This window comes from Kitasatospora sp. NPDC096140, from assembly GCF_040303045.1.
In the GTDB taxonomy this organism is placed as follows: Bacteria; Actinomycetota; Actinomycetes; order Streptomycetales; family Streptomycetaceae; genus Kitasatospora.
The window spans coordinates 155,864-212,482 of sequence record NZ_JBEOUW010000007.1 but is presented as its reverse complement, the minus strand read 5'-3'; the positions used below and the strand labels follow the sequence as shown (position 1 = coordinate 212,482).

52 protein-coding genes and 1 pseudogene (1 of these 53 running past the window's edge) are annotated in these 56,619 nt (G+C 72.3%); 33 read left to right on the top strand and 20 right to left on the bottom strand.

Annotation, left to right across the window (positions count from 1 at the left end; all coding sequences use genetic code 11):
• From ABT048_RS09665 to ABT048_RS09605, 13 genes are all read left to right on the top strand, one after another.
• Positions 1 to 845: the 3' portion of a glycosyltransferase gene (locus ABT048_RS09665; RefSeq protein WP_350520839.1), read on the top strand. Its footprint begins 385 nt before the window's first position; only the last 845 of its 1,230 coding nucleotides appear in the window; its start codon lies off the left edge, out of view; it ends in the stop codon at positions 843 to 845.
• Positions 846 to 889: 44 nt separating this feature from the next.
• Positions 890 to 1,807, top strand: coding sequence for an NAD-dependent epimerase/dehydratase family protein (locus tag ABT048_RS09660; RefSeq protein WP_350520778.1), 918 nt, complete (start codon positions 890 to 892; stop codon positions 1,805 to 1,807).
• Positions 1,800 to 2,630: an MBL fold metallo-hydrolase gene (locus tag ABT048_RS09655; protein ID WP_350520777.1), complete on the top strand. Its 831-nt coding sequence runs from the start codon at positions 1,800 to 1,802 to the stop codon at positions 2,628 to 2,630. Before ABT048_RS09660 ends, ABT048_RS09655 begins: the two co-directional genes overlap by 8 nt.
• Positions 2,631 to 2,909: 279 nt before the next feature.
• Positions 2,910 to 4,184 carry a M23 family metallopeptidase gene (locus ABT048_RS09650; protein WP_350520776.1) on the top strand — a complete coding sequence of 425 codons (1,275 nt, stop codon included), beginning with the start codon at positions 2,910 to 2,912 and terminating at the stop codon, positions 4,182 to 4,184.
• 480 nt (positions 4,185 to 4,664) lie between these two features.
• Positions 4,665 to 6,839, top strand: a complete 2,175-nt coding sequence (locus ABT048_RS09645; protein ID WP_350520775.1) for a non-ribosomal peptide synthetase — start codon at positions 4,665 to 4,667, stop codon at positions 6,837 to 6,839.
• Positions 6,836 to 9,772 carry a type I polyketide synthase gene (locus ABT048_RS09640; RefSeq protein WP_350520774.1) on the top strand — a complete coding sequence of 979 codons (2,937 nt, stop codon included), beginning with the start codon at positions 6,836 to 6,838 and terminating at the stop codon, positions 9,770 to 9,772. Before ABT048_RS09645 ends, ABT048_RS09640 begins: the two co-directional genes overlap by 4 nt.
• Positions 9,773 to 9,806: 34 nt before the next feature.
• A complete protein-coding gene (locus ABT048_RS09635; RefSeq protein ID WP_350520773.1) occupies positions 9,807 to 10,013 on the top strand; it encodes an MbtH family protein in 207 nt (68 codons plus the stop codon).
• Positions 10,010 to 11,299, top strand: coding sequence for an MFS transporter (locus tag ABT048_RS09630; RefSeq protein WP_350520772.1), 1,290 nt, complete (start codon positions 10,010 to 10,012; stop codon positions 11,297 to 11,299). Before ABT048_RS09635 ends, ABT048_RS09630 begins: the two co-directional genes overlap by 4 nt.
• Entirely contained in the window at positions 11,292 to 12,086 is a 795-nt protein-coding gene (locus ABT048_RS09625; protein ID WP_350520771.1) for a thioesterase II family protein, read from the top strand. The genes ABT048_RS09630 and ABT048_RS09625 overlap by 8 nt, the downstream gene beginning before the upstream one ends.
• Positions 12,087 to 12,094: 8 nt before the next feature.
• Positions 12,095 to 13,840: an acyl-CoA dehydrogenase family protein gene (locus ABT048_RS09620; protein ID WP_350520770.1), complete on the top strand. Its 1,746-nt coding sequence runs from the start codon at positions 12,095 to 12,097 to the stop codon at positions 13,838 to 13,840.
• 76 nt (positions 13,841 to 13,916) lie between these two features.
• On the top strand, positions 13,917 to 15,284 hold the full coding sequence (locus ABT048_RS09615) for a condensation domain-containing protein (RefSeq protein WP_350520769.1): 1,368 nt from the start codon (positions 13,917 to 13,919) through the stop codon (positions 15,282 to 15,284).
• A gap of 65 nt (positions 15,285 to 15,349) precedes the next feature.
• Complete coding sequence (locus ABT048_RS09610; protein WP_350520768.1) at positions 15,350 to 17,218, top strand: non-ribosomal peptide synthetase; 1,869 nt, start codon at positions 15,350 to 15,352, stop codon at positions 17,216 to 17,218.
• 45 nt (positions 17,219 to 17,263) lie between these two features.
• On the top strand, positions 17,264 to 18,637 hold the full coding sequence (locus ABT048_RS09605) for an ATP-grasp domain-containing protein (RefSeq protein WP_350520767.1): 1,374 nt from the start codon (positions 17,264 to 17,266) through the stop codon (positions 18,635 to 18,637).
• Between the two features lie 81 nt (positions 18,638 to 18,718).
• On the opposite strand, the gene ABT048_RS09600 is transcribed toward ABT048_RS09605, so the two are convergent.
• On the bottom strand, positions 18,719 to 19,435 hold the full coding sequence (locus ABT048_RS09600; RefSeq protein WP_350520766.1) for a flavodoxin family protein: 717 nt from the start codon (positions 19,433 to 19,435) through the stop codon (positions 18,719 to 18,721).
• Positions 19,436 to 19,694: 259 nt separating this feature from the next.
• Between ABT048_RS09600 and ABT048_RS09595 the strand changes: the two genes are divergently transcribed.
• Positions 19,695 to 20,975: an ATP-binding protein gene (locus ABT048_RS09595; RefSeq protein ID WP_350520765.1), complete on the top strand. Its 1,281-nt coding sequence runs from the start codon at positions 19,695 to 19,697 to the stop codon at positions 20,973 to 20,975.
• 298 nt (positions 20,976 to 21,273) lie between these two features.
• Positions 21,274 to 21,621 carry an ArsR/SmtB family transcription factor gene (locus tag ABT048_RS09590; RefSeq protein ID WP_350520838.1) on the top strand — a complete coding sequence of 116 codons (348 nt, stop codon included), beginning with the start codon at positions 21,274 to 21,276 and terminating at the stop codon, positions 21,619 to 21,621.
• A gap of 94 nt (positions 21,622 to 21,715) precedes the next feature.
• On the opposite strand, the gene ABT048_RS09585 is transcribed toward ABT048_RS09590, so the two are convergent.
• On the bottom strand, positions 21,716 to 22,861 hold the full coding sequence (locus ABT048_RS09585; protein WP_350520764.1) for an NADH:flavin oxidoreductase: 1,146 nt from the start codon (positions 22,859 to 22,861) through the stop codon (positions 21,716 to 21,718).
• A gap of 238 nt (positions 22,862 to 23,099) precedes the next feature.
• On the opposite strand from ABT048_RS09585, the gene ABT048_RS09580 reads away from it, so the two are divergent.
• Entirely contained in the window at positions 23,100 to 24,272 is a 1,173-nt protein-coding gene (locus ABT048_RS09580) for an alanine racemase (protein WP_350520763.1), read from the top strand.
• Positions 24,273 to 24,323: 51 nt separating this feature from the next.
• On the opposite strand, the gene ABT048_RS09575 is transcribed toward ABT048_RS09580, so the two are convergent.
• Positions 24,324 to 25,022 carry a hypothetical protein gene (locus ABT048_RS09575; RefSeq protein ID WP_350520762.1) on the bottom strand — a complete coding sequence of 233 codons (699 nt, stop codon included), beginning with the start codon at positions 25,020 to 25,022 and terminating at the stop codon, positions 24,324 to 24,326.
• A gap of 207 nt (positions 25,023 to 25,229) precedes the next feature.
• Here ABT048_RS09575 and ABT048_RS09570 point away from each other — a divergent pair, with 207 nt between their 5' ends.
• Positions 25,230 to 25,658, top strand: coding sequence for a hypothetical protein (locus ABT048_RS09570; protein WP_350520761.1), 429 nt, complete (start codon positions 25,230 to 25,232; stop codon positions 25,656 to 25,658).
• A 161-nt stretch (positions 25,659 to 25,819) separates the two neighbouring features.
• On the opposite strand, the gene ABT048_RS09565 is transcribed toward ABT048_RS09570, so the two are convergent.
• From ABT048_RS09565 to ABT048_RS09545, 5 genes are read right to left on the bottom strand one after another with little or no spacing between them, the layout of a single operon-like run.
• Entirely contained in the window at positions 25,820 to 26,596 is a 777-nt protein-coding gene (locus ABT048_RS09565) for a 3-oxoacyl-ACP reductase (RefSeq protein WP_502893990.1), read from the bottom strand.
• Complete coding sequence (locus ABT048_RS09560; RefSeq protein WP_350520759.1) at positions 26,593 to 27,966, bottom strand: aldehyde dehydrogenase family protein; 1,374 nt, start codon at positions 27,964 to 27,966, stop codon at positions 26,593 to 26,595. Before ABT048_RS09560 ends, ABT048_RS09565 begins: the two co-directional genes overlap by 4 nt.
• Positions 27,963 to 28,691: a gamma-glutamyl-gamma-aminobutyrate hydrolase family protein gene (locus ABT048_RS09555; protein ID WP_350520758.1), complete on the bottom strand. Its 729-nt coding sequence runs from the start codon at positions 28,689 to 28,691 to the stop codon at positions 27,963 to 27,965. Before ABT048_RS09555 ends, ABT048_RS09560 begins: the two co-directional genes overlap by 4 nt.
• Positions 28,688 to 30,046 carry a glutamine synthetase family protein gene (locus ABT048_RS09550; protein ID WP_350520757.1) on the bottom strand — a complete coding sequence of 453 codons (1,359 nt, stop codon included), beginning with the start codon at positions 30,044 to 30,046 and terminating at the stop codon, positions 28,688 to 28,690. Before ABT048_RS09550 ends, ABT048_RS09555 begins: the two co-directional genes overlap by 4 nt.
• Positions 30,043 to 31,608, bottom strand: a complete 1,566-nt coding sequence (locus ABT048_RS09545) for an amino acid permease (RefSeq protein ID WP_350520756.1) — start codon at positions 31,606 to 31,608, stop codon at positions 30,043 to 30,045. The genes ABT048_RS09550 and ABT048_RS09545 overlap by 4 nt, the downstream gene beginning before the upstream one ends.
• Before the next feature lie 219 nt (positions 31,609 to 31,827).
• Here ABT048_RS09545 and ABT048_RS09540 point away from each other — a divergent pair, with 219 nt between their 5' ends.
• The 3 genes from ABT048_RS09540 to ABT048_RS09530 all read left to right on the top strand — a co-directional run bounded on the left by ABT048_RS09540 (position 31,828) and on the right by ABT048_RS09530 (position 35,463).
• On the top strand, positions 31,828 to 32,571 hold the full coding sequence (locus tag ABT048_RS09540; protein WP_470330068.1) for a FadR/GntR family transcriptional regulator: 744 nt from the start codon (positions 31,828 to 31,830) through the stop codon (positions 32,569 to 32,571).
• A gap of 240 nt (positions 32,572 to 32,811) precedes the next feature.
• Entirely contained in the window at positions 32,812 to 34,473 is a 1,662-nt protein-coding gene (locus tag ABT048_RS09535; protein WP_350520754.1) for a beta-1,3-glucanase family protein, read from the top strand.
• Positions 34,474 to 34,668: 195 nt separating this feature from the next.
• Positions 34,669 to 35,463 (top strand): metal-dependent hydrolase, encoded by a 795-nt coding sequence (locus ABT048_RS09530; RefSeq protein ID WP_350520837.1) that lies wholly within the window; start codon positions 34,669 to 34,671, stop codon positions 35,461 to 35,463.
• A 68-nt stretch (positions 35,464 to 35,531) separates the two neighbouring features.
• Here ABT048_RS09530 and ABT048_RS09525 read toward each other — a convergent pair whose 3' ends face one another.
• From ABT048_RS09525 to ABT048_RS09510, 4 genes are all read right to left on the bottom strand, one after another.
• Entirely contained in the window at positions 35,532 to 35,948 is a 417-nt protein-coding gene (locus ABT048_RS09525) for a hypothetical protein (protein ID WP_350520753.1), read from the bottom strand.
• A 110-nt stretch (positions 35,949 to 36,058) separates the two neighbouring features.
• The gene (locus ABT048_RS09520) at positions 36,059 to 37,768 is read right to left on the bottom strand and encodes an alpha/beta hydrolase (RefSeq protein WP_350520752.1); all 1,710 of its coding nucleotides are present in this window, start codon (positions 37,766 to 37,768) and stop codon (positions 36,059 to 36,061) included.
• 4 nt (positions 37,769 to 37,772) lie between these two features.
• Positions 37,773 to 38,153 (bottom strand): WXG100 family type VII secretion target, encoded by a 381-nt coding sequence (locus ABT048_RS09515; RefSeq protein ID WP_350520751.1) that lies wholly within the window; start codon positions 38,151 to 38,153, stop codon positions 37,773 to 37,775.
• A 152-nt stretch (positions 38,154 to 38,305) separates the two neighbouring features.
• A complete protein-coding gene (locus ABT048_RS09510) occupies positions 38,306 to 38,854 on the bottom strand; it encodes a hypothetical protein (RefSeq protein ID WP_350520750.1) in 549 nt (182 codons plus the stop codon).
• Positions 38,855 to 39,258: 404 nt separating this feature from the next.
• Here ABT048_RS09510 and ABT048_RS09505 point away from each other — a divergent pair, with 404 nt between their 5' ends.
• The 3 genes from ABT048_RS09505 to ABT048_RS09495 are packed head-to-tail and all read left to right on the top strand — an operon-like array spanning position 39,259 to position 41,713.
• Positions 39,259 to 40,836 carry a peptidoglycan-binding protein gene (locus tag ABT048_RS09505; protein WP_350520749.1) on the top strand — a complete coding sequence of 526 codons (1,578 nt, stop codon included), beginning with the start codon at positions 39,259 to 39,261 and terminating at the stop codon, positions 40,834 to 40,836.
• A 17-nt stretch (positions 40,837 to 40,853) separates the two neighbouring features.
• A complete protein-coding gene (locus ABT048_RS09500) occupies positions 40,854 to 41,243 on the top strand; it encodes a hypothetical protein (protein ID WP_350520748.1) in 390 nt (129 codons plus the stop codon).
• Entirely contained in the window at positions 41,240 to 41,713 is a 474-nt protein-coding gene (locus ABT048_RS09495) for a protease inhibitor I42 family protein (protein ID WP_350520747.1), read from the top strand. Before ABT048_RS09500 ends, ABT048_RS09495 begins: the two co-directional genes overlap by 4 nt.
• Positions 41,714 to 41,858: 145 nt before the next feature.
• Here ABT048_RS09495 and ABT048_RS09490 read toward each other — a convergent pair whose 3' ends face one another.
• Positions 41,859 to 42,560 carry a DUF4328 domain-containing protein gene (locus ABT048_RS09490; RefSeq protein ID WP_350520746.1) on the bottom strand — a complete coding sequence of 234 codons (702 nt, stop codon included), beginning with the start codon at positions 42,558 to 42,560 and terminating at the stop codon, positions 41,859 to 41,861.
• A gap of 276 nt (positions 42,561 to 42,836) precedes the next feature.
• On the opposite strand from ABT048_RS09490, the gene ABT048_RS09485 reads away from it, so the two are divergent.
• Together ABT048_RS09485 and ABT048_RS09480 are read left to right on the top strand one after the other, a co-directional pair.
• Positions 42,837 to 43,298 (top strand): nitroreductase family deazaflavin-dependent oxidoreductase, encoded by a 462-nt coding sequence (locus ABT048_RS09485; RefSeq protein ID WP_350520745.1) that lies wholly within the window; start codon positions 42,837 to 42,839, stop codon positions 43,296 to 43,298.
• A gap of 77 nt (positions 43,299 to 43,375) precedes the next feature.
• Positions 43,376 to 43,888, top strand: a complete 513-nt coding sequence (locus tag ABT048_RS09480) for a DinB family protein (protein ID WP_350520744.1) — start codon at positions 43,376 to 43,378, stop codon at positions 43,886 to 43,888.
• Here ABT048_RS09480 and ABT048_RS09475 read toward each other — a convergent pair.
• Positions 43,801 to 44,079 (bottom strand): hypothetical protein, encoded by a 279-nt coding sequence (locus tag ABT048_RS09475; protein ID WP_350520743.1) that lies wholly within the window; start codon positions 44,077 to 44,079, stop codon positions 43,801 to 43,803. The genes ABT048_RS09480 and ABT048_RS09475 overlap by 88 nt on opposite strands.
• 205 nt (positions 44,080 to 44,284) lie before the next feature.
• Here ABT048_RS09475 and ABT048_RS09470 point away from each other — a divergent pair, with 205 nt between their 5' ends.
• A complete protein-coding gene (locus ABT048_RS09470) occupies positions 44,285 to 44,911 on the top strand; it encodes an Imm43 family immunity protein (RefSeq protein WP_350520742.1) in 627 nt (208 codons plus the stop codon).
• A gap of 13 nt (positions 44,912 to 44,924) precedes the next feature.
• Here ABT048_RS09470 and ABT048_RS09465 read toward each other — a convergent pair.
• Positions 44,925 to 45,176 (bottom strand): annotated as a pseudogene (locus ABT048_RS09465) (transposase family protein); the annotation flags it as partial.
• Between the two features lie 195 nt (positions 45,177 to 45,371).
• On the opposite strand from ABT048_RS09465, the gene ABT048_RS09460 reads away from it, so the two are divergent.
• Positions 45,372 to 46,778 carry a M14 family metallopeptidase gene (locus ABT048_RS09460; protein ID WP_350520741.1) on the top strand — a complete coding sequence of 469 codons (1,407 nt, stop codon included), beginning with the start codon at positions 45,372 to 45,374 and terminating at the stop codon, positions 46,776 to 46,778.
• A 202-nt stretch (positions 46,779 to 46,980) separates the two neighbouring features.
• Positions 46,981 to 47,607 carry a hypothetical protein gene (locus tag ABT048_RS09455; protein WP_350520740.1) on the top strand — a complete coding sequence of 209 codons (627 nt, stop codon included), beginning with the start codon at positions 46,981 to 46,983 and terminating at the stop codon, positions 47,605 to 47,607.
• 65 nt (positions 47,608 to 47,672) lie between these two features.
• Here ABT048_RS09455 and ABT048_RS09450 read toward each other — a convergent pair whose 3' ends face one another.
• The gene (locus ABT048_RS09450) at positions 47,673 to 48,368 is read right to left on the bottom strand and encodes a TetR/AcrR family transcriptional regulator (RefSeq protein ID WP_350520739.1); all 696 of its coding nucleotides are present in this window, start codon (positions 48,366 to 48,368) and stop codon (positions 47,673 to 47,675) included.
• Positions 48,365 to 49,909 carry an MFS transporter gene (locus ABT048_RS09445; RefSeq protein WP_350520738.1) on the bottom strand — a complete coding sequence of 515 codons (1,545 nt, stop codon included), beginning with the start codon at positions 49,907 to 49,909 and terminating at the stop codon, positions 48,365 to 48,367. The genes ABT048_RS09450 and ABT048_RS09445 overlap by 4 nt, the downstream gene beginning before the upstream one ends.
• 266 nt (positions 49,910 to 50,175) lie before the next feature.
• Here ABT048_RS09445 and ABT048_RS09440 point away from each other — a divergent pair, with 266 nt between their 5' ends.
• Together ABT048_RS09440 and ABT048_RS09435 are read left to right on the top strand one after the other, a co-directional pair.
• Positions 50,176 to 50,922: a hypothetical protein gene (locus tag ABT048_RS09440; RefSeq protein ID WP_350520737.1), complete on the top strand. Its 747-nt coding sequence runs from the start codon at positions 50,176 to 50,178 to the stop codon at positions 50,920 to 50,922.
• Entirely contained in the window at positions 50,919 to 52,304 is a 1,386-nt protein-coding gene (locus ABT048_RS09435) for a nucleotidyl transferase AbiEii/AbiGii toxin family protein (RefSeq protein ID WP_350520736.1), read from the top strand. The genes ABT048_RS09440 and ABT048_RS09435 overlap by 4 nt, the downstream gene beginning before the upstream one ends.
• Positions 52,305 to 52,421: 117 nt before the next feature.
• On the opposite strand, the gene ABT048_RS09430 is transcribed toward ABT048_RS09435, so the two are convergent.
• The gene (locus ABT048_RS09430) at positions 52,422 to 52,826 is read right to left on the bottom strand and encodes a hypothetical protein (RefSeq protein WP_350520735.1); all 405 of its coding nucleotides are present in this window, start codon (positions 52,824 to 52,826) and stop codon (positions 52,422 to 52,424) included.
• 113 nt (positions 52,827 to 52,939) lie between these two features.
• Positions 52,940 to 53,485, bottom strand: a complete 546-nt coding sequence (locus ABT048_RS09425) for a hypothetical protein (protein WP_350520734.1) — start codon at positions 53,483 to 53,485, stop codon at positions 52,940 to 52,942.
• Between the two features lie 146 nt (positions 53,486 to 53,631).
• Between ABT048_RS09425 and ABT048_RS09420 the strand changes: the two genes are divergently transcribed.
• Positions 53,632 to 54,276 carry a hypothetical protein gene (locus ABT048_RS09420; RefSeq protein ID WP_350520733.1) on the top strand — a complete coding sequence of 215 codons (645 nt, stop codon included), beginning with the start codon at positions 53,632 to 53,634 and terminating at the stop codon, positions 54,274 to 54,276.
• Positions 54,277 to 54,394: 118 nt separating this feature from the next.
• Here ABT048_RS09420 and ABT048_RS09415 read toward each other — a convergent pair whose 3' ends face one another.
• Complete coding sequence (locus tag ABT048_RS09415) at positions 54,395 to 54,688, bottom strand: DUF1330 domain-containing protein (protein WP_350520732.1); 294 nt, start codon at positions 54,686 to 54,688, stop codon at positions 54,395 to 54,397.
• Between the two features lie 183 nt (positions 54,689 to 54,871).
• Here ABT048_RS09415 and ABT048_RS09410 point away from each other — a divergent pair, with 183 nt between their 5' ends.
• Together ABT048_RS09410 and ABT048_RS09405 are read left to right on the top strand one after the other, a co-directional pair.
• On the top strand, positions 54,872 to 55,948 hold the full coding sequence (locus ABT048_RS09410) for a GlxA family transcriptional regulator (protein ID WP_502893989.1): 1,077 nt from the start codon (positions 54,872 to 54,874) through the stop codon (positions 55,946 to 55,948).
• Positions 55,949 to 56,163: 215 nt separating this feature from the next.
• On the top strand, positions 56,164 to 56,487 hold the full coding sequence (locus ABT048_RS09405) for a hypothetical protein (RefSeq protein WP_350520731.1): 324 nt from the start codon (positions 56,164 to 56,166) through the stop codon (positions 56,485 to 56,487).
• Positions 56,488 to 56,619: the final 132 nt, after the last annotated feature.

Below are 56,619 nucleotides of genomic sequence, written 5' to 3'. Positions count from 1 at the left end.
TCTTCCCGAGCTATCTGCCGTCGCCGCACCACCCGCCGCTCGCGTGGCCGGGCCGGCCGCTCCCGCCGGACACGACCGACAACCGGGTGCTCTGGGACCAGAACGCGGAACACCTGAACGCGCTGTTCGGCGAGGCGATCGACACCCACCGGGCGGCCGTCGGCCTGCCGCCGGTGGACGATGTCCGCGACCACGTCCTCACCGACCGTCCGTGGCTGGCGGCCGACCCGCTGCTCAGCCCGTGGCCGCAGTCCGCGGACCTCGACGTGGTGCAGACCGGCGCATGGATCCGGCCGGACGAACGGCCGCTCCCGGCCGAGCTGGAGGCGTTCCTGGACGCCGGAGAACCACCCGTCTACGTGGGCTTCGGCAGCATGCCCGTGCGCGACGCGCCGGACGTCGCCCGGGCGGCCGTCGAGGCGGTCCGCGCCCTGGGGCACCGCATCCTCCTCTCCCGCGGCTGGGCCGACCTGGCGTCGACCGACGAGGACGGCGACTGCTTCCCGGTCGGCGAGGTCAACCACCAGGCGCTGTTCGGCCGGGTCGCCGCCGTGGTGCACCACGGCGGCGCCGGAACCACGACGACGGCCGCCCGGGCCGGTGCACCCCAGGTCGTGGTGCCCCAGATGGCGGACCAGCCGTACTGGGCCGGCCGGGTGGCCGAGCTGGGTATCGGCGTGCTGCACGAGGGTCCGACCCTGACCTTCGACTCCCTGTCCGCCGCGCTCGGCAAGGCCCTGACTCCCGGCATCCGCGCACGGGCGAGGGACCTGGCCGCCGCGATCCGCACCGACGGCGCGACGGTGGCCGCGGAGCTGCTGCGGAACACCGTCGATCCCTCGTAACCCCCTGCTGCTGCACCTCTGTCGATCATTCGAAAGGAAGAAACGTGAAGGTACTCGTACTGGGTTCCACCGGCTACATCGGGTCCGCCGTGACACGGCGGCTGACGGCGGACGGCCACCAGGTGGTCCACTTCGTCAAGGACGCCGGGCGGCTCGGCCCCGACGTGGCGTCGCGCGTGGGTGATCTGGGCGACCCGGCCTCGCTGCGGGCCGCCGTCACCGATGACATCGATGCCGTGCTGAACCTCGCCACGCCGACCGGCGACGAGACGGCGGACGCGGCGGCCGTGGACGCGCTGACCGAGCGGCTGCGCGGCACCGGGCGGGCGTTCGTGTACACCAGCGGTGTGTGGGTGCTCGGCGCCACCGGGGACACCATGGTCGACGAGGACGCCGCCACGAACGCGATCGCCATCGTCGGCTACCGCCCGCGCATCGAGCAGCGCGTCCTGGCGACCGCCGCCGGGGACGTGCGCGCCGTGGTGCTGCGGCCCGGCATCGTGTACGGCCACGGCGGCGGCATACCCGGCCTGATGACCGGCTGGGCGAAGGAGCACGGCACCGGCCGGTACGTCGGCTCGCCGGCCACCCGCTGGCCGATGGCGCACGTGGACGACCTCGCCGAGCTGTTCGTGCTGGCCCTGACCAAGGCCGAGCCGGGGAGCGTGCTGCACGGCGTGGCCCACGAGGCCGTGCCGGTCGCCGCGCTCGCCGCCGCCACCGACATCGCCGCGGGGGGCACCGGCCGGGCCGAGACCTGGCCGCAGGAGCAGGCAGCCGACGTCGTGGGCGCCCCGTTCGCCGAGGCCCTGGCGCTGAACCAGGTCGTGTCCGGGCGCCGCGCCGTCACCGAGCTGGGCTGGCGGCCCAGCCGCCCGTACGTCCTGACCGAGCTGGCCGAGCTGGCCGAGCCGGCCGATCCGACCGAGCTGACCGAGATGACCGGAGGCGACCGTGGCTGACCTCACCGGCTCCACCCTGCCCATCTGCCGCACCTGCGGCACCCAGTACGCCGACACCCGCCCCGACTGCCCGGTCTGCCTGGACGAACGCCAGTACGTCGGGGCCGACGGCCAGCAGTGGACCAGCCTCGCCGAACTGCGCGCCGAGGGCCACGAGGGACGCTTCGAGGAGCAGGGCCCCGACGTGCTCGGCATCGGCTGCACCCCCTCCTTCGCCATCGGCCAGCGGGCCCTGCTCGTGCGCACGGCCGGCGGCAACGTGCTGTGGGACTGCGTGCCCTACCTCGACGACGCGGTGATCCGCGAGGTGGAGAAGGCCGGCGGCATCGACGCGATCGTCGTCAGCCACCCGCACTTCTACTCCGCCGTCGTCGAGTGGGCCCACGCCTTCGACGCGCCCGTGTACCTGCACGAGGCCGACCGGCAGTGGGTCGGCCGCCCCGACCCCGCCCTGCACTTCTGGAGCGGCCGGACCCACCGGCTGACCGACGAACTGACGCTGATCAACCCCGGAATCCACTTCCCGGGCAGCACGGTCATGCACCGGAACACGGGGGAGGGCGCGCTGTTCACCGGCGACGTGGTCAACGTCTGCCCGGACCGCCGCTGGGTCACGATCATGTACAGCTACGCCAACCACATCCCGGAGCGCCCCGACGCCGTGCGCGCCGCCGGCGAACTGCTCGCCGGCTACCGCTTCGAGCGGATCTACGGGGCGTGGTGGGACCGCGTCGTCACGAGCGACGGCAACGAGGTCCTGGCCCGGTCGGTGGCCCGGTACCTGCGCTTCGAACAGGCGCTGCCGATGGAGTCCCGCTCCTGACGACGACGGAACACGTCCACCAGCACTGACCGCAGCACGCCGCAGAACGACCGGCCTGCCGGGCGGACACCGTACACGGCCTCGGACATCACGGGGCCTTCGGCACCGTCCCCCGGCAGGCTGTCGGGCTGTCGATGCGGCTGGACGGGTGTAGTTCGGCAGCCGACCTCGGCGGCCTCCGGCCGAAGCGGCGGGCCGCCCGGTTACATGAGCCTGCGCCGCGGTGCGGGGCGTGCCGGCGTCGTTCACGGCCCCGGGCCCGACGGACGAAAGAGCACAATGGCAGAGCGCGACCCTCGCAACCGCACCGTCCGCAGCCCTCGACGTCGCGGACGCGCCGCCGCCGTGGTCGCGGCCGCCGCGCTGGTGGCCGCCGCGGGACCGGGATTCGGGACCGGCGCGGCCGCCCTGGCGCCCGGCACCCAGTTCACGCCGCTGACGGCCGCGGTGATGACCGAGCCGACGCCGTTCGACGCCACGGACGGCAGGACGCACCTCTCGTACGAACTGCTCACCACGAGCGCACTGTCCACCAGCACCCCGCTGCGGCTCGACCGGGTCGACGTCCAGGACGCCCGCACCCACCGGGTCATCGGCTCGCTGAGCGGGCAGCCGCTGGCCGACGCCGCCAATCCGGTGGGCGACCCCCTGCCCGGCGCGGACGCGTACACCCCGGCGCCCCCGGGGCCCACGCCGACCGTCATCCAGGGCTCCCAGCAGTGGATCATCTGGCTCGACCTGACCCTCGACCGCGGTCAGCCGGTGCCCGAGGTCCTCGAACACCACCTCTCGGGTGCCGTCCTGACCCCCTCCGGCCCGTCCGCGTTCGAGGAGACGGTGCAGGCCACCCCGACCTCCCGCACCGCGCCGTTGAACCTGAACGCGCCCGTCCGCCCCGGCACCTGGTACGCCAGCGAATCCTGCTGCGGCAACACCCACCACCGGCGAGGCCTCGCCCCGATCAACGGCCGCTTCGACGTGCCGCAGCGCTTCGCGATCGACTGGTACCGGCTCGGCGAGCAGGGACAGGCCTGGGAGGGCGACCCCGCCCGGCTCACCAGCTACCTGAGCTACCGCCAGCCGGTCGTGGCCGCGGCCGGCGGCAGAGTGGTGGAGGTCCAGGACGGGATCCCGGACAACCCGCCGCCCGTCACGCCGCCCGTCCCGCCGATCGAGGACACCGTCGGCAACCACATCACCCTGGAAGTCGCACCGGGCCGCTACCTGCTCTACGCCCACCTCGAAGCCGGCACCCTCGACGTCCGGGAGGGCGACTGCGTCGAACCCGGCCAGGTCCTCGGACTGATCGGCAACAGCGGCAACTCCACCACGCCTCACCTGCACTTCCAGGTGACCACCACGGCCGAGTTCTTCCCGACCGACAGCCCGCCGTTCACCTTCCGGAGCTTCCGCGTCCTCGGACAGGTCGAACCCCGGATCTGGGACGACAACCTGGGCCTGCAACCGACCGGCGTCCTCCCGATCACACCCTCACCCTACGAGGGCCCCCACCGTGCCCAGTACCCGCTCGACCGCGAGGTGCTGGAGTTCTGACCGGACGTTGCGGGGGCTGACGGCGGCCGAGGCCCGGAACAGCCCCGTCTCACCGCGGTCTCCGACTCCGTTGCCGTGCAACAGGTTCGCCTGCACGCGCTCACTCAGCCGGGCCGCGTCCCCGCCTTCTCCGGCCTCGACCGGATCGGGGAGTCGGCGAACGCGATACCGGCCTCGGGGATCAACGGAACGGCCGTGGGCGCCAAGCCCTCGGCGGCACGGCACATCTGCTCGGTCCCGATGGCACGAAAGGCTCCACCCCGGTGAGCGGGTGGAGCCTTTCGGCATTGGTTCGCTTCAGTCGTCGATCTGCCGGCGGATACGGCGGGAGGGGGTCCTCGGGGGTTTCTGCGGAACGTTCGGCGTGCTCGTCCATCGGATGTCTACCGGCGCTTCGCACACTCGTCGGCAGCAAGCTCGCTGATCGTCTGAAAGCCCGACAGCAGCTGTCCACAGCTGCCGTGACGTCGACGGGCCGCAATGACTCCGCCCGGTTTCCCCTTGAGCTTCCTGAAACCCCGCCCGGCCGGGGCGGGTGCGCTTCGGGCGGACGGCACGGCCGGGGCCTGCGCCCGTCCGGTGTCCGGTGGAGTGCTGCGCGCGCCGTTCTGGAGAGGAGTTGGCCTCGTGAGGCCCGAACTGAGTCAAGAGGATGAGAGCCGAGCCGCTACCGCGCTCTCGTCGGCCGGTCTGCGTGCCGTGGTCTGTGTACCGCAGCTGTTCGAGGAGCGGGTACGGGCCAGTCCTGATGCGGTGGCTGTCGTCGACCGCGACGGGTGCGTGACGTACGCGGGGCTTGACGCTGCCGCCGACCGGCTGGCCGGAGTGCTGGTGGAGCGAGGTGCGGGCGCCGAGAGCGTGGTCGCGGTGAACCTGCCGCGCGGGCGTGAACTGGTGACGGCGGTGCTGGCCGTGCTGAAGTCCGGTGCCGCCTACCTGCCGCTCGACCCGGCGCTGCCGGTCGAGGGCCGCACGTACCAGCTGGAGGCCGCCGATGTGGCCCTGCTGATCGGGCCCGAGGGCTGTGCGGGGGTCAAGGGGGTCAAGGGGGTCAAGGGGGTCGACGGGGCCGAGGGGGTCGAGGTGGTCGACCCGGCTGCCGGCGGGCCGGCCGGGCGCTCCGCGCAGAGCCCGGCGGTGGCGGTTGCCCCCGGCGACCTCGCCTATGTGATCTTCACTTCGGGTTCGACCGGGCGTCCCAAGCCGGTGGCCGTCACCCACGGGTCGCTGGCCAACCACGCGGTTGCCGTCGGTGCTGCCTTCGACCTGACTGCAGCCGACCGGGTGCTGCAGTTCGCCGGTCCGGGGTTCGACGTGTTCGGCGAGGAGGTGTTCCCGACCTTGCTGGCCGGCGCCCGGGTGGTGGTGGCTCCCGATTCGGTGCCGTCGCCCGCGGAGCTGGAGGAGCATCTGTGCCGTGAGCGGGTCACGGTGGCCAACGTGCCGACGCCGTACTGGGACCAGTGGGTCCGCGATCTCGACGCCGAACCGCGGGAGGTGCCCGAGGCCCTGCGGCTCCTGGTCGTGGGCAGCGACACCGGGCACACCCGTACGCTGGCCGGCTGGCGACGGCATACCCCGGTGCCCGTGGTCAACGCCTACGGGCTGACGGAGACCACCATCACCGCCACACTCCAGGCGTTCACCGGGGAGTCGATACCCGAGGGGGAGACGCTGCCGATCGGGCGGCCGGTGGCCGGGGCGCGGGCGTATGTGCTGGACGCCGATCTGGAGCCGGTTGCGGCGGACACCCGGGGCGAGCTGTACGTGGGTGGGGCGGTGCTGGCCCGCGGGTACCTCGGGCAGCCGGGGCTGACCGCCGACCGTTTCGTGCCGGACCCGTTCGGCAAGACGCCGGGCGGGCGGCTCTACCGCACCGGCGACCTCGTGGTGCTGCGCGCCGACGGTGCCCTGGCCTTCGTCGGGCGGGCCGACGACCAGGTGAAGATCCGCGGCCGGCGGGTCGAACCGGCGGAGATCAGTGCGGCCCTGTGCACGCACCCGGCGGTGCGTCAGGCGTACGTGCGGGCGGTGGACGACGAGGCGGACGGCAAGCGGCTGGTCGCCTACGTGGTCGCCGCCGAGGTCGAGTCGTCGCAGCTGCGCGCCCATCTGGCCATGAGTCTGCCGACCGCGATGGTCCCGGCCTCCTACGTGGTGCTCGACGAGCTGCCGCTGACCGCGAACGGCAAGATCGACCACAGGGCGCTCCCGGTGCCGACCGCCGGCGACGCCACCGCCGGCGACGCCACGTCCGGCGACGCCACGTCCGGCGACACCACCGCCGGCGACGCCAACTCCGGCGCACCGCAGGCGGTGGCGCTGACCGGCCTGGAGGAGCAGATAGCGGCCGTGTGGCGTGAGGTGCTGCAGGTCGGCCAGGTGGGGCCGGACGACAGCTTCTTCGAGATCGGCGGTCACTCGCTGCTGCTCGTCCAGGTGCAGCGCAAGCTCAGCGGGGCGCTGGGACGCCGGGTTCCCGGCGTCGCGCTCTTCGCGCACCCGACCGTCCGCAAGCTCGCCGCCCATCTGCGCGACGGCTCCGGGCCGGCCGTCGGCGCGCCCGGTGACGAGCGTGCCGATGAGCGCCGCAGCGGGTACGCCCGGCTCCAGCAGCGCCGCGCCGCCCGCCGGAGCGCCGGAGGTGCCCGATGACGCAGGCGGCACAGCCGGTGGTTCCGGACAGCCCCTTCCTCGCCGTCGTCGGGATGGCCGGGCGGTTTCCCGGAGCGCGTGACCTCGGGGAGTTCTGGGACAACCTGGTCAAGGGCACGGAATCGGTCACCCGCTTCCCCGGCGACCCGTCCACTCCCGAGTACGTCCCCGCGCTCGGAGTACTGGAGGACGCGGACGGGTTCGACGCGGCGTTCTTCGGCTACTCGCCGCGCGAGGCGCTGATCCTCGACCCGCAGCAGCGGCTGTTCCTGACCTGCGCCTGGGAGGCGCTGGAGGACGCCGGGTACGACGCCCGGGCCTGTGCCGGGCCGGTCGGCGTGTATGCGGGCAGCAGCCAGACCGGCTACCTGGAGACGCTGACGGCCCACCGCGACCGGCTCGGCCCGGTCAGCGAGTGGCAGCTGCGGCTGGGGACCGGCATCGACTTCCTCACGTCGCGGGCAGCCCACCGGCTCGGTCTCACCGGGCCGGCGGTGACGGTGCAGACCGCCTGCTCCACCTCCTTGGTCGCCGTTCATCTCGCCGCGCAGGCGCTGCTGTCCGGCGAGTGCGACCTGGCTCTGGCCGGCGGGGCCAGTGTCAACGTCCCGGCGCGCCTGCCCGAGTACTCCGAGGGCGGTGTCATCTCGCCCGACGGCCGCTGCCGGGCCTTCGACGCCCGGGCCCGTGGGACCGTCGCGGGCAACGGTGTCGGCATCGTGGTCCTCAAGCGGCTCGCCGACGCACTTCAGGACGGCGACCACATCCGTGCCGTCCTGCGCGGCACCGCGGTGAACAACGACGGCACGGACAAGGTGGGCTTCACCGCTCCGGGCGTGGCCGGCCAGGCCGAGGTCATCCGCGCGGCCCACCTGGTGGCCGACGTCGAGCCGGACAGCATCGGCTACGTCGAGGCGCACGGGACCGGGACCCCGCTGGGGGACCCGATCGAACTGGCCGCGCTGACCCAGGCCTTCCGGCGCGGCACCGACCGGCGCGGGTTCTGCCGGATCGGGTCGGTGAAGACCAACATCGGCCACACCGACGCGGCCGCCGGGGTGGCGGGCTTCATCAAGGCGGTGCTGGCCGTCCGGCACGGCCTGATCCCGCCGAGCCTGCACTACACCTCACCCAACCCGGAGATCCCCTTCGCGGACGGCCCGTTCGTGGTGAACACCGAACCGTACCGGTGGCGCCCCGACGGTCCCCGCCGGGCCGGGGTCAGCTCGTTCGGGATCGGAGGCACCAACGCGCACGCGATCCTGGAGGAGCCGCCCGCGCGACCTCGCCCGCCCGCCGCGCCCGCGAGCCAGCTGCTGGTGCTGTCCGCCCGGACCGCCCCCGAGCTGGACCGCGCCGCCGCCAGGCTCGCCGAGCACCTGCAACGGCAGGCCGCCGGCGCCGCCGACCCCGGCCGGGACCTGGCCGACACGGCCTGGACGCTGCAGACCGGCCGCCGCGCCTTCGTGCACCGCCGGTTCGCCGTGGCCGCCGACCACACCGAGGCGATCGAAGCACTGACCGGGGCCGGCACCTTCGGCCACCCGCCCGTGGGCGGCGAGCGGCCGGTGGCGTTCGTCTTCCCCGGGCAGGGCGGACAGCACGTCGGCATGGGCCGCGAACTGTACGAGAACGACCCGGTCTTCCGTGCCGAGGTCGACGCGTGCTGCGCGCAGCTCGCGTCCACGCTCGGCCTGGACCTGCGGGCGGTCCTGTACCCGGCCGGCGAGCAGCAGCGCGCGGCGGCCGAAGAGTTGCTGCGCGACATGAGCGTGGCCCAGCCGGCCGTCTTCGTGGTGGAGTACGCGCTCGCCCGGATGTGGGAGCAGCGAGGGGTACGGCCGGCGGCCGTCGCCGGACACAGCCTCGGTGCCTTCGCCGCCGCATGCGTGGCCGGTGTGCTCTGCCTGCCCGACGCGCTGCGGCTGGTCGCCGAGCGCGGCAGGCTGCTTCAGGGCCTGCCCGTCGGGGCGATGCTGGCCGTGCCGCTGCCCGAGCGCGACGTCACCGGACTTCTCGGCGACGGCCTGGAGCTCGCGGCCGTCAACGGACCCGACCAGTGCGTCGTGTCCGGGCCGCGGGGGGCGGTCGACGCGCTGTTCGCACGGCTGACGGAGGACGGCGTCGACGCGCGCCTGCTGCACATCGCCGCCGCCGGACACAGCGCTCTGGTGGAGCCGATCCTCGACCGGTTCGCCTCCGTGGTCGCCGAACTCGACCTCAGGGCGCCGTCGATCCCCTGGGTCGGGGACACCACCGGGGAGTGGGTCCGCACGGACCGCGTTCCGGGCGTCGAGTTCTGGACCGCCCACATGCGCCGGGCGGTGCGCTTCGGCGACACCCTCGCCACCCTGCTCGCCGAGCCCGGCCGGATCCTGCTCGAAGTCGGCCCCGGCCTGACCCTGACGACTCTGGCCCGCCGGCACCCGGCTCGCACCGAGGGCCACCTGGCGCTGCCGAGCCTGCCGCACCCCGCCGGCGAGCAGTCCGCCCTGCGGACCTCGCTGGCCGCCGCCGGACAGCTGTGGGCGGCCGGCGTCGAGCTCGACTGGCCGCGGCTGCACGAAGGCCACCGGCCGGGCCGGACTCCGCTGCCGACCTACCCGTTCAGCCCGCAGCGGTACTCACCGCTCCCCACCGACAACCCGGCGCCGACCGTCACCGCCCGGCCCGCGCCGACCGTCCCGAAGCCCGCACCGGACGGCGACACCGAAACACAGCTCGCCCGGATCTTCGGTCAACTGCTCGGGCTGGAGCACGTGGCGGCGCAGGACGACTTCTTCGACCTGGGCGGGGACTCGCTGATCGCCGTTCAACTCGCCTCCGCCGTCCGCGCGGCCTTCGGCGTACGCATCACCGTCAAGCAGGTCTTCACCGCCCCCACTCCGCGCCGACTGGCCCGGGTGATCGACGCCGCCCGGCAACCGGCCTGAACCGTCATGCGACACACCGACCCGAGGGACAGCCATGTTCGAGGACGACGACGACCGGACCTACGAGGTGGTCCGCAACACCGAGGAGCAGTACTCCGTCTGGCCGGCCGGCCGGGTGCTACCCGCCGGGTGGGAGCGGACGGGCGGACGGGGCAGCAAAGCGGACTGCCTCACCCTGATCGACGGCCTGTGGAGCGACCTCCGACCGAAGAGCACACGTGAACGGGCGGCCGCCCGATGACGCAACCGGCCCCTCCGCCGGGACTGTCGCGCCACCAGGGCTTCCGACGACTGTGGGCCGCCCAGACGGTCAGCGTGCTCGGCGCCCAGATCTCCGAACTCGCGCTGCCGCTGGCGGCCGTGACGGTGTTGAACGCCACCCCGTTCCAGGTGGGACTGCTGGCCGCCGTGCAGTACCTGCCGTTCCTGCTGGTCGGCCTGCCGGCCGGGGCATGGGTGGACCGGACGCGCCGACGGCCCGTCATGATCGCAGCGGACCTGGTCCGCTGCGCGGTCCTGCTGACCGTGCCGGCGGCCGCGCTCTGCGGGGTCCTGCACCTGTGGCTGCTGTATCCGGTGGCCTTCGCGGTCGGGGTCATGACGGTCTTCTTCGACCTGGCGGCACAGTCCTTCCTGCCAACCCTGGTCGGCGAGGAGCAGCTCGTCGAGGCCAACACCAGACTTCAGCTGTCCGAGACCGCCGGTCAGCTGGCCGGCCCCGGCGCCGGCGGATTCCTGGTCCAGCTGCTGACCGCGCCGCTCGCGGTGCTCGCCAACGCGCTCGGCTACGCCGGGTCGGCGGCCCTGCTCCTGCTGGTGCGGGTGGAGGAGCGCCCGACCCGCGACGCGGTCCGGCCGGGACTGGTGGCGGAGGTCAAGGACGGCCTCGGGTACGTGTTCCGGCATCCGCTGCTGCGCCCGATAGCGCTGAGCGCGGGGATCGCCAACCTCTTCGGCCTGTTCGGAATGGTCCAGGCGATCCTGGTGCTCTACGCGGTCCGTGACCTGCGGCTCTCGCCGGCCGGGCTGGGCACCACGCTCGCGATCGCGAACGCAGGCGTACTGCTCGGCTCGCTCGCCAACGGCCGGGTGGTGCGGCGCCTCGGCGTCGGGCCGTCGCTCACCTGGGCCGCCTTCGGGCTGGGCGGCACCCTCCTGCTGCTGCCGCTGGCCACCCCCGGCACCGCGATGCCCGTCCTGGCGGTCGCGATGGCCCTGGCCGGGCTGTGCGCCTCCGTCTTCAACATCAACCAGATCAGCCTGCGGCAGTCCGTCACCCCCGCCCCGATGCGCGGGCGCATGACGGCGACGCTGCGGTTCGTGGTCTGGGGCGTCATCCCCGTCGGGACCTTCCTCGGAGGCGCACTGGTCGGCCCGCTCGGACTGCGCGGCGCCCTCTGGCTCGCCGGTGCGGGCAGCGTCCTCGCCGGGCTGCCGCTGCTGTTCTCCGCCGTGCACGCACTGCGGGCCATGCCCGACGCCGCCCCGACCGCCCGATCGATGAGCCAGGAGACCCTTCATGCCTGAGGTTCCGGGGCACACCGCCCCACGCTGGCTGGTCAACCGCCGCAAGCGCCCCGACGCCCCGATCCGGCTGTACTGCTTCGCCCACAGCGGCGGCTCGGCCGCCGAGTACGTCCGCTGGGGCGACGACGTGCCCGGCATCGAGGTGTGGGGCGTGCAACTGCCCGGCCGCGGCTCGCGGCTCGACGACCCGCCGTACACCCGGGTCGGCCCGCTGGTTCACGATCTGGTGGGACAGGCCGCATTCCGCGCACCGTTCGCCTTCTTCGGACACAGCCTCGGCGCCCTGCTGGCCTACGAGACCGCGCGCGCCCTGCGCGAGCACGGTCTGCCCGGCCCCGAACGCCTGCTGCTGTCCGCCTGCCCGGCCCCGCACCGGCCCCGCGGACTGCCGCCGATCCACCACCTCGGCGACCGGGAGCTGTTCACCGCCATCCAGGGACAGTACGGCTCACTCCCCGACGAGGTGGCCGAGGACCCGGACCTGCTCGCGATCGTGATGGCCTCGCACCGCTGCGACTTCGAACTGGTCGACAGCTACCGCCACACCCCAGGCGAGCCCCTCGACCTGCCGCTGCACGTCTTCGGCGGCACCGAGGACCGGCTCCCCGCCGAAGAACTCACCCGGTGGCAGGGCCACAGCCGCGGACCGTTCGCCCTGAACCTGCTGCCGGGCGGTCACTTCTACCTCCGCGAGCACCGCGCCGCCCTGCTCGCACTGATCCGGGCCGCACTCACCGACCGCCGGCGCGCCGGGTCGCCCGTCCACCCGCTCTCCCACGACCTGTGAAAGCAGACATGACTCACGACACCGCCGCCCCGGCCGGCTTCCTCGCCGCGCTCCACCTGGGGCACGTGCGCTGGGACCTGATCAGCCCCTTCCCCGCCCCGTCCGACGAGGACCGCGCCCGCGGCGACGCCGCCGTCGCCGAGCTGATGCGCTTCCTCCAGGAGACCGTCGACCCGACGGAGGTGGACCGCACCGCGCAGCTGCCCGACGGCTTCCACGAAGCCTGCGCCGCCCGCGGCTACTTCAGGCTTCAGGACCCGCTTGAGCGCGGCGGTCTGGGACTGTCCGCCCACAACGCCTTCCGGATGATCCAGGCCGCCGCGAGCTGGTCGGTGACCGCCTGCTACGCCATGTCCGTCCACCTCGGACTGGGCGCCGGCGCCTACCTGCCGATCCTGGCCGACGGCGAGCTGAAGTCCGAACTCGAACGGCTGCTCGCAGCGGGCGCGATCTCCGGCGACGCCGACACCGAGCCCACCGGTGCGATCAACCGGACCCGGGCCACCACCGCGGTGCCGACCGAGGACGGCACCGGATTCCGGATCAGCGGCGAGAAGGTGTTCATCCAGAACGGCCCGATCGCGGGCCTCCTGAGGGTCTCGGCCACCGTGCACGACAACGACCGGGAGTACATCCGGCTGTTCTTCGTCGACACCACCGACCCCGGCTTCACGGTCAGGTCCTGGCACGAGTACCTGGGTCTCAAGGGCCTGCCCAACGCGGCCCTCACCTTCGACCGGGTCTTCGTCCCGCACAGCCGGGTCTTCACCCTCGACGGACTGACCGCCGAGGACGAGTGGCGTCTGGCCCCCGAACTGCACACCATCAGCGTCCGAGGCCGGATGTACCCCATCTCGGCGCCCGCCCTGGCGATCGGCCGGCTCTGCCTGCACTGGTCCCGGGAGTTCGTCCGGCGGCGTTCGGTCGGCGGCATCGGGCTGGAGCAGTACGACGAGATCCAGCGCATCGTCGCCGCCAACCTCGCCGAGACCTTCGCCGTGGAGAGCGTGGTGGAGTGGTGCCTGCTGGCCGAGGAGCGCCACCCGGGGATCGACCTGGATCCGGAGCAGACGGCAGCCAAGAACATCAGCTCGATGACCAGCTGGCGCATCGTCGACCGCACCCTGTCCCTGCTGGCCGCCGAGGGCTTCGAGACGGCGACGAGCAAGGCCCGGCGCGGTGCTCAGCCGCTGCCGGTGGAGCGGTTCTTCCGCGACGCGCGTGCCCTGCGGGTGGCCGGCGGGGTGGACTTCCTCGTGGACCACTGGGCAGCCCGGCACCTGCTCTCGCGCCACTACCCGAAGCCGCAGGCCATCGCGGAGGCCGCGACCGACCTCACCGCAGCGGACGCCTGCCTGTCCCCGCGCAACCGGGACCACCTGCGCTTCGTGGCCGAACAGGCCGTGCAGTTCGCCCGCCTCAGCCGCGACCTGGTGGACCGACACCCCGACCCCGAGGAGCTCTTCGCCGAGGAACGCACGCTGATCCTGCTCAACCGGCTCTCCGCCGAGCTGTTCAGCATGTCCGCGGTGCTGGCCAACGCCGCCCGACTGCACCGTGAGGGCACGGGACCGGCCCAGGACCTCGCCGACGTGTTCTGCGCCGACGCACGCCACCGCATGGCGGACGCCCAGCGGCGCCTTGCCGACACCGACGGGCCCGACCACGCCGGCGTCTGTGCGCAGTGGCTTCACGGCGACCGTCTGGAGTTCCTGCTCCGCGACACCGTCACCGCCACCCCACCCGCCCGCTGAGCAGGTGGCATCCGAGGCCGCCCCGGCCACCAGCCCCGCACACCGAACGACCACCGACCCGGAAAGGGCCGCGCCCATGTTCGACCTCTCCCGTTCCCAGGAGATCGTCTGGCTGCACGAGGAACTCTTCCCCGAGAGCCGTGCCTACAACTTCACCGCCTCCCTCGACCTGCGCGGCCCGCTGGACGAGCCGGCCCTGCGGCAGAGCCTGGCGACCGTGCTCGCCCGCCACGACGCGTTCCGCCTCGAACTCGATCCCGAGGACTTCCCACCGAAGCAGCGGGTGAACGGCACCTGCGCACCCCGCTACCGCACCGTGGACCTGACCGGTGCCGACGACCACGAGGCCGCCTTCGAGGACCTGTGGCGCGAGCAGCACGACGAGCCCTTCGACACCGCCGAAGCGCCCATGGTGCGGTGGAGCCTGATCAGGCTGGCCGAGGACCACCACCGGCTGCTTCACACCGAGCACCACCTGGTGCACGACGGCTGGTCCTTCGGCCTGGTCCTGCGCGACCTGTTCACCACCTACCGCGCGCTGGCCCAGGGCATCCCGGCCGACCTGCCCGAGCCCCGCTCCTACCTCGAACACGTCCGCCGGTCGGTGGCCGCCGAGGAACGACCGGGCCACCGGGACGACGCCCTGGCGTACTGGCGGGGCGCTCTGGACGGCGCCGCCTTCGACCTGCCGCTGCCCGGCCCGGCCGACCCGGGACGGGTCCGCGACGTCCCGCACGGCGACCAACTGCGCCAGCTGCTGGAGCCCGAGCTGGCCGAGCGCCTGCGGACAGCCGCCCGCCGACACGGGCACACCCCGTTCTCGGTTCTGCTCACCCTCTTCGCGGAGCTCCTGCGCAGGCAGAGCGGCCGGTCCGACCTGGTGATCGGCAGCGCGGTGGGCAACCGCCCGCCCGGCTTCCAGGAGAGCGTCGGGATGTTCGTCAACACCATCCCGCTGCGCATCCGCCTCCAGCCCGACGACAGTGCGCTGAACGCGGTCGACGAGGTCACCGAGGTCCTGATCCGCTCGCTGCCGCACCAGGGCGTCCCGGTCCAGGACCTGGCCCGCGAGCTCGGAGAACACTCCGGCACCGGCCTGGACAACCCACTGTTCCACGTCATGTTCAGTGCGCACGACGCGCCGATCCCGCACGTCGAGGGGCTGGACCTTGAGGTGTCCATCCACGAGGCGTTCAACACCGGTACCTCCCGCTTCGCCCTCGACGTGGTCCTGATCCCCGACTCCCGCCGGACCGTCAACGCCCGCTCGGGCCCGGGCGGCATGCTGCTGATCTGGGACTTCGCCACAGACCTGTACGACGGCCCCCGGATCGCCGAGATGCAGCGGCAGTTCACCGCGCTGCTGGAGGCCTACCTCGCCGACACCGCAACCGGCCTCGCCGCACTCACCGCGCCGGCCGATGACCGGCCGGCCGATGACTGACCGGCCGATGACTGGCCGGCCAAGGACTGACCCCACGACCCCGAACCATGCCCCGAGGAGACCAGATGACTTCCCACGATCCGACCGGCCACCAGCTGCCCAGCATCGCCTGGGGAGGTGAGCCCGCGCCCGCTCCCGCACCGGGGGCGGGACCACTCGACTGGTTCGACAGCCGGCTGGCCGAACAGCCCGACGCCCCGGCGGTCGTGGACGGCACCATCACCTGGAGCTACCGCGAGCTCGACCGGGCCTCCGCCCGGATCGTGCAGGCCCTCGGCGGCCGGGTCACCCGCGGCGAGCTGGTGGGAGTCTGCCTGGAACGTTCCGCGCTGCTGGTGGCCGCGGCGGTCGCGTTGGCCAGGATCGGCGCGGTCCATCTCTCCCTCGGCGCGCAGCCGGGGGCCGCGCGGGTGGAATCGATCACCGAGGACGCCGACATCGGCTGCCTGCTCACCGACGGCACCACCACCCCGCCGCCCGGCTGGACCGTTGCGCCGGCCGACGCGGTGGACGGGCTCATGGTCGCCCTGCGCGGCGGACGGACGAACGGCGCGCCCGGCGGTGCGCCCGGTGGTGCGTCCAGCGGTGCCTTCTGCGCCGTCACCACCTCGGGCAGCACCGGCAAGCCCAAGATCGCACTGCTGCCCCAGGGGGCGATGGCCAACCTGGTCCGCTGGACCTGCGACCGGCTCGACATCGGTCCCGGGTCCCGGGTGGGTCTCTTCGTCGGCACCACCTTCGACGCCCACCTCAAGGAGTTGTGGGAGGCCTTGTCGTCGGGCGCCACCTTGCACGTCGCGCCCGAGGACGCCCGCGGCTCGACGGCCGAACTGTTCCAGTGGTGGCAGGAGTCGGGCCTCACCCACTGCCTGCTGCCGACCCCGCTCGCCGACCTCGCCTTCACCCAGCCGTGGCCCGCCGGCCTGGCCATGCGCCACATCCTGGTGGGCGGCGACCGGATGCGGGTGCGGCCGCCCGCGCAGTGCACGGCGGTCGTGCACAACGTGTACGGCCCCGCCGAGGCCACCGTGCTCACCACCACCCACCGCCTGCAACCCCGGAGCGACGACCCGACCGCCCCCGTGCCGATCGGACGGCCGCTGACCGGCTACGCCGTCTTCATCACCGACGAGGACGGCCGGATCCTGCCCAGGGGACAGGCCGGAGAGGTCCGGATCGGCGGTGCGGGCCTGGCGCTCGGCTACGTGGACCCGCAGCGGACCGCCGAACGCTTCGTGCCGGCCCCCGCAGGTCAACCGTACGTGGACCGTGTCTACCGGACCGGCGACAAGGCGGTGATGCGCGCCGACGGACTGCTGGAATTCCTCGGCCGCACGGACGACCAGGTGAAGATCAGCGGCGCGCGGATCGAACCGGCCGAGGTCGAGGCCGCCCTGGAAACCCACGACTCGGTCCGGCGCGCCGTCGTGGTCCCGTACCAGGGCACCGGCGGCGTCCTACGGCTGGCCGCCTTCCTCCGGCTCGCCGAAGGGGCGCAGGCCGACGAGGAGGCCGTGCTGGCCGCCGCCCGCGCCCGGGTACTGAAGCAAGCGGTGCCCGTCATGGTCCGCTTCGTCGACACCTTCCCGCTGAACGCCAACGGCAAGGTCGACCGCGCACTGCTCGCCCGGCAGGCCGCCCCCGCAGCGTCCACCGCACCTGGGGCGGCGCCGACCCAGCAGGCCCCGCAGGCAGCGGACACCGACGCGTTCCTGCTCGTGGCCTGCCGCCGGCTGCTCGACCGGCCCGACCTCACGCCCTCCGACAACTTCGCCGAATCGGGCGGGACCTCGCTGGCCGTCGCGCGCCTGATCGCGCTGATCGAAAGCACCTACCCGATCCGGGTCAAGGCCGCAGAGGTCATGCGTCAGCCCGACGTGGCAGCCCTGGCTGCCCTGGTCGACACCCGCCGCGCGGGGTCGGCGCGCAGCTGAACACTCCCGCCATCACCGCGCACCCGTCCCCTGAGAGGACCTTCCGTGGACCGCCCCACCCTGACCACGCAGTATCTGGCCGAACTGAGCGAAAGTACGGCCACCGCGGCCGAACTGCTCGGTCGTGCGCAGCACGACGCCGTGCTCGCCCTCGACTACGAGAACCGCTTCCTGCCCCGCCCGCTCTTCCTCGGCCACGAAGAGCAGGAGCAGCTGACGGACGATCTGGAAACGCTCCACACCGCGCTGTTCAGCCTGCCCGACAGGCTCTTCGACGGCGACCTCGGCGCGTTCGCCCGGGCCGTCGGCATGACCGAGACCCAGACCGAGGTGATCCTGCGCAGCCAGGGCGCCGGCGCGACCCGCATGGCCCGTACGGATCTGTGCGTCGACGACAGCGGATTCAAGGTCGTGGAAGTCAACATGACCAGCTCGCTCGGCGGCCTGGGCAACGGCGTGATGGCCGAGGCCCTGCTGGAACACCCGCTCCTCGCCGACTTCGCCACCCGGCACGGCCTCGGCTTCGCCGACACCGCCGGGGAACTGCTGCACACCATGTACGCCGCCACCGGGTTCGACCCGCAGTCCCGGCCGGTCATCGCGGTCGCCGACTGGCCGAGCAGCTACCTGAGCGGCTGGGCCGCCTTCCTGGAGGCGTTCTGCGCCCGTCTTCGGGCCCTGGGCGCAGACGCACACCCCTGCCACATCGGCCAGCTCGACTACCGCGACGGCCGGGTCTGGCTCGGCGACCGGGCCGTCGACATCATCCACCGGATCTTCCTCGCCGAGGACCTGCTCGAATCCCCCGAAGCCCCGGCGCTGATGGACCGGGTCGTGCGCGCCGCCGCAGCCGACCAGGTGAAGCTGTTCGTCCCGCTGGACGCGGAGCTCTACGCCAGCAAGACCACGCTCGCGATGCTCTCGGACGAGAAGAACCGGCACCTGTTCGGCACCGAGGAGCTGGCGGCGTTCGACCGCATCCTGCCGTGGACCCGAACCGTCCGGCCCGGCACGGTGACGCTGGAGAGCGGACAGCCGGTGGAACTGCTCGACTACGCCCGGGCGAACCGACACGACCTCGTCCTCAAACCGACGGTCCTGCACGGTGGCAGCGGTGTGGTCCTCGGCGGGGACGTGACCGAGGAGAGCTGGGCCAAGCACCTCGACGCCGCGCTCGGCAAGCCCTCCATACTGCAGCGCCGGATCCGCCCGGTCACCGAACTCTTCCCGGACGAGGACGGCCGGCTGCAGCCCTGGCTGACGGTCTGGGGCGTGTTCACCATGGCGCGCGGCTTCGCCGGCATCATGGCCCGCGCCACCCGCCTGGAAGCCAACGTCGGCGTGGTCAACATCACCAACGGAGCACACGCCGGCACCGGACTGTACGAGCTGCCGCCCCGCAGGCGCACCGATGAGTGACCGACTCCACCGGCGACGTCGCACACAGCAGCCGCCCGCCGGACGAGCCCGTGTCCCCGTTCCCTTCGAACCGATGCCGGTTCAGCGGTGTTCGGGGTTGTCGGAGTCGAAGCGGCAGCCGGCGTCCCACTCGGAGCGCTGGTTGCCGTGGGCGGGGATGCCGCCGGCGTCCCTGAGCATGCGGGCCAGGTGGAGCTGGTTCCAGGTCATGAAGGTGGTGTTGCGCCTGGTGAAGTCGTTCTCCGGGCCGCCGGAGCCGGGGTCGAGGTAGGAGGGCCCGGGGCCGGCCTCGCCGACCCAGCCGGCGTCGGCCTGCGGCGGGATGGTGTAGCCGAGGTGCTGGAGGCTGTAGAGGACGTTCATCGCGCAGTGCTTGGCGCCGTCCTCGTTGCCGGTGATCAGGCAGCCGCCGACCCGGCCGTAGTAGGCGTACTGGCCCTCGGAGTTGAGGATCGACGAGCAGGCGTAGAGCCGTTCGACGACCTTCTTCATCACGGAGGAGTTGTCCCCGAGCCACACCGGTCCGGCCAGCGTGAGGATGTCGGCGGCCATCACCTGGGAGTAGATCACCGGCCACTCGTCGGTCTCCCAGCCGTGCTCGGTCATGTCCGGCCAGACGCCCGTCGCGATGTCGATGTCCACCGCGCGCAGGACGTCGACCTGGACACCCTGGCGTTCCAGGATGCCGGTGCTGACGTCGATCAGGCCCTGGGTGTGGCTGCGCTCCGGGGAGCGCTTCAGCGTGCAGTTGATCACCAGGGCACGCAGGTCGGCGTACGACGTCGTCGGGTCCGGCACGAAGTCCTCCTCCAGGAGCTGTGGGAGCCCGGTCGGGTCGTGGTCTGGTCGTGGACTCCCCGCACAGCTCACCAGTCCGGTGTGGCGGGCGCCCGCGGAGCTGGGCCGGACGCCTGACGGTCTGCCGTTCGGTCGGTTCTGGTCGCCCGCCGCGACCGCCGCGCGGACAATGGCCCCGAGGGGGACCGGGGCGAGGGACAGCCTTCGCGGGCGCAGCGCACCGGGGCCGTGCAGGGGCTCGGGGGCCGAGGAGGAAGCCGTGCCAGTGTGGCACCTGCGGGACTTCCACGACGACGATCTGGACCAGGCGATCCAGCTGTGGGACCAGGGCCGGCACGCCGACCTGTCCCTCCCGGTCTTCCCCGTCTCCGACGTCGTCGCCGCGGCACGCGGGGGACAGCCGGCCGTGGTCGCCCTGGTCGGGGAGGAGCTGGTCGGCATGGCGGTCGCCCGGGCCGAGGGCGAACGCGGATGGATCATGATCGTCGCCCTGTCCGGCGCGTGGCGCAACCGTGGCCTCGGCAGCGCGTTGATCACTCAGGTCGAACAACGTCTGCGGGCGAAGGGAGTGCGGCGGTTCAGCGCGGTCCTCACCCCCGGCTCGACCGGGACGGCGGCCCTGGAGAACTCCGGCTACCGCCAGGTGAGCGGGCTGGTCTACTACGAGAAGCTGGAACACCCGGACGCGGGAGACGCCGGGCTGCTCGCCCAGCTCGGCGGCCGGGTCATGCCGCACGGGCTGTGGGAGCGGCTCGCGGGGATGCATGCGGCCAAGGACGCCATCGAACGGCGGATCGTGCTCCCGCTCACCGAACCGGAGCTGGCCGAGAGCTACGGAGTCCGCCCGCCCAAGGCGGTCATCCTCTTCGGTCCGCCCGGAACCGGGAAGACCACGTTCGCCAAGGCGGTCGCCTCACGGCTGGGCTGGCCGTTCGTGGAGCTGTTCCCGTCCCGACTGGCGGCCGACGCCGACGGGGCCCTCGCGGCCTCGCTGCGCGAGGTCTTCGCGGACCTGGCCGATCTCTCCAGCGTGCTGCTCTTCATCGACGAGGTCGAGGAGATCGCCGCCGCCCGCTCCGGCACCGCCGTCGACCCCGGACACGGTGTCACCAATGAGCTCCTCAAGCTCATCCCGGCGTTCCGCGACCACGACGACCGGTTGCTGATCTGCGCCACCAACTCGCTGCGCACCCTCGACTCGGCGTTCCTGCGGCCGGGCCGCTTCGACTACATCATCCCCGTCGGTCCGCCCGACGCCGTCGCGCGCGAGGCGATCTGGCGCCGCTACCTCGGGCCGAGCGCGCAGCGGGTCGACATCGACAGGCTGGTCTCCGCCAGCGAGATGTTCACCCCCGCCGACATCGAGTACGCCGCCCGTAAGGGCTCCCAGCAGGCCTTCGAGAACGAGATCACCCACCGCACCGGGCTCCCCGCCGGTACCGACGACTTCCTCGCGGCGATCGCCGCCACGCGTCCCACCCTCACCGCGCAGGCCCTGGAGACCTTCACCGAGGACATCGAGCGCCACGTCCGCACCTGAGACCGGCGGACCCGGCGCGCCTGGGACGGCGGCCCCGGCGGAGCGGGTGAGTCGTGGCCGCCCCGGCGTCGGTTCCGGGGCGGCCACGTCGCGACAGACGCTTCCGGAGCCTGCCGCGTTGCGTAGCTTAGCAGTTGCTAATATTGGCAAATAGTCCCGGGCCGACCGCCCTCGCCCCACGCCGACCAGGCCGTTCGACCACGTTGCTACAGTCTCCACCGATGAAGCCAAGCCCAACCAGCGCCCGGCAGGGGCGGTGAATCCCATGACGGCCGACTCGCCACGCAGGCCCTCGGTCATTGCCGTGCCGCTCTACCAGCACAAGGCCGAGTTCTTCAAAACCCTCGGCCACCCCGTGCGCATCCGCGTCCTGGAGCTCCTGAGCGAACGCGAGCACGCCGTCGCCGAACTGCTGCCCGAGGTCGGCGTCGAGCCGGCCCACCTCTCCCAGCAGCTCGCCATCCTGCGCCGCGCCGGCGTCGTGGTCTCCCACCGCGAGGGCGCCGCCGTCGTCTACCGGCTCACCAGTCCCGAGATCGGCGAACTCCTGGCCGTCGCCCGCGCCATCCTCGCCGCCCTGCTGACCGACCGCGCCGGACTCCTCGACGACCTGCGCCCCGGGGCCGGTCCCACGCCCGACGGCTGATCCGCGGCGGGCAGAGCTCACCGAACCCCCCCTGCTCCCGAACCCCCTGCTCCCGGGGCCCCGCCCGACCGGGCGGAGCTCCGGGAGGGGGTGGTCAGCTGAGGGTGCGGACTGCGGCGGCGTCGTAGGGGAGCAGGTCGGCGAAGCGGCCGGAGAGGACCTTGGCGGCCCACTGCGGGTCCTGGAGGAGGGCGCGGCCGACGGCGACCAGGTCGAACTCGTCGCGCTCCAGGCGGTCGAGCAGGTTGTCGATGCCCTGGACCGGGGCGCCCTCGCCCATGAACGCGCGGACGAAGTCGCCGTCGAGGCCGACCGAGCCGACGGTGATGGTGGGGCGGCCGGTGAGCTTCCTGGTCCAGCCGGCCAGGTTGAGGTCCGAGTCGTCGAACTCGGGGAGCCAGTAGCGGCGGGTCGAGGCGTGGAAGGCGTCGACGCCGGCCTCGGCGAGCGGGGTGAGGATCGCCTCCAGCTCCTGCGGGGTCTCGGCGAGGCGGGCGTCGTAGTTCTCCGACTTCCACTGCGAGTAGCGGAAGATCACCGGGAACTCCGGCGAGACGGCGGCGCGCACCGCGGCGACGAGCTCGGCCGTGAACTTCGTCCGGGCGACCGGGTCGCCGCCGTACTCGTCGGTGCGGCGGTTGGTGCCCGCCCACAGGAACTGGTCGAGCAGGTAGCCGTGGGCGCCGTGCAGCTCGACGCCGTCGAAGCCGATCCGCTCGGCGGCCGCGGCGGCCTCGGCGAACGCGCCGATGACGGCGTCCAGGTCGGCGCGGGTCATCGCCCGGCCCGTTCCCTCGGTGCCGTCCAGGCGGATGCCGGACGGGCCGACGGCGGGGGCGTCGGCGACCGGCGGGTCGCCCTGCTTGCGCACCATCCCGATGTGCCAGAGCTGCGGCACGATGGTGCCGCCCGCCGCGTGGACGTCCTCGGCGACGCGGGCCCACCCGGCCAGCTGCTCCTCGCCGTGGAAGCGCGGGATGTCGTCGCTCTGCCCGGCGGACTCGTGGCCGACGTACGTCCCCTCGGTGACGATCAGACCGACGCCCGCGGCGGCGCGGCGGGCGTAGTACGAGCGGACGTCCTCGCCGGGCACGCCGCCCGGGGAGAACTGGCGCGTCATCGGCGCCATCACGATGCGGTTGGGCACGGTCAGCCCGTTGATCGTGACGGGCCGGGACAGGATCTCGGCCGCGCGGGAGGAGGCGGGCTCGGTGGACGGGACGGGCTCGGTGACGGTCATGGGGATCCTCGCGGGTACCGGTGGTGTGCGCCGGAGCGGAAACGGTTGCCCGTGCCAACCACCTCCACGGCTTCGGCATTTCGTCGGCCGCGCGGTTCCCGCTGTGATCCGCGCCACTGCTCGCCAGTGGGGATCGGCCGTGGCGCGTCGACCGCTCAGCCGGCCGAGCGGGCGGGGGTGACCGTGCTCGACATGTCGGCGATCATGTCCGTGCGGTTTCGAATCGAAAGGAACGCAGATGAGCGGAATCCCGGCGGAGATCGACACTCCGGACATCGTGGTCGACCTGGAGGTGCTCGAACGGAACATCGAGCGCATGGCGGCGGCACTGCGGGCCAGGGGCCTGCGGCTGCGTCCCCACGCCAAGACCCACAAGATGCCGGAGATCGCCGCGCGGCAGCTCGCGGCGGGGGCCGTCGGGCTGACGGTGGCGACCATCGGGGAGGCCGAGGTCTTCGCCGAGCACGGCGCCACCGACCTCTTCATCGCCTATCCGCTGTGGATCGGGCCCCGGCAGGCGGAGCGGCTGCGGCGGCTCGCCGGCACGGCGCGGATCGCGATCGGGGTGGACTCCGTCGAGGCGGCCGAGGCGGCGGGCCGTCACCTCGGGTCCGCGGCCGGCGACATCGAGGCCGTGGTGGAGATCGACAGCGGCCACCACCGCAGCGGCGTCCTGCCGGAGCAGGCCGTGGTGGTGGCCCGGGCCGCGGCCGCGGCGGGGCTCCGCGTCGGCGGGGTGTTCACCTTCCCGGGGCACAGCTATGCGCCGGGCATGCCCGCGAAGGCGGTCGAGGAGGAGCAGCAGGCCCTCGGGCGGGCGGCCGGACTGCTCGCGGCGGCCGGCTTCGAGATCACGCGGGTGAGCGGCGGATCGACCCCGACCGCGGAGCTGACCGGAGCAGCGGGGGCGAACGCGGGCGCGGGGCAGGGCGCGAGCGCGGAGCCGGTCGGGAGCGCGGAGCAGGGCGGGGACCCGGCGCTCACCGAGGTGCGGCCGGGCGTCTACGTGTTCGGCGACGCCCAGCAGTTCGAACTCGGACGGTGCACCCTCGCGGACATCGCGCTGACGGTCGCGGCGACCGTCGTCAGCAGGCACGAGGGGGACGACACCACGCCGCGGCGGGTCGTCCTGGACGCGGGCAGCAAGGTCCTCGGCGGTGACCGGTCCGCCTGGGCGACGGGCTTCGGCCGGCTCATCGACCACCCCGAGGCCCGCATCACGGCGCTCTCCGAGCACCACGCCACCGTGGTGTGGCCCGAGGACAGTGACCTGCCCGCGCTGGGGGAGCGGCTGCGGGTGGTCCCCAACCACGTCTGCGTCGCGGTGAACCTCGTCGACGACGTCGCGGTGGTCCGGGCCGGCGAGCTCGTGGACCGCTGGCGGGTGGCCGCCCGCGGCAGGAACGCCTGACCGGGGCACCCTTCCCGGGGGCCGGATCCCGCCTCACCGCGGGATCCGGCTTCACTGCAGGATGTTGATCGCGCGGGCGATCACCAGGCCGGCCAGGATGAGGGAGGTCGCGGCCTCCACCATCATCAGCAGCTTGGCCCACCTCTTGATCGCGGAGATGTCGGTGGGGCTGAAGGCGGTCGCGGTCCAGAAGGACAGTGACAGGTAGTCGGTGAAGTTCGGCACCCAGTCGGGCGGCGCGTGGGCGCTGTGCTGCATCTCGGGGAACACGAACGTGGGCGGCACGTCGGGCCGGTTGGCGCGGGCGGCGGCGCCGCCGCGGTCCAGGTCCCAGTACCAGAGCGCGAAGGCGATCACGTTCGTCACCCAGGTCACGCCCCCGGTGGCCAGCAGGCCGGTGGCGTTGTTGGCGAACAGCTTGTTGTTGGTCAGGATGTCCGTCACCAGGTGGATGCCCGCGTGCAGGTTCGATGCGGTGACGAAGGCGATCAGGGCCTCGGTGACCACCCGCAGCCAGGTCTTCTGACGGTCGATCCGCCCGGGGTCGCCGATGATCAGCACCGCCAGCAGCGTGAACATCACCACCGGAACCAGCCAGACCGGGTCCAGCCGGTACGACGCCGGCAGTGCCACGTGGAGCACCGCGGCGGTCGCGACCGCCACCCCCACCGGCCACCAGTGCTCGCCCCGCTCGGTGGCCGGAGCGGGTGTGACCGGCGGCGGACCGGCTGGGCCGGGGCTTGGTGGCATGCCTCATTGTCACCTCGCCGACCCGGCTGCGCGGTGTTGCCGCCGCCGCGCGCCGTGCGGCACATGATCGCCGACTGTTACCCGATGGTGACGTTCCGTCCACAACCGATCCGGGGCAGTGGGTGTCCTTACAGACGGCAGACCCCGAACGGCGGTACGTACGCCCTTCGGGCCGGACAACCACCTCCCCTCGAAAGGGGTGCACCCGTGATCGTCTCCAAGCGGACCTCCCTGCGCCTGGCCGCCGTGGCCACCCTCGGCGCGCTCTCCCTCGGTCTGGCGGGCACCGCCATGGCCGCGGCCCCCGTCGCCCAGCCCGCCCCCGTCGCCCAGCCGGTCGCCGTCGCCCAGCCGGTCGCCGCGCACGCCGCCATCACCGCCAAGCCGTCGGTCTCCTCCGTCCAGGCGTGGCAGCTGTTCCGCGTCACCGGCACGACCACCGGCCTCCAGGCGGGCAGCAAGGTGACCCTGCAGCAGAAGCAGCACGGCGCCTGGGTCACGCTGCCGGCCTCCGTCACCACCGCCCGCAACGGCTCCTACTCGCTCGGTGTGAAGCTCGGCCTCAAGGGCCTGAACGAGCTGCGCATCGTCAGCGGAGACACCGCCTCCCCGGTCTTCACCGTCACCGTGCGCTGACCCACTGACCCACTGACCCGCCGGGCCCGGGGCCGTGAGGCCGCGGAGCCCCGGGAACGCGGGAAGGGGGCGTCCGTTCCGGCGGACGCCCCCTTCCCGCTGTGCTGTGCCGTGCGCGCCGCGTCGCCCCGACCGTGATCGGCCGCTCGCGGGGCCGGCCGTTACTGCGGCGTCACGTAGGCGCCGGAGATGCCGCCGTCGACGAGGAAGGTGTTGGCGGTCATGAAGGACGAGTCGTCGGAGGCGAGGAAGGCGACCGCGGCGGCGATCTCCTCGGGCTCGGCGAAGCGGCCGAGCGGGATGTGGACCAGGCGGCGGGCGGCCCGCTCCGGGTCCTTGGCGAACAGCTCCTGCAGCAGCGGGGTGTTCACCGGGCCGGGGCACAGGGCGTTGACCCGGATGCCCTCGCGGGCGAACTGCACGCCCAGCTCGCGGGACATGGCCAGCACGCCGCCCTTGGAGGCGCTGTAGGAGATCTGCGAGGTGGCCGCGCCCATCACGGCGACGAAGGAGGCGGTGTTGATGATCGAGCCCTTGCCCTGGCGCTGCATGTGCGGGATCGCGTACTTGCAGCACAGGTAGACGCTGGTCAGGTTGACCTCCTGGACCCGCTTCCAGGCGTCCAGGCCGGTGGTGAGGATGGAGTCGTCGTCCGGCGGGGAGATACCCGCGTTGTTGAAGGTGATGTCGAGCCGGCCGTACTCGTCGACGGCCCGCTGGAAGAGGTCGCGCACCGCGTCCTCGTCGGTGACGTCGGCCTGGATGAACAGGCCGCCGACCTCGTTCGCGGCCTTGGCGCCGGTCTCGGCGTCGAGGTCGACGCAGACCACCTTGGCGCCCTCGGCGGCGAAGCGGCGGGCGGTCGCCAGGCCGATGCCGCTGCCCGCGCCGGTGATGACGGCCACCCGGCCGTCGAGTCGCTGGGTCATGGTGATCATTCCTCCGTGGAGATGAAGACGTTCTTGGTCTGGGTGAAGGCGTCCAGCGCGTCCGGGCCGAGCTCGCGGCCGAGGCCGGACTGCTTGAAGCCGCCGAAGGGCGTGGTGTAGCGCACCGAGGAGTGCGAGTTGACGGAGAGGTTGCCGGCCTCCACGCCGCGCGAGACCCGCAGGGCCCGCCCGACGTCCCTGGTCCAGATGGAGCCGGACAGCCCGTACTCGGTGGCGTTCGCGATGCGCAGGGCGTCCTCTTCGTCGCGGAACGGGACGACCGCGACGACCGGGCCGAAGATCTCCTCGGTGAAGGCGCGGTCGTCGTGCCGCACCGGTGCGAGGACGGTCGGCGGGTACCAGAAGCCGGGCCCGTCGGGGGCGCTGCCGCGGAAGGCGACGGCCGATCCGTCCGGGACGTAGGAGGCGACGCGCTCCCGGTGGGCGGCGGAGATCAGCGGCCCCATCTCGGTCTTCTCGTCGCCCGGGTCGCCGACCCGCACGCCGCGGACGGCCGGCTCCAGGAGCGCCAGGAAGTCGTCGAGGACGGAGGCCTCGACCAGGATCCGGGAGCGGGCGCAGCAGTCCTGGCCGGCGTTGTCGAAGACGGCGTAGGGCGCGGTCGCGGCGGCCTTGGCGAGGTCGGCGTCGGCGAAGACGATGTTGGCGCTCTTGCCGCCGAGTTCGAGGGTGACGGGCTTCACCTGGGCGGCGCAGCCCGCCATGATCTCCTTCCCGACCCGGGTCGAGCCGGTGAACACGACCTTGCGCACGTCGGGGTGGGTGACGAAGCGCTGTCCGACGACGGGGCCGCGGCCGGGCAGGACCTGCAGCACGCCCTCCGGGATCCCGGCCTGCAGGGCGAGTTCGGCGAGGCGCAGGGCGGTGAGCGGGGTGAGTTCGGCGGGTTTGACGATGACGGTGTTGCCGGCCGCCAGCGCCGGGGCGAGGGCCCAGGCGGCGATCGGCATGGGGAAGTTCCACGGCACGATGACGCCGACCACGCCGATCGGTTCCTGGAAGGTGACGTCGATGCCGCCGGCGACGGGGATCTGCCGGCCGAACAGCCGCTCGGGCGCGGCGGCGTAGTACTCGATGACGTCCCGCGCGTTGCCCGCCTCCCAGCGGGCGTTGCCGATGGTGTGGCCGGCGTTGGCGACCTCCAGGGCGGCGAGGTGCTCGCGGTCGGCGTCGACGGCGGCGGCGAAGGCGCGCAGCAGCCGGGCCCGGTCGGCGGGGGCGACCCGGCGCCAGGTGTCGAAGGCGGCGCGGGCGCGGGCGACGGCGGCGTCGGTCTCGGCGAGGCCGGCCAGTTCGACGGTGGTGATCACCTCCTCGGTGGCGGGGTTGACGACCTCGTAGAGGTCCGGTTCGGTCATGGAGCTGTCTCCCTGTGCGTGGCGGTGGTCTGGCCGGCGGCGACCAGGGCCTGGAAGAGGCGCAGGTCGTCGGGGTTCGTCTCGGGGTGCCACTGGACGCCCAGCGCGAAGCGGTGGCCGGCCAGTTCGAGGCCTTCGACGGTGCCGTCGGCGCTGCGGGCGGTGACCTGCAGACCGGCGCCGAGCCGGTCGACGGCCTGGTGGTGGTAGCAGGAGACCTCGGTGTCGGGCCCCAGGACCTCGGCGAGTCGGCTGCCCGCCACCAGGGCGACCCGGTGGCGGACGTAGCGGGCGGGGACGGTCTGGTGGCTCCCGTCGGGCAGGTGCTGGAGCAGGGTGCCGCCGAGTTCGACGTTGAGCAGCTGCATGCCGCGGCAGACGCCGAGCACCGGAAGGTCCCGGCTCAGGGCGGTGTGCAGGAGGGTGCTCTCCCAGTCGTCGCGGGCGTGGTGCGGCGGGCCGGTGCGCGGGTCCGCGTCCGTCGCGTACCGGGCCGGGTCGACGTCCGGGCCGCCGGCCAGCACGAGTCCGTCCAGGGCGTCGAGGAGGTGGTCGGTGCCGCCGGGTTGGGGCGGCAGCAGCACCGGGGTGCCGCCCGCGCGGACGACGGCGTCGACGTACGTCTGGGGCACGAGGGAGGCACGCTGGTTCCAGACGGACCACGCGGCGTCGTCCTGGTAGCTGGTGATGCCGATCAGCGGTCGTCGGCGGTTGTCGCGGGTCACAGCCGCTCGAATCCGCGGCGCCGCTCCCAGTCGGTCACCGCCCGCTCGTAGGAGGCCAGTTCGGTGCGTCCGGCGTGGGTGTAGTGCCGGACGACGTCCTTGCCGAAGGCCTCGGTGGCGACGGCACTGCGTTCGAACGCGTCGACCGCGTCGCGCAGGGTGGCGGGCACTCGGGGCGCGGCGGAGGCGTACGCGTTGCCGGTGAACTCCGGTTCGAGTTCGAGTTGCTGCTCGACCCCGTGCAGTCCGGCGGCGATCAGGGCGGCGACCGCGAGGTACGGGTTGACGTCGCCGCCGGGGACGCGGTTCTCGAAGCGCAGCGACTGGCCGTGGCCGACGACGCGCAGGGCGCAGGTGCGGTTGTCCCGGCCCCAGGCGATGGCGGTCGGCGCGAAGCTGCCGGGCACGTAGCGCTTGTAGGAGTTGACGGTGGGGGCGAGCAGCAGGGCGAAGTCGGCCAGGCAGGCGAGCTGTCCGGCGAGAAAGTGCTCCATGGTGCGGGAGAAGCCGTGCGGACGGTCACCGGCGAACACCGGGGCGCCCTGCTCGTCGCGCAGGCTCAGGTGGATGTGGCAGGAGTTGCCCTCGCGTTCGTCGTACTTCGCCATGAACGTGAGGCTGCAGCCCTCCTGGGCGGCGATCTCCTTGGCGCCGGTCTTGTAGACGGAGTGGTCGTCGCAGGTGGTGAGGGCGTCGGCGTACTTGAAGGCGATCTCGTGCTGGCCGAGGTTGCACTCGCCCTTGGCGGACTCGACGGTGAGGCCGGCGCCGGCCATGCCGTTGCGCAGCCGGCGCAGCAGGGGCTCGATCCGGCCGGTGCCGAGGATGGAGTAGTCCACGTTGTACTGGTTGGCCGGCGTGAGCCGGGTGTAGTCCTTGTCCCAGGCCTGTTCGTAGCTGTCCCGGAAGACGATGAACTCCAGCTCGGTGGCGGCGTGGGCCTGCCAGCCGTAGCCGGCCAGCCGGTCGAGCTGGCGCTGCAGGATCTGGCGGGGGGAGACGGCGACCGGGGTGCCGTCGTGGTGGACGACGTCGCACTGGACCATGACGGTGGCGGGGTGCCAGGGGATGGTCCGCAGGGTGGCGAGGTCGGGGCGCAGCGTCAGGTCGCCGTAGCCGTTCTCCCAGGAGGAGACCTCGTACCCGTCGACGGTGTTCATGTCGACGTCGACGGCCAGCAGGTAGCCGCAGCCCTCCGCGGCGCCGGGCACGACGTCGGCGAGGAAGTACTCGGCGGCGACGCGTTTGCCCTGGAGGCGCCCCTGCATGTCGGTCATGGCGAGCACGACGGTGTCGACGGACCCGTCGGCGACGCGGGTGCGCAGCTCGTCGAGGGTGAGCCGGGGGCGGGTCATCGGACCTCCAGTTCGGTGTCCAGTGCGTCGGGGTCGGACGGGGTGCCGTGGACGTGCGGCCCGGTGAACCAGTGCCGGGCGGAGACCAGCCACCAGATGCCGGCGAAGCCGACCACGACGGCCACCGCGACGGGTGTGTAGTTGAAGCTCTCGGCGGTGATCGGGCTGGCGGTGGGGAGCATGAACAGGACGGTGATCACCGCGGTCCAGACGACCGCGACGATGCCGATCGGCCGGCTCCACCGTCCCAGGTGCCAGGGCCCGCGCTGGAAGTCCTCGCCCTGGCGCAGCCGCAGGTACACCGGGATGACGTAGGAGATGTACAGGCCGATGACGGAGATGGAGGTCACGGCGGTGTACGCGGTGGTGTTCCAGAGCGCGGGCAGTCCGAGCAGCAGGGCGCCGCCGGTCGCGAGCCAGACCGCGTTGGTCGGGGTCTGGGTGCGCGGGTCGATGCGGTGCCACAGGCGGGAGCCGGGCAGTGCGCCGTCCCGGGAGAAGGCGTAGATCATGCGGGAGTTGGCGGTGACGGAGGCCATTCCGCAGAAGAACTGGGCGCCGATGACGATCAGCAGCAGGACCTGGGCGCCGCCGTCGCCGATCGCGTCGATGAAGATCTGCGCGGGCGGGACCTGGGTGTCGCTGTTGAGCGCGCCGTCGTAGTCGCGGATCGCGAAGGTGATGCCGAGCAGCAGGATCCAGCCCGCCGCCAGGGAGACGGTGATGGCGTTGACGATGCCGCGGGGGCCGGAGCGGGCGGCGTCGTGGGTCTCCTCGGTCATGTGCGCGGAGGCGTCGTAGCCGGTGAGGGTGTACTGCGCCATCAGCAGGCCGATCATCGCCACGTAGAACTGGTTGTGGAAGCCGGTCCCGTTGACGAACTCGGTGAGCACGAAGGAGGCCGAGGCGTGCTGGTCGGGGAGCACGGCGAGCGCTCCGACGATGATCGCGACGCCCACCAGGTGCCACCACACGGACACGCTGTTGAGGACGGCGACCAGGCGTACCCCGCGGGTGTTGAGCAGGCCGTGCACCAGCAGGATGACGGCGAAGATCTCCATGGTGTGCTCGGGGCTGGCCTCGATCCCGAAGCGCAGCGTGAGGAAGGCGTTGGTGAAGAACGCGGCGCCGAAGTCGACGCCCGCGGTCACCGCGACCTGGCCGAGGAAGTTGAACCAGCCGGTGAACCAGCTCCATGCTGGGCCGCGGGTGCGGGTCAGCTTGGCCGCCCAGTAGTAGAGCCCGCCGGCCGTCGGGTAGCTGGAGCAGATCTCGGCCATGGCGAGCCCGACGCAGAGCGTGAGCAGGCCGACCACCGGCCAGCCCCAGATGATCAGGGCCGGGCCTCCGGTCTTCATGCCCGTCCCGTACAGCGTCAGGCAGCCGGAGAGGATCGAGACGATGGAGAAGGAGACGGCGAAGTTGGAGAAGCCCGACATCGAGCGGGCCAGTTCCTGGGTGTAGCCCAGCTCGCGGAGCCGTTGTTCGTCGGCGGAAACGGGAGCGGTGTTCTGCGGAAACTTCTCGGGGGCAGGCTGGTCGGGTGAGCGTGCGTCGGTCATGGGCACCCCTGGGGGTTGAGGGTGTGCCGGGGAGCACAGGGCCACGACGGCGTGGCACGGTCGCCCCGACGGGTTCGACGGTCGGACGGCTCGTCAATGGTCTGGAATCAGTCCATTGGGTGGGTGAGCAGCATCGTTCCGGCTGCATCGGGGCCGCGTCAAGAGAAACGGGGGAACAGGTGCCGGAAACCGGTCCGTAGGTACGATTCCGGCGTGGACGTGGACGAATCACGCGAGCGAGCGCGGCTCGACTGGCAGGCCGGAGCGATCTTCCGCCCGGTCCGGACCGGCAACGCCTTCGAGGAGACCGTCGAGCGGCTGCTCCAGGCGATCAAGCTCGGCGTCTTCGGCCTCGGCGACCGGTTGCCCGCCGAACGCGACCTCGCCGTCCGGCTCGGCGTCAGCCGGGAGACCCTGCGGGAGGCGCTGCGCACCCTGCAGCAGGCCGGCTGCGTCGAACCCCGCCGCGGCCGCTACGGCGGCACCTTCGTCACCTACCGGATGCCCGCACCGGACGTCGCCGACCTGCGCCGCGCGGCCCGCGACCTCGGCGGCTCCCTGGAGGACGCACTCACCTACCGTCAAGTCCTGGAAGCAGGAGCCGCCGAGGCCGCCGCCCGTCACCCCCTCACCCCCGACCAGCGGGCCCACCTGGAGAGCCGACTGGCCGACCTGGAGGAAGCCCCGCCCGAGCAGTACCGCCAGCTCGACTCCCGCTTCCACCTCGCCATCGGCGAACTCACCGGCTCCCCGTCCCTCGCCGCGGCCATCGCCGAGGCCAGGATGCGCCTCAACGACCTGCTGAACGCCATCCCCATGCTGGACCGCAACATCGAACACGCCGCCGAGCAGCACCGGGCCATGGTCCGGGCGATCCTCGACGGGGACGGCGACGCCGCCCGCCGCGCCACCGAGGAACACCTCGCCGCGACGGCCGCCCTGCTGCGGGGCTTCCTGGCCTGAGGCGTGGGACCGCCGAGCGCAGTCCGGCGTGCGCGGTCCGGCGCGCCGCAGCGTTCGAGAAGTCGGCGGAGCGTCCAGAGCGTCGGAGCGTTCAAGAAATCAACGGACTCCGACTTAAGAGCCACTTATGGTTACGGACATTGACGTGTCCGGGCCCGAGCGGGAGGGTGATGGGCAGGCGGGCGCAGCGCGCGGCTCCCGCCCTCCCCCCCCGCCTCCTCCACCGCTCCCGGAGTCCCCGTGATCACTCGCAGGACCATGCTCGGCGCCTCCGTCGCGGCCCTGACCGCGCCCGCGCTGGTCGCCGCCCTGTCCCGGACGGCCGACGGCAGCACCACCCCGCAACGCCTCGACGTCGACCTCGTCAACACCGTGTCCTCCCAGCAGGTCCACGCCTACGTCCTCGGCCTCGACCCGGCCCAGGGCAACAGCTGGGCCTTCCTGCGCTCCGACGGCAGCACGCTCTACCACCCGCCCTCCCCGAGCGCCCCGGGCGCACCCCTCGGCGCCGACTGCGCCATCGCCCTGAACGCGCCCGGCGGCACCCCGCGGCGGATCCGGCTGCCGTACCTCTCCAGCGGCCGGATCTACTTCTCCGTCGGCCGCGAACTGGTCTTCCGGATCAACCCGGGCCCGGGCATCGCGCTGCCCTCGGTGAGCAACCCCACCGACCCCAACATCGCCACCGCCTACGGGTTCTGCGAGTTCACCTACGGCCCGGACCAGCTGTACGCCAACATCAGCTACGTCGACTTCGCCGCCGTCCCGATCGCGTTCGACCTCACCGCCGGCAGTGCGCGGCAGCACGTCAGCGGCCTGCCCGCCGGCGGTCTGGAGTCCGCCGCCAACGCGCTGCGCACCCAGGCCGCTGCCGACGGCGGCGACTGGGCCCGGCTGATCGTCCCGGACCCCGCCGGCCGAACCCTGCGCATCCTCAGCCCCAACACGGCGATCAGCGCCGACCCGTCACTGTTCAACGGCTACCTCGACGGCTACCTCACCGCCGTGTGGCAGAAGTACCAGAGCACCGACCTGGTCGTCGACACCCAGGCCGGCTGGGGCACCGTCACCGGCCGGGTCCGCAACGGCGTCCTCACCTTCCCCGGCGTCGGCGGCTTCGCCAAGCCCTCCACCGCCGCCGTCTTCAACTGCAGTTCGGCACCGTTCACCACCGGCAACGACCTGATGGGCAACCTGAGCGCACGACTCGCCGCCGCACTCAACCGCACCACCCTGCTCGACGACCCCCACCAGCCGGACGGCGAGAACCCGGCCGCCTTCTACACCGCTGCGCGCACCAACCACTACGCGCGCGTCCTGCACGCCACCAACCCCGACCACCTCGGCTACGCGTTCCCGTACGACGACGTCCACCCGGCCGGCGTGGACTTCGAGGGCAAGGTGCAGTCGGCGGACCCGACCCTGCTGACCGTCACCGTGGGAGGCACCCAGGGCCCGGTCGACCCCGGGCCGTCACCGCAACCCGGCGGCGGGACGAGCGCCTTCGGCACCATCCGGGCCGAGTCGTACAGCGCGCAGTCCGGCACCGCGCTGGAAACCTGCGGCGACACCGGTGGCGGCCGCGACGTCGGCTGGATCGCGAACGGCGACTGGCTCGCCTACGCCGGCGTGGACTTCGGCAGCTCCGGCGCGACCCGCTTCCAGGCCCGGGTCGCCTCCGGCGCCGCACCCGGCGTCAGCGGACTCGTCCAGGTCCGGCTGGACAGCCCGACCGCCGCACCGGTCGGCAGCTTCGCCGTCGCCGGCACCGGCGGCTGGCAGGCCTGGCGGACGGTACCCGCCGACATCGCCCGGACCACGGGCACCCACACGGTGTACCTCACCTTCGCGAGCGGGCAGAGCGCCGACTTCGTCAACCTCAACTGGTTCACGTTCGGCTAGGCACCTCGCCGGGGCCCGGACGGGTCCGTCCGTCCGGGCCGTTCGGGCCGTCCGGGCCGTTCGGGCCGTTCGGGGCGGCGAGCGCGAGCGCCGTCGCCTCGAACGGGCGAGATCAAGAAGTGATCATGGGCCGATATGCTCATTTCCCGTCAGGTGCCGCTCCGGCCCTGGTCGGAGCGGGAAGGCGGGATCGGCATGATGGGACCGGCGCACGCGCTGTCGGGTGCGGCGGCGTGGCTGGGGGTCGGCGCGGTCGCGGCCGGCATGGGCGAACCGATGCCGTGGCCGGTGCTGGTCGCCGGCGCCCTGATCTGCGCGGGAGCGGCGCTCGCCCCGGACCTGGACCACAAGGCGGCGACGATATCGCGGGCCTTCGGCCCGGTGTCGCGCTGGCTGTGCGAGGTCATCGACAAGCTCTCCTACGCCGTCTACAAGTCGACCCGGGGCAAGGGTGACGCTCGCCGCTCCGGCGGCCACCGGACGCTGACCCACACCTGGATCTGGGCGGTGATGTGCGGCGCCTCGGCCGCCGGCATCGCCGTGTACGGCGGGCGCTGGGGTGTGCTGGCCGTGCTGTTCGTGCACATGGTGCTGGCCATCGAGGGTCTGCTGTGGCGGCACGCGAGGGTCTCCAGCGACGTGCTGGTGTGGCTGCTCGGGGCGACCAGTGCCTGGATGCTGGCCGACGTCCTCGACCAGCCCGGCAACGGGTCGCAGTGGCTGTTCGACCAGCCGGGGCAGGCGTACCTGTGGATCGGGCTGCCGATCGCCCTGGGGGCGCTGGTGCACTGCATCGGTGACGCACTGACGGTCTCGGGCTGCCCGATCCTGTGGCCCATCCCGATCGGCCGCAAGCGCTGGTACCCGATCGGCCCGCCCAAGGGTATGCGCTTCCGGGCCGGGAGCTGGGTCGAGATCAAGGTGCTCACGCCGGTCTTCATGGCCCTGGGCGCGGTGGGCGCACTGCTGGGACTGGGGCTCGTCGGCTGACAGCGCCTCCCCGCGCCGACCTGCAACGACCTGCGCCGACCGTCAGCCCCCACCACGCGGGCTGACGGTCAGCTTCCCACGGAAGCATTCCCGCTGGGGCCGCGCTTGACGCAGGGGGCGATGACGGTCAGGTGGAGGGTGTCGGGCGTCGTGCCGGGCTGGCCCACCACGACCGAGGCGGTGAACTTGTTCGAGTCGTTGGACAGGTCCAGCCGCTGGTCGTCGTTGCGCGTGACGGAGAAGCCGTCCTGCTTCAGCCGCTGCTGCACCGCTTCGAACACGGCGTGCACCTTCGGTCCGGGAATGCCGCCCAGCGTGTACCTGATGTAGGGCATGTACGTCTGGGGAGAGCCGAGCGGCCCGGCCTCGCACGCGTCCTTGTCCACCAGTGGCTCGGCGACCTTCACGCTGTCCTTGTCGGGGAGCACGGCGAGCGCGTTGGAGGAGTACGCCTTCACCTTCTCCTCGGCCTGCCCCAGGTTCATCGACGGAGTGTCGCTCCCGCAGGCGGAGAGCACGAGGGCGGCTGCCGGCAGGAGACAGAGCACGGCGGTGCGTGCGGATCGTCCACGTGGCACGAGTTGTGAGAATCGGCTCATGAGACCGGCTTTCCGGCGATGACCTGGCCGAACGCCCTCCACGACGGGGTGTCCGAGTTCCAGTAGTGGTCGTGATCGGTGTTCTGGGACGGCAGGTGCTGCGCGCCGAAGGCCGAGTTCATGGGGTCGCGTCCGAAGCGCAGGTGGTAGTCGTCGCTGAGTGGGTTGTAGTTGCTGGGGGAAAGGGGGTCGGGCGTCCAGTCCGTGATCGAATCGTCGCCTCCGAGCACCGCGTACACCCTGGACGGGTCCATCTTCGTCCCCTTCGCCAGATCGACGTTGAGGTCGGCTGCCTTGTCGACCCCGACGCCGGGGCTTCCGGCGAAGACCACGCTGTCGACAGGCAGTCCCTTGTCCCGCATGGCGTAGCCGACGACCGTGCTGCCGTAGCTGTGCCCGACGATCGTGTTGTGGGACGGCGACCCCTGGTGGGTGGCACGCAGGCCGGACTGGAAGTTGTAGAGGTTCTGCTCCGCGTCCTTGGCATATCCCTCGTAGGCCGCGTCCGGGATGACCTGTGGGAAACCGGGCCTCGCCGACTGCGGTGCGGTGTAGTTCACGTAGGCGATCGTGGAGACCTTGGCGCCCGGGCTTGCGTCGATGGCGCTGCGGTACATCTCCTTCGCCTTGTCCATGGTGCCGCTCACACCAGCGAGCTTGGACTCGGTGCCCGGGACGAAGGTGGCCACGTGGTCCGCGGTGTCCGGGTCGTTCAGCGCGAGGATCGCGCGGCCCCCCGGTGCCGTGGCGTCGAGCGCGAGCAGGTACGGCCGCGGGTCCTGGGCGCTGACGGGCAGGTCAATGCGGTCCTGGAGGGCCTTGAGGCCCGTCAGTTTGCCCTGCAAGGCGTCGCGCTCGGCCTTCCAGACGATGTGGTCCGGACTTTCGGTGGCCCCGTACGGGGTCCCCGTCACTGAGACGGGCTCGGACTTGTCGAGGTCGCTGAGCTGCTTTTGGAGGTCCGCCTGGGTCCGGGTCAGGTTCACCCGGTTCGCCTGGTCGCGGACGGCTGCGGGAACGCCGTCGAGGTTGCCGATCTGGTCGGGGTTGTCGTGGATGAACTTCTGCTGTTCGGTGTCGGTGAGGCCGTCCCACCACTTCTTGACGCCGGTCGGGTCGGTGCCTGCGGGGGGTATCTGCTCGCGCCCGGTCTGGGCGGCAAGGTCCCTCGCCGCCATGGCGGCGTCCAGGCCGAGGCCGTTGCTCGCGTTACTGGCGAAGTGGTTGAGTCGGGCGCTGATCTCCCGGTCCGCCTGGTCGGCTTCGTTGAGCGCGGAGGTGATGCGGTTGCTGATGGCGATGGCCGTCGTCTCGGCACCGGCGCCCGCGTAGTTCGCGGACGTCGGCTCGTTGTCCCAGGTGATGCGGCCGTCGGGGGCGACGGTGAGCTTGGCGGCCTTGGCGTCGTCGAGGGCGTAGACCAGGTGCGACTGCGCCAGTGCGAACTGCTCGGCGGCTTTGGCGAGCGCCTTGCCGACGAGGTCCAACTCGGTGTGTGCGGACTGCAGTTCGGTGCCCAGGAAGCGGATCCGGGCCTGCGCGTGGTCGGACGCGGTGCCGGTCCAGTGCGAGTTGGCCAGCCGGTCGGCGACCTCGTGCTGCCAGGATTCGATGTGCTGGCCGAAGGCCGAGTAGAGCGCGTCGAACGCGTTCTTCGCGATGGTGATGTTGATGACGTCGGCGTCGTACAGCGTCTTGATGTCCACCGGGCTACTCCGTGGCCTTCGCGCTGGAGGGCTTCACGGGGCCCGGGACGACGGCCGTGCCGAACGGGTCCGGCTCGTCAGGCACCGGCGCGGCCGGGTTCCGCATGCTCTGGTGGACGTCCTTCTCGACCTGACGGTAATAGGTGGCTGTCGTGCCGAGTTTGGTGCCGACGTCGCCCATGTCGCCGGCGAGCTTGTCCAGCAGCGTCTTCCAGTTGGTGCCGCAGTCCCGCACCGCCGCGGCCGTCAGCCACCCCTGCAGAGTGCCCGCAGCCTGGTTGCACGGCTCTGCGAGCTTCGACGTCTCACCCGGTATCAGACCGCCGATGTGCTGCGCACTCTGTCCGCAGCCGTCCAGTTCGGCCGGATTGACCTTGAACTGCAAGCCGGCATCAGGATCTGCCACGTTCTTCCCCCCGTTGTCCCCCCGTGTCCCGGGCCCGGCGTCCTGCCCGGTTCCGAGAGCTTTCAGTTTTGGATATTAACGGATCATTGATCTATAGGGGGCGAGTATCGATCGGGCTCGATCGGACCGTGTCACGGAGTCGGTGGCTTGGTGCCGTGGGGCCAGACACAGGGGGAGGTGAATCCGATGGTCAGGGTTGTGGTCCACTCGCCGCCGTCGTAGATGGAGGCGCTGAATCCGTCTTTCGGATTGTCGAGCGAGATGTTGTCAGGTCGGCTGCTGGTGACTTTGAACCCGGCAGCGGTGAGGTGGTCCCGGAAGGCGTTGAAGGTCGCAGCATGCTGGTCGGCCGGGATGCCCCGCAGGTAGCGCGACGTCACGGCCGTCATCCGGCCGTCCTCTTCCGAGGGGGCGTCGTTCTTGAAGCAGTAGGCGCCGTTGTCGCGGTCGGTGACGGCGGTCACCGGCTGGGGGAGGGCGGCGAAGGTGTCGGCAAAGTACGCCTCGGTCTTCTGTTTCGCCTGCTGAAGGGTGATCGTCGGGCTGTCGTCTGTGCCGGCGCAGGAGGTGGCCATCAGGAGGGCGGCGACGGTCGGCAGCGCCAACCGCGCGGCATTGGTGCAGCGTAGGCGGGCGCCCGTATCGAGCTCGAACTCCGAGACTGCATCAGAAGCCGCCATGTATCCCCCATTGCTGCCGGGCCGGCGTACTGCCCGGTTCCGGGATCATTTGATGTCGGATATTAACGGGTCGTCGAACGGATTCGGGTGGGAATCGATGGGGCTCCGGGCGGTCGTCGGCCGGGCGGCTGAGGGGTCGGGCCGCCGGGTGGGGGCGGGATCCTGTGATCGTTCCGGGGGGATCCGTCGGGTTGTGCGCGCGTTGTGCGCCCGTTGTGCGCACACCCTCCGACGTGGTGTTCCTGCAGGTCGGAGGGGTCCGGGCCGGCCGCTATGCTGTCCGGCGGTCTTCGGACCGCATGACGGGATATCGGGGGAGATGTCATGGACAGCGACGGTTCCGGGACGGGCCCGGGTGCCGGCCGGCAGCACCGGCGGCAGTACCGGCGGCAGGGGGCCTGACGGTGCCCGACCACGATGCGCACCCGCTGGGGGAGAAGCCGGGTAGTCAGCGCCAGCAGGCCGAGCGGTTGAAGAAGACGATCGATGAGTCGCACGGCATGTGGGGCGCCGGTGATCTCAAGTACGCCGTCCACGACGCCCTTCAGCTCGCCGCCCCGAAGGGGGACGCGGGCAAGCTCGGCGAACTCGCGGCCGCCTACACCACGGCGGTCGGGCAGATCGACGAGATCCAGATGAAGGTGGAACGCGTCGGCTCCCAGCACCTGCCCGACGCCTGGACCGGCCAGGTCGGGGAGAAGGCCGCCGAGGTGGTCAAGGCCTCCGCCGACGACCTGACGCACTGTCGTGACGCGCTGGGCCAGGGGCGGCTGCACCTCACGACGCTGGCCACCGCGCTGAGCGAGGCGCAGGCCCTGCACGGGCAGGGGGCCGCGCCGCTGGGCGAGGCGCTGAGCCTGCTGCACGAGATCACCGTCGCCGGCGCGCCCGACCTCGTCCACTGGGACGACGACACCATGCACACCGCGCACGCGAAGGCGAAGGACGGCATCAAGTCGATCTTCGACGCGGCGGTGAAGGCCGAGACCGCCGGCCGCGCGGCCGCCCGCGAGCTGAACGCGCTGGCGGGCAAGGCGCTGGCGGGCAAGTTCACGAACAAGGGCCTGGGGGCGGCCGACAAGCTGGTCCTGGCCGACGCCGCCACGGCCGGGAACCAGAGGTACGGCAGCATCCTCACGGCCACCGACGTCACCAGGGCCGGCCAGTTCATGGACAGGATGAGCGAGGCCGACCGGGCCCGCTTCGACCAGCTGCTGGCCGGCAGCAAGTCCCCCGAGGAGCGCGCCTACCTGATGAAGGCGCTGGCCGCCGGGCACGGCTACGACGAGGTCAAGGCCTTCGACGACCTGATCCACGAGCACGCCGACAGTCCTGGCTGGCTGGCCGAGCGGATCTCCCCGGTGCAGCTCGACGCGACCTCGTCCCAGACCAGGGACACCGGCTACCAGGGCGTCCAGTGGACCCAGGGCAACCACGGGACCTGCGTGGCCGCCTCGACGGTGACCGCCCGGGCGCTCGTCGACCCGCTGTTCGCCTTCCAGCTCACCACCGGCGGGCACCCCGGCGACCCGCAGTACGACAACGGCAAGGCCGCGAAGGAACGTTGGGACCAGGAGACGAACCGCGTCTACGACACCCGCGGCTGGTGGCACCGGATGAGGGACGGGATGACGTCCTGGGAGTCCACGGACGTCGCCGACGACGAGATCGGCAAGCACACCGGCACCGAGTACCACACCGTGGACCTGGAGGGCGCGGATCAGCGCAAGGACGTGCTGGCCCGGGTCGAAGCGGCGGTGGACCAGGGCAAGCCGGTGCCGATCGAGGTCAAGGAGGACACCTGGCTCGTGCCGAGCCGTCACCAGATGATGATCATCGGGCACCGGGGCGACCAGCTGGAGATCTACAACCCCTGGGGCTACACCGTGTGGGTCAGCGAGGACGACTTCATCCACAACCACATGGGCGGCGCGACCAAGGGCCGGCTGCCCGTCGCCAACAACGTCAGCATGCCCAAGTGAACCGGCAAGGAGCAGAGTTGAGCACACCCCAGCCCATGAGCGACGCCCGGCTGGCCGAGCTGGACGTCGAGGTGCTGCTGCGCTTCGGCCTGCCGGCCGCCGGCCCGCACCGCGCCACGCTGTTCGGCGACGGCGCGGTGGCCGCCGCGATCACCGTCGACCGGCTCGGTGTCCTGCCGCGCGCCCTGGTCTTCCTCGGCGAGGTGGTCCGCTCCGGCGGCACCCGCTACGCCGCGCCGCTGCCCGAGCCGCTGCCCGGCCCCGCGGCGGCGGTGGCGCGCGGCTGGCTGGAGGCCGCCTCGATGGTCGTCGGCGATCCGACCGGGGACCTGCTGGTCGCCCGCTGGCTGGACGCCGTGGCCACCGTCCTGGCCCTGCGGGTCACCCACCGGGAGGCGACCTCGTGAAGAAGTGGCAGCGGATTCTCCTCGTGCTGGTCGCAGTGCTCGCCGTCGTGGGCACGGCGGGCGCGGTGGCGATCCACCGGATGACGACCGGCAAGCTCGACCACGGCACGGTGGTCACGGCGACCACGGGCGAGATCACCGTCCGACCGGGCGAGCTCTTCTCGATCGAGGTGGGCGCGTACCAGATGGCCGGCGACATCTGGTCCGTGGCCGATCCGGCGCCCGACGCCGCGGTGGTGCAGACCGTCGGCGACGAGTACGTCCGGGACTTCGGCGTCGGGGACCTGCTCGACTCCGGCGAGATCGGCGCCCTCGGCTCGGGCGGCCACTACTACTTCGTCTTCCGCGCCGCCCCGAACCCCGGCCGCACCACCGTCACTCTGCACGTCGACTACCGCGACCAGGACGGCATGACGTTCTCCGGCGGGCCCGCGCAGGCCAGGCGCCAGTTCACCGTCCGGGTCGCCTGACGCCTGAGGCCTGACGGCTGAGGCCTGACGGCTGAGGCCTGACGGCTGAGGCCTGACGGCTGACGGCTGAGGCCTGACGGCTGAGGCCTGACGGCTGAGGCCTGACGGCGGCCTCGCGCGCGGCCGGTGCTCCGGCGGCGCGGCTTCAGCTCCGGACGGTCGCCGCGGACACCCCGTACGCCCCGGCGGCGGACTCGGCGAAGCGCTGCTCCTGCATGCCCGTCAGCTTGCGGACCATCAGGACGGCGAAGACCGCGGCGGCCACTTCGAGCAGGTCGGAGGCGGTCAGCCAGAGGACGGACTGCTGGTAGGTGTCCGGGAACTCGGCCTTCGCGTTGTACTGGGCGCCGATCCGGTCGACCACGCCGGCCGCCAGGAAGGTGCCCCACCAGAGGTTGAGCAGGGTCTGCGGGAGCGGTGGGCGCACCCCCGACCCGTCCGGGCGGGCACCGGCCTGCCAGATGTCGCCGGCGATCTGCCGGGGGAACCAGAGTGCGGCCACGGGAGTGAACCAGCCGCCGATCGCCCAGCCCCGCCTGTACCGGTGCCCGTGCGGGTCCAGTGTCTCGGCATTCACCCGCACCCGGTAGAACCAGGTGATGAACGCCGCACCCGAGGCCACCAGGACCAGCATGTGGATCGTGCTCGCGTTGTCGCGGAGCTGGTCCACGGCGTTGAGCGTGGCGTCGTCGACCAGTTCGGTGTCGGTGGCGAGGTCCCCGGCCGCCTGGTACATGCGGAAGTCGGCGACGAGTGAGAACAGCATCGTGGCGCACGTTGCGGCGAGCAGCGCGGTGGCGGCGATGGAGGCGGCTCGCGGCGAGCGGTACACGGCGGGTGAAGGCATCGGTGAAAGGCTCCAGGAACGGACCGGAATGGCGGAGCGACACCTTAGGGCCTGGACATTCGTTCGCACCAGTCCATTTCGGGGACCGGTGTCACCGCGCAGGCCGGAGGCACGGGCGGTGCGCGGCACGGGCGGCGCGCCCGGCGGCCCGCGTCCCGGACATCCCAGCCATTCGCTTGAAGTTGTCGGCGGAGCGGCAATGGCGCCCTCCCCATCGCGCGGCGCCTGTGCTGGACTGTCCCGGCACAATCCGTACACGACAACGGGGTGACGGCGATGCCTCTTGAGGGCGAGTACGATCCGAGTCCGGCACAGTGGGTGCGCGAACAGGTCGAGCTGTACGAGAGTTCGGGCGGCACGCAGGGGACGACGCTCTGGGACACCGGCCTGCCGGTCGTCATCGTCACGATGCGCGGCGCGAAGAGCGGCAGGATCCGCAAGATTCCACTGATGCGCGTGGAGCACGAGGGGCGGTACGCGGCGGTGGCCTCGAAGGGCGGCTTCCCGCGCCACCCGGACTGGTACTTCAACCTCAAGGCCGAGCCGCAGGTGGAGCTCCAGGACGGCCCCGAACGGCGGCGCATGACGGCCCGTGAGGTCACCGGGGACGAGAAGGCGCAGTGGTGGCAGCGCGCGGTCGCCGCGTACCCGCCGTACGCCGAGTACCAGGAGAAGGCCGACCGCGTGATCCCGGTCCTCGTCCTCGAACCCCACCCCCAGGACCCGCCTGTCCTGTGACACCGAACCTTGACCGCGTGCCGTCGAAGGTTGATCGGGTCGCGTGACAGGGTCGGCCGGTGACGATAATCGACCGGGTGACCACTAACGAACGCCCTCTGCCGCCCCTGAACGCCGACGAGCGCACCACGCTCGAAAGCTGGCTCGACTTTCATCGCGCAACACTCGCCATGAAGTGCGAGGGCCTGGACGACGAGCAGGCTGCCGTCGCGTCCGTGCCGCCGTCCGGCTTCACGCTGACCGGTCTCGTCCGGCACATGGCGGAGGTGGAGCGGAACTGGTTCCGCAGGGTGTTCGCCGGAGAACAGGCCCCGCCCATCTACGCCCCAGAGGCTGACCCGGATGGTCCCGACGGCGGCTTCGATCTGCCCGAGGGCGCCACCCTGCGCGATGCTCTCGCCACCTGGCACACGGAAATCGCCCGCGCCCGCGAGCACTGCGCCGGCCGTGCTCTGGCCGACACCGGCCGCTTCATGGAACAGGACGTCAGCCTCCGCTGGATCTACGTCCACATGATCGAGGAGTACGCCCGCCACAACGGCCACGCCGACCTGGTCAGGGAACGCATCGACGGCGCCACCGGCGTATAGCGAGGTTCCTGGAGTTCTGCCGCTACCTGCGCAGCCTCCACCCGCCCGAGGTCCGGACCACGATCGTGCCGGTAGGAGCCGTCACCGCAGCGGCGAAGGACCGGCAGCAGATACACCACCACCACCCGCGACGGCAGATTCCGGACCCGGGCCTGCACCCTGCCGGTCTGCGCCGGCGCCTCGTCGACCATCTCGAACGGGACAAGCGGGTCAACTCGCCGAGACGGCCGGGCGCGAACGCCCCTGCGGCAACCACGACCTCACGAGAGATGACAGACTGAGCACCCACGGAGCTCCTGGCGAACAGTGATCTCGGTCGATACGGTTCCAGCAGGAGCTCCGTTCCTAGGCCGATGGCGGCGGCGGAACGGTGACCCCGCGTCTGGCTGATGAACGATGGTGGACGTCTTGCACTTCGCGCTCGCATACAAGGAAGAGGCCCGCTGCCCCGTCTTCCTGAACGGAGTCATCCATGAGGAGTTCTCCGACGACGGCTACGACAAGCCGATGCAGTACGCCTGGCACTACGCCGTGGGCCACGCGCCGCCGGCCGACCTCCCGCCGGAGCTGTGGCTGATCACGAAGGGCCGGGCCTACGACTTCGACTTCCACACGGCCTTCGGCGGGCACGTCGTCAGCGGCGACTTCCTGTCCCTGATGCAGTCCACCGACACCGGCAACTGGCAGGCCGCGAAGCTGCACACGGTGTCCACCAAGGGCGATCCGAGATCGGCGAAGGACTATTTCTTCGTGAAGTTCCCCCGGGCCGAGTTGCTGAAGGTCGAGGACGTGGTCGACCTTGAGAGGTCGAAGATCGACTTCCGCCCCGACGGTCAGATCAAGAAGGTCTGGGAGCTCAGGTTCAGGAAGTCACCGGAGCGCGACCTGTTCTTCATCGACTGCGTCGCGCTCCTGGGTATCGCCTTCTGCTCGGAGAGGTTCGCCGAAACCGCGAGGCAGTTCGGGGCGAGGGGGGTCGAGTTCGTCGAGCTCCCCGAGATCGGGCGCATCCAAGGTGCATGACCGCTTCCTGGGGCAGGTTGTGGAGTCGGGCGATGCCGAGGATCGCGTGGTGGCCTCCGCCGCCCCGTGAGTCGGCAGGCGCGCAGGATCTTCCAGTCTTCAGGCGCGCGCAGACGTGCTCGACTCGCGGCCTGGACCCGCTTGGGCTCACGGTTGTGCTCGACGTGCCACTCGGTCGGTTCTCCTCCGCGGGGCCGGCGGTGCGGGATGACCAGGCGTCGGTGCCCGGGTAGCCGCCGTCGGCGATGATGGTCGTTCTGCCGACGAAATCCCATCCGGCGGGCGACGCCTGCTGCCCCGTCATCGCGCGGGCGCCACTGCGACCACGGGATCCGCGCGAGCCGGGGAATCGGTCTTTCCGATGTCTTGACGAACGCATGACACTGACGGACCATCAAGCTGGCGCGCGCCGAACCTCCTCCACCGTTCCGCCCCCACGGACCCCCACAGGAGGACAGTCATGCGACTGCCCCGCCGAGGGAAGCCCGCCGCGGCCACCGCCGTCCTGCTGGCTCTCGCCCTCGCCACCCCGATCACCGCCCGGGCGGCCTCCCCCGACCGCCCGTCGGTGCCCGCGTCCGCCACCGCCGCGGACACCGGCACCGACAACACCCTCACCGGCACCGACAACGCCGGCACCGACACCGCTCGGCAGTACCGGATCGACGGACCGCGCACGGTCGCCGAACGCACCGCCGTCGCCGCGACCGGCGCCTCCGTCGACGCCGTCCTGCCCGACGCCGTCGTGGTCACCGCCGACCCGGCCGAGGCCGACCGGCTGCGCGCGCTCGGCTGGTCGCCGGTCGCCCTGCCCGGCCCCCGCTACGGCCTCGGGGCCGGCACCGACGGAGCGCCCGGCGTGGCCTACGACTTCCCGCAGGCCGACTCCGGCTACCACAACTACGCCGAGGCCACGGCCGACATCGACGCCGTCGTCGCCGCGCACCCCGACATCATGAGCAAGCGCGTCATCGGCACCTCGTACGAGGGCCGGCCGATCGTCGCGGTGAAGATCAGCGACAACGTCGGCACCGACGAGAACGAGCCCGAGGTGCTGTTCACCGCCCACCAGCACGCGCGCGAGCACCTCACCGTCGAGATGGCGCTCTACCTGCTGCACGAGTTCGGCGACAAGTACGCCACCGACAGCCGTATCGCCAACGCCGTCAACAGCCGCGAGATCTGGGTGATCCCGGACCTCAACCCGGACGGCGGCGAGTACGACATCGCCACCGGCCGCTACCGCAGCTGGCGCAAGGACCGCCAGCCGAACCCCGGCAGCAACAGCGTCGGCACCGACCTCAACCGCAACTGGGACTACAAGTGGGGCTGCTGCGGCGGCTCCTCCGGCTCCACCTCCAACGAGACCTACCGGGGCAGCGCGCCGGAGTCGGCCAAGGAGACCAAGGTGGTCGCCGACTTCGTCCGCAGCCGGATCGTCGGCGGCAAGCAGCAGATCACGGCCGCCATCGACTTCCACACCTACAGCCAACTGGTGCTCTGGCCGTTCGGCTGGACCACCGCCGACACCCCCACCGGCATGACCGCCGACGAGTACAACACCTTCGCCACCCTCGGCCGCACCATGGCCTCCACCAACGGCTACACGCCCGAGCAGTCCAGCGACCTCTACATCACCGACGGCGCCATCGACGACTGGCTGTGGGGCACCCAGCGGGTCTTCGCCTACACCTTCGAGATGTACCCCGGTCCGAGCGGCAGCGGCGGCGGCTTCTACCCGCCCGACGAGGTCATCGGCCGTGAGACCAGCCGCAACCGCGAAGCGGTCCTGCGCCTGGTGGAGACGGCGGACTGCGTCTACCGCGCGATCGGCAAGCAGCAGCAGTACTGCGGCATCCCCGCCTGACCGACCGCCTGACGGGCTGCCTGACCGACCGCCCACCTGCCCGTCTCCGTACGGGTCGTGCCCGGACCGCCGAACGGTCCGGGCACCACGGCGTTCGCGGCCCTCGTGGCGGAGCCTAAGGAGCCCGGCCGTCCTGGACACCACGTGCGGCCTCGCGGCCTGCCGGCGGCCGGTGTCGGTGACGGCCCGTACGGTGTGCCGCATGGAACAGGAACGTGCCGTAGGTGCCGAGCGCTTCGGTCCGCTGCCCGGGCGGGTCGGCCACGTGGGCGGGATCGAGTCACTCACCCTCGACGGGCGGCGCCACTACTTCGGCTTCGACTACCGGAGCGACCTGGTCGTCTCACCGCTGATCGACGACCCGGGCGCGATGGCGGCCTTCGCCGCCGAGCACATGCGGCAGACCGACGGCCGCCACGGCGAGGCCTACTGGGCGGACCTCGTCGCCGACGCGGTCGGGACGTCGGGGCTGGTGTCGCGGAACGCCGAGCGGGAGTTCACCACGGCGGACCTGCGCGCCGACCTGCCCGGACCCGGGAGCCACCTGCTCTACCTGCTGGACGCGGCCGGTGAGTGGGACGACGCGTTCCCCCTGCCGCCGGAGGCCCGGCAGGCCTGCGCGCGACTGGGGTTCGACGAGGACGACCTCGCGGAGTGCGTCGACGAATGCCTGCGGGCCCTCGGGGAGGGCGGGGCGCCGGGGGAGGACGGCCGGTCGGACGAGTGGACGGTCGTCCGCTGCTACGTCGCGTCCGCGGTGACGCACCTGCCCGGCAACTGGGCGCTGCTGTTCGCCCCGCTCGCGGAGGCCGTCGCCGTGCGGGAATGAGCCGTCGGCCGCTCCGGGACGGGAGCGGCCGACGGCGGGTCGGGGGCGGACCACCGGGCGGGGGCCTACCGGGCGGGGCGGCTCGCGGCGAGCAGGTCGGACAGGAGGGGGAGCAGGTCCTCGGGGTCGGCGGCGGCGAGTTCGTCGAAGGCACCGCCCGAGCGGGCCAGGATGACCCCGACGAACGCGGCCGCCGCCAGTTCGGCCCGCAGCTGCGGCCGGTCGACCTGCTCGGCGGTGAAGCGGTCGTGCAGGGGCTGGACCAGCCGCTTGCGGAGGTAGGCGCGGGCTTCCTGCTGCACCTCGGTGTTGTCGCCGGGTAGCACGGCGGCCTGGAAGGTCGGGCCGGGGCCGCGCTGGGAGAAGCGCTCCAGCAGGTGGCGCAGCCGGTCCTCCACCAGGAGGTCGGCCGGTGCCGCGCCGCCCAGCTCGACCCGTACGGTGGCCAGGTAGAGCTGCGTCTTGCCGCCGAAGTACCGGGCGATCAGGGCCGGGTCGACGCCGGCCCGTTCGCCGATCTCGCGGGTGGTGGTGCGTTCGAATCCGCGCTCGGCGAAGAGTTCCAGCGCCGCCTGGACGAGGAGCTCCCGGCTGCGGGCGGCGTCCCGGCGCCGGGGTGCGGCGGCCGCCGGTGCCGCGGCTTCCGCTGCCGCGCTCTCCGGCACGCCGCCGTCCGTGACGGGGACGGACCGGTCGGCGGCAGGGACGGACCGGTCGGTGTCAGGGGCGGACCGGTCGGCCGAAGGGGTTTCGTCGGTCACCGGTCGGCTCCGGCCCGCCGCGTGGGCACCTCGCTCTCGCCGGCCACGCCGTCGGCGATGCTCTCCTCCACGATCAGCTCCTCGTCCACGACCGGTTCCCCGTCCGGGACCAGTTCGTCGTCCACGCGCGCGCCCGGGCGGGCGGCGGCCGCGGCACCGAGCCGCGGCAGGACGATCGTAGCCAGGCCGATCACCACCCACACCGCGCAGCCGATCAGGGCCGCGTCCCGGTAGCCGCTGTCGCCGGGCAGCTGCCGGCCCGGCTCGGTGTGGGCCTGGAGCACGGCGCCGCACAGCGCGCTGCCGGTGGAGTAGCCGATGTAGCGCAGCACCTGGTTGAAGCTGACCGAACTGCCGACCTCGTGGGCGGGCACCGCGTTGACGATCAGCCCCGGCATCACGGCGAAGGTGCAGCCGACGCCCAGTCCGGCGATGCCCATCACCACCAGGAGCTGCCAGAGGTGGTCGCGGGCGAACAGGAAGAACAGCATCGAGACGAGCGAGACCGCGCAGCCCAGCGGCAGCACCAGGGCGGAGGACGTGCGCCGGGCGAGGCCGGGGACCACCTTGCCGGACAGCAGGCTGACCGCCGAGAACGGCACCAGGACGAGGCCGGCGACCACCACCGAGGCGCCGAGGCCGTAGCCGGTGGCGGTCGGGGTCTGCACGTAGCGGATCACCAGCGACATCAGCAGGTACATCCCGACGCCCGCGACCAGGCCGGCCACGTCCGCGGTCAGGACGACGGGGTTGCGCAGCGCGCGCAGGTCGACCAGCGGGTGGGCGGTGCGCAGCTCGTGCCACACCCAGCCGACCAGCAGCAGGACGGAGGCGACCGCCACCGTCCACAGCCGGGCGCTGCCCCAGCCCCAGGTCTCGCCCTCGCTGAGCACGAGCAGGAGGCCGACCAGGGCCAGGCCGAGCAGCACCGCGCCGAGCGCGTCCAGCGGGTGCCGCTCGCGCTCCGCCGTCGAGGGCAGGACCAGGGCGGCCAGCAGCAGGGCCAGGGCGCTGATCACGGCGCCGAACCAGAAGCCCGCGTGAATGCCGAAGGCCTGGGCGATCAGGCCGGTGATCGGGTAGCCGAGGCCGACGCCGGCGACGGTGGTGACGGAGAGCAGCGCGACCGTCGAGCGGGAGGCCGCGGCGGGCAGGCTGTCCCGCGCGGTGGCGATGGCCAGTGGGGTCAGTCCGAGCCCGAGGCCCTGCAACGCGCGCCCCGTGACCAGCCAGCCGAAGCCGAGCGGCAGCGCGGCCAGCACGCTGCCGACCACGACGGCGGCGGCGGTGGTGAGGGTGACCGTACGGCGGTGCGGCCCGTCTCCCAGACGGCCCAGGACCGGGGTGGCGACCGCCCCGACCAGCATCGTGATGGTCAGCGACCACTGGGCCTCGGAGAGTGAGACGTGGTCGACGGCCGCGATGGTGGGGATCATCGGTGCGCCGAGACTGCTGATCACCGCCACCACGGCGCTGAGGAACACCAGGACGGGCACCAGGGCCCGCTCACGTCGTATCGGCAGGCCCGTCGGGGTTGGCACGGACGCGTCCTCCTTCGTCGGTTGGTCGGTGGCCCGGGGTCCCGGCACTGATGTCATCGGGCGATGTCACCAGATGATGTCATCACATGATGACATGGTGCGGTGGCGGCGTCGAGGCAGTAGCGAGAGCCGCCGGGAGACGGGCCGGAGGGAGCAGGGGCGGAGCGGCGCGGCGCGGCGCGGCGCGGGGCACCCACCTCCCGTCGGGCACCGCTGCGCGCCGGCGGCATGAGCCGTTGTCAGAGGCGCTTGGCAGGATGCTCCCCATGCTCGCCACGCTCGCCACTCGTCCTGACCCACGGCCCACCGCCCGGCCCGTCCCGTCCGATCCGCCCGACGTCCGGGGAGACTTCGAGGTGCACCTGACGGTGGGGCCCGGTGCCGCGGACGCGCTGGCCGCCTGGGCCGACGACCACGGCCTGAAGTTCACCCACATCCTGCTGGACCGCGGTGCGTCGCCCTCGCAGCCGATGCTCACCCTGCGCGCCGGCGGCACGCTGGAGGAGGTCGCCGCGGAGACCGCCCGCGTCACGGGCCGGCTGGACCGGGCCGGGTTCACCGTCCTGCGGGCGAAGATCGAGGCGACGCCGTGGTCGGAGGGCGTCCCTGCCTCGGACGAGGACGCCGTACGGCACGGGGCCGGCCGGTACTTCGAACACCACGTCAAGCTGCTGCTCCCGGGCCCGGCCCAGGAGGGCGGGGACGCCGGGGGGCGGGCCCGCCTCGCCGAGCTGGTGGACCGGCACGCCGCGCACCTGTCGCGCAATCCGCGCCGGGTGCGCGAGGACGGCCGGTGCGAGTGGTTCGTGACGCAGCGGTGCCGCCTCGTCGGCCTGGACACCGCGGGCCGCCGGCTGGAGGCGCTGCTGGGGGACCTCGCGGACGACGGCCGCGACGTGGTGTCGGTGGAGCGCGAGTTCGTCGTCGTGGACAGCGACGAGGCCCTGGACGCGGGGTGGATAGCCGAGCCCGGGCATGGTGCCGGGCCGTACGGAGAGGGAGAGCCGAGATGACCGGGGACCAGTCCCAGCCGCAATCGCAGCCGCAGTCACCCGTGGGGTGGGAGGACCTGGAGTACGGCCCGTGGCAGGGCGTCGTGCTGCCCAGGCGGCCGCCGTCCGAGGACGTCCGCGAGGACCGGGACCTGCCCAGGAGCATCCGTCCGATCGACGACGAGGCGGTGAGCCAGCAGCCGGTCTTCGACCCCGCCCTCGCCGGGTACAGCATGGCCCTCCGGCCCAGCGAACCGGCCTTCGCCGACCCGGGACTCGCCGAGCCCTGGCTCGCCGCGCGGCGCGAGGCGCTGAACACCGTGCTGTCCGCCGTGGCCGAATCGCCGTGGGCGGACCACCTGGTGCTGCGCGGCAGCATCCTGCTGCGGGCCTGGTACGGGGAGCAGGCACGGGAGCCGGGCGACCTGGACTTCGTGGTCCGGCCGGTGGCGTGGGAGCTGGAGGACGAGCGAACCGACCGCATGCTCGAAGAGCTCGCCGCCGGCGCCGAACGCCTCTCGGGGACGGTGCGGCTGCACGCGGACCAGGCGGTCAGTGACGAGATCTGGACGTACAGCAGGATTCCCGGGCGCAGGCTCGTCCTGCCGTGGTCGGCGCCGGGCGTCCCGGGTGGGACGGTCCAGCTGGACTTCGTCTTCACCGAGCACCTGCCCGTCGAACCGGAGGCCTACCGCCTCCCCGGCGTCACCGGCCCGCTGCTCGCCGCCACGCCACAGCTCTCCCTCGCCTGGAAGATCCTCTGGCTGGTGTCGGACAACCACCCCCAGGGCAAGGACCTCTACGACGCGATCCTGCTCTCGCGCACCGCCGAGGCGCCCTACGACCTGCTGCGCCAGGTCTTCACCGGATCCGACGAGAACTGGTCGCGCTGGCCGCTCCTCCCGCAGCAGATCAGCGGGCTGTACGTCGACTGGGACGAGTTCGCCAAGGACTACCCGCAGTTCGCCGGGCCCGTCGAGGAGTACCCGGCGGAGCTGCTCGCCGCGCTGCGCCCGACCTTCGCCGACCGCGGAGAGTACGCACTGCGCGCCCGGTGGCTGGCCCCGTTGACCGAGGAGCTGCGGGACGTGCTGGCGAGTGAGGGCATGGACGCGGTCCAGCAGCGGCTGGACCGGCACCATCTGCCCGCGGAGAACATCCTGGTGATCACCTGCGAGCTGCTGGACGGTGATCTCGACGGCGCCTTCCGCGCCGTCGCCGACCGCTCGGACCGGGCAGACCGGGCGACCCGCAGACTGGTGGAGGCCTCCGACCGCTTCGCCGTGGAGCTCACGGGCGGCCGCGCGGCGGACAGTGACAGCGACGGCAAGGCCGACAGCGACAGCGACGGCAACGGCAACGCCGACAGCGACAGCGACGGCAACGGCAACGCCGACGGCTGACGGTCACGGGGCACCGCTCCGCACCGCTTCCGTGGCCGGTGGTGTCGGCCACGAGAGCGGTGCGGACGGAGACCGGACGGGAGACGATGCAGCGCTGCCACCGCCGGCCGCCGACGGTCAGAGCTCGTAGGGCCAGACGGCGGTGGTGTCCCGTGCGACCCGGACCTCGACCCACGACCCGTCGACACCGTCAGGCAGTGGCGGGCGGCCGCCGCCGGCCTCGGCGATCTCGAACATGATCAGCGCACCCCCCACGTCCAGGTCGGCCACGCCGTCCTCGTCGAGGCTCAGGATCCCGCGCAGCACCGTGTGATCGCCGTCCTCGCGCACCTCGGGCGTGGCCGACGGGCTCGGCCAGGCGTTCCCGGCCCAGACGATGTCCTCGTCCACGGTCCACTCGACATGGTGCTCCCGGCCCACCGCCTCGGCGGCTCCCCGCCAGATCACCACCGCGCTGCCGACGGCCGAGCGCACTCGAACGAACATCGGCTCCGCCGGGGCCGACGGCACTGCTTCCACCATGACCAACACCCCGCCATCATCCTCGATCCACCCGGCGGCGACGCCACCGGGCTGCACCGGACGGCGGGAGAATCCGTGCGCGGCCGCGGTCGCCGTCGGGTTCCGTTCCCCGGTCAGTCCTCCTCGTCCAGTTCGGACAGGGCGTCGGCGACGAGGCGGGTGGCGAAGCCGTGGTCGTTGTTGCCGGCGACCCGGTTGATGTGTTCGGCGAGCAGCACGGCCAGGGCCTCCAGGGGGTTCATCTCGTCCCCGGTCCAGGGCCCGTACTGCGCCCGCCACAGGGAGGGGCTCAGGCCGGTGCCCGCGGCGATGAGCAGACCGGCCATGATGGGGACGACCTCGGGGCGGAAGGTCCTGGGCATCATGCGCATCGTGGCCACCAGGCTGGGCACCACGTACTCCACGACGTCCTGCTCCTGGCGCTCCAGCGTTCCCCGCAGCCAGTTCATGAACACGTAGATGAGGGTGCACGTGCCGTCGACCAGCTCGTCGAGGCCCGTGGCGCCGAGGGACGCGGCGAACTGCTTGATCATCCGCTCCTGTTCGGAGTCCGTCCCCGTCTTGCCGTCGTAGACGGCCTTGAGCCGGGAGTCGACGACCATGAGCGCGGCGCTCACGTCGCCGACGGGAGCGAACTGGGGGTCGCAGGGCGATGACACGGGACTCCTCCGCGGGCGGCTACGAAACGTGACACTGCACGTTCGCAGCGTAGTCCGTCCACCGCCCCGGGGTCAGGCGAATCCTGAGGAAGGGTCATGCGACGGCTGCCCGGGGACTGTCGGTGGGGGGCGTTAGGGTCCGGTCCATGGACGCAGACGAAGCCCTCTGGTACCGGATCGCCGATCTCCTGCCGGAGCCCGCGCGCGAGGAGGTCAAGGACTGCTGGCTGATCGGGGAGCAGGAGTGCGGGCTCGACCTGCTCGTCGGGGGCCTGCTCGCCCGGCAGGTCCCGATCGGCGGGGCGGACCGGGCGCAGATAGCCGTGCTCGCCGAGCAGTGGGGCGGGCGCGAGCAGCTGACGCCCGGCATCCTGCGCTGCCCGGACGACGGCGCGCCCGCCCCGGTGCGGCTCCTCGACGCGGAGGGCTTCGGCGGCGCTGCGGGCGACGGTCAGGGTGCAGGCGGTGGCGGGAACGACGGTGGCGGCGACGGTACGGCCGGTGACGGTACGGCCGGCGACGGTGCGGACGGCGGTGACGGGGTCGAGGTGGTGACGGGCTGGCGCGAGCCGGAACTCGCCGACCTGCTCCTGGTGCCGTGGATCGAGTGCACCCGCTGCGGCCGGGTCCTGCTGCGCGCCCACAGCTGGGAGCCCTGGGACGACCTCTCCTACCTCGCCGAGTACTACGTCATCAGCACCTCGGACTACGACACCGCGCTGCGGATCCTCCCCTACGGCGCCGTCGGCGAGGCCTTCGCCGAACTCCTGCACGGCTGCCCGGAGTACTAGGCAGCCGCGTGCGTGGTGACGCCACCGATGAGCCGACAGATCCGAAACAGGACTGTCGAGACGTCGGTCGGTCGAAGGGCCGGACCCACAGGCGGCGTCACCATGGACATCATCGCTGTCAGTCGATGCCTTCGACGATGCGGAAGTCGCGCTCGAAGCCGTCGGGGAGGGCCGCCAGCGCCTTCTGGTACGCCTCGCTCTCGTGTGTCGCGACGGCCTGTTCGAAGCTGTCGAACTCGATCAGAACGACGCGTGAGGCCATTCCGGCTTCGTGGGCGACCACTCGACCGTCGCGGGACAGGACGCGCCCGCCGCCGGCCCGGACGGCCGGCCCGGCCAGCTCGTTGTAGGCAGTCAGGCTCTCGGGGTCGGAAATGACGGGGTAGACGCTGGCCCAGTAGCCCTTGGCCATGGAAACCTCCTGTGCTCGGCCGGACACGTCCGACTGCGAATGGACAACTCGGATCGATCGATCCCGACGGGGGCTCAGGAGGTCGAGGTTCTCAAGGGTCTCCGTCGAGGTCGTGCCTCGATCCTTGCCGGTCGGGTCGGCCCCGGCCATGGCGGAATGGTCAGCCTCCGATACATTCACGCCATGCCCGTCGACCATGCAGCCCCCGGTACTCCCGGCGCCCGCGGTCCAGCCGGTCGCACCACCGAACCGGATCGCGCGCTGCGCTCGGGACCGCGGCCCGGCGCCCACAAGGTGGTCGTCCTCGCACTCGACGGGATCTACCCCTTCGAACTCGGCATCCCTCAACACGTCCTGGGCTCCGTCGGCGGCCGCTACGAGGTGGTGACCGCGAGCGTGGACGGGAAGCCCGTGCGCACCGTCTCGGACCTGACCGTCACCCCCGGGCACGGCCCCGAGGTGCTGGCCGAGGCGGACACCGTGATCATCCCCGGGTACGCGATCACCGGGAGATCGGCCGCCGCCGCGGACCCGAAGGCCCTGGATGCGCTGTCCGGCGTCCGGCCCGGCACCCGTCTGGTGTCGATCTGCAGCGGTGCCTTCCTGCTGGCCGCCACCGGTCTCCTCGACGGGCGTCGGGCCACCACCCACTGGGCGCTCAGCGACCGCTTCCGGGAACTGTTCCCCCGGGTCGAGCTCGACACCGACGTCCTCTTCGTCGACCACGGTGACGTGTTGACCTCGGCGGGGGCGGCCAGCGGCTTCGACGTCTGCCTGCACCTGCTGCGCCAGGACCACGGCACCGAGGTCGCCAACCAGGCCGCCCGCTTCTGCGTCATGCCGCCGTACCGGGACGGCGGGCAGGCACAGTACATCGAGCGGCCACTGCCGCCGACGGGCGCCACCGGCACCGGGCCGACCCGCGACTGGGCCCTGCAGCGGCTCGAACTACCGCTGTCGCTGGACGAGTTGGCCGCGCACGCGGCGATGAGCACCCGTACCTTCGCCCGGCGCTTCAAGGAGGAGACCGGTCTGAGCCCCGGCCGCTGGCTGATCTCGCAGCGGCTGCGGCGGGCCCGGCACCTGCTGGAGTCCAGCGATCTGCCGGTGGAACGCGTCGCCCACGAGGTCGGATTCGCCACCGCCACCTCGCTGCGACGGCACCTCGCGGCGGAGGCCGGAGTCGCCCCGTCGGCGTACCGTCGCACTTTCCGTGCCCCGGATCCGGCCACCGGCGAGGCGGGCTCCGTTCCCGCCTGAAGCAGCCGGGAGGGGTCGAGCGACCGAAGCGACCCGGGCGCGCAGTTGCGGCGACGACGCCCGGCTGCGTCCGTCGGCGACATCGATCGGCGCACGTCAGGAATTCCTCGGCAAAACCCGCGCAGCCGTCCGGACCGCATTCTCCGTCATGTTCACGGCACAAATGGCCGGGGTTTCCGAATGCGCCCCCGAATGCGCCCCTCGGTACGCCGTGAATGCACCTTCCGCACCAGTCGGGCGATACTGACTCGATTCTTCCAGCCTGCTACGTTGATTTCCGCCGCGGACGCACCTCCGTCGAATTGGGGGACATCATGGTCGACTATCACGAGTACACCGTGGAGATCTACGACGCCAACGGGGCACTGGAGCACACGCTCCACATCCACGACGACCACCACCAGGCTCACGGGTTCAACACGCAGGGGACGCTGAAGAACGTGCAGATGCTCGTCTCGATCGCCGCCAATGCGCTCAAGATCGCTCCGGCGAGCATCAAGGGATTCCGGTACGCGGGCAAAGTGATCAAGAGGAATTAGCCGGAACAATCCCTCGGAGCGGGGGGGGGGGGGCGCCCCCGGCCCCCCGGGGGGGGGGGGCCCCCCCCCCGGGCCGCGGCCGGGGCGCCGCGGCGGCGGCGCGGGGGCGGCCGGGCACCCCCCCCCCCCGGG

Bases quoted from the DNA above. Each gene is read 5' to 3' on its own strand.
- ABT048_RS09455 (WP_350520740.1), top strand. From the start codon at position 46,981: ATGGAACAGGAACGTGCCGTAGGTGCCGAGCGCTTCGGTCCGCTGCCC.
- ABT048_RS09485 (WP_350520745.1), top strand. From the start codon at position 42,837: ATGCCTCTTGAGGGCGAGTACGATCCGAGTCCGGCACAGTGGGTGCGC.
- ABT048_RS09560 (WP_350520759.1), bottom strand. From the start codon at position 27,966: ATGACCGAACCGGACCTCTACGAGGTCGTCAACCCCGCCACCGAGGAG.
- ABT048_RS09410 (WP_502893989.1), top strand. From the start codon at position 54,872: ATGCCCGTCGACCATGCAGCCCCCGGTACTCCCGGCGCCCGCGGTCCA.
- ABT048_RS09650 (WP_350520776.1), top strand. From the start codon at position 2,910: ATGGCAGAGCGCGACCCTCGCAACCGCACCGTCCGCAGCCCTCGACGT.
- ABT048_RS09435 (WP_350520736.1), top strand. From the start codon at position 50,919: ATGACCGGGGACCAGTCCCAGCCGCAATCGCAGCCGCAGTCACCCGTG.
- ABT048_RS09545 (WP_350520756.1), bottom strand. From the start codon at position 31,608: ATGACCGACGCACGCTCACCCGACCAGCCTGCCCCCGAGAAGTTTCCG.
- ABT048_RS09615 (WP_350520769.1), top strand. From the start codon at position 13,917: ATGTTCGACCTCTCCCGTTCCCAGGAGATCGTCTGGCTGCACGAGGAA.
- ABT048_RS09430 (WP_350520735.1), bottom strand. From the start codon at position 52,826: ATGGTGGAAGCAGTGCCGTCGGCCCCGGCGGAGCCGATGTTCGTTCGA.
- ABT048_RS09490 (WP_350520746.1), bottom strand. From the start codon at position 42,560: ATGCCTTCACCCGCCGTGTACCGCTCGCCGCGAGCCGCCTCCATCGCC.
- ABT048_RS09405 (WP_350520731.1), top strand. From the start codon at position 56,164: ATGCACCTTCCGCACCAGTCGGGCGATACTGACTCGATTCTTCCAGCC.
- ABT048_RS09640 (WP_350520774.1), top strand. From the start codon at position 6,836: ATGACGCAGGCGGCACAGCCGGTGGTTCCGGACAGCCCCTTCCTCGCC.
- ABT048_RS09610 (WP_350520768.1), top strand. From the start codon at position 15,350: ATGACTTCCCACGATCCGACCGGCCACCAGCTGCCCAGCATCGCCTGG.
- ABT048_RS09475 (WP_350520743.1), bottom strand. From the start codon at position 44,079: ATGGTCGACGAGGCGCCGGCGCAGACCGGCAGGGTGCAGGCCCGGGTC.
- ABT048_RS09415 (WP_350520732.1), bottom strand. From the start codon at position 54,688: ATGGCCAAGGGCTACTGGGCCAGCGTCTACCCCGTCATTTCCGACCCC.
- ABT048_RS09550 (WP_350520757.1), bottom strand. From the start codon at position 30,046: ATGACCCGCCCCCGGCTCACCCTCGACGAGCTGCGCACCCGCGTCGCC.
- ABT048_RS09575 (WP_350520762.1), bottom strand. From the start codon at position 25,022: ATGCCACCAAGCCCCGGCCCAGCCGGTCCGCCGCCGGTCACACCCGCT.
- ABT048_RS09625 (WP_350520771.1), top strand. From the start codon at position 11,292: ATGCCTGAGGTTCCGGGGCACACCGCCCCACGCTGGCTGGTCAACCGC.
- ABT048_RS09580 (WP_350520763.1), top strand. From the start codon at position 23,100: ATGAGCGGAATCCCGGCGGAGATCGACACTCCGGACATCGTGGTCGAC.
- ABT048_RS09565 (WP_502893990.1), bottom strand. From the start codon at position 26,596: ATGATCACCATGACCCAGCGACTCGACGGCCGGGTGGCCGTCATCACC.
- ABT048_RS09630 (WP_350520772.1), top strand. From the start codon at position 10,010: ATGACGCAACCGGCCCCTCCGCCGGGACTGTCGCGCCACCAGGGCTTC.
- ABT048_RS09460 (WP_350520741.1), top strand. From the start codon at position 45,372: ATGCGACTGCCCCGCCGAGGGAAGCCCGCCGCGGCCACCGCCGTCCTG.
- ABT048_RS09470 (WP_350520742.1), top strand. From the start codon at position 44,285: ATGGTGGACGTCTTGCACTTCGCGCTCGCATACAAGGAAGAGGCCCGC.
- ABT048_RS09420 (WP_350520733.1), top strand. From the start codon at position 53,632: ATGGACGCAGACGAAGCCCTCTGGTACCGGATCGCCGATCTCCTGCCG.
- ABT048_RS09635 (WP_350520773.1), top strand. From the start codon at position 9,807: ATGTTCGAGGACGACGACGACCGGACCTACGAGGTGGTCCGCAACACC.
- ABT048_RS09620 (WP_350520770.1), top strand. From the start codon at position 12,095: ATGACTCACGACACCGCCGCCCCGGCCGGCTTCCTCGCCGCGCTCCAC.
- ABT048_RS09510 (WP_350520750.1), bottom strand. From the start codon at position 38,854: ATGGCGGCTTCTGATGCAGTCTCGGAGTTCGAGCTCGATACGGGCGCC.
- ABT048_RS09645 (WP_350520775.1), top strand. From the start codon at position 4,665: ATGACTCCGCCCGGTTTCCCCTTGAGCTTCCTGAAACCCCGCCCGGCC.
- ABT048_RS09530 (WP_350520837.1), top strand. From the start codon at position 34,669: ATGATGGGACCGGCGCACGCGCTGTCGGGTGCGGCGGCGTGGCTGGGG.
- ABT048_RS09440 (WP_350520737.1), top strand. From the start codon at position 50,176: ATGCTCGCCACGCTCGCCACTCGTCCTGACCCACGGCCCACCGCCCGG.
- ABT048_RS09585 (WP_350520764.1), bottom strand. From the start codon at position 22,861: ATGACCGTCACCGAGCCCGTCCCGTCCACCGAGCCCGCCTCCTCCCGC.
- ABT048_RS09525 (WP_350520753.1), bottom strand. From the start codon at position 35,948: ATGAACCTGGGGCAGGCCGAGGAGAAGGTGAAGGCGTACTCCTCCAAC.